Origin of the sequence: Actinomadura madurae, assembly GCF_900115095.1 — a bacterium.
Classification (GTDB): domain Bacteria; phylum Actinomycetota; class Actinomycetes; order Streptosporangiales; family Streptosporangiaceae; genus Spirillospora; species Spirillospora madurae.
This window is the reverse complement of the sequence record NZ_FOVH01000019.1, coordinates 1-55134: the sequence shown is the minus strand read 5'-3', so window position 1 is coordinate 55134 and position 55134 is coordinate 1. Positions and strand designations below refer to the sequence as shown.

The 55134-nt window shown below is 70.7% G+C and carries 58 protein-coding genes and 1 riboswitch (1 of these 59 only partly in view); of the genes, 28 read left to right on the top strand and 30 right to left on the bottom strand.

From position 1 onward, the window contains the following. Positions 1-755 carry the 3' portion of a coiled-coil domain-containing protein gene (locus BM339_RS38325; protein ID WP_235206294.1) on the top strand. 235 nt of this gene lie to the left of the window's left edge, so the window shows 755 of its 990 coding nt (coding positions 236-990); its start codon lies beyond the left edge, outside the window; it ends in the stop codon at positions 753-755. 62 nt (positions 756-817) lie between these two features. Here the strand turns inward: BM339_RS38325 and BM339_RS38320 are convergent, their stop codons facing one another. From BM339_RS38320 to purS, 6 genes are all read right to left on the bottom strand, one after another. Further along, the gene (locus BM339_RS38320; protein ID WP_075024064.1) at positions 818-1576 is read right to left on the bottom strand and encodes a hypothetical protein; all 759 of its coding nucleotides are present in this window, start codon (positions 1574-1576) and stop codon (positions 818-820) included. Between the two features lie 14 nt (positions 1577-1590). Continuing rightward, positions 1591-2316, bottom strand: a complete 726-nt coding sequence (locus BM339_RS38315) for an SMI1/KNR4 family protein (protein ID WP_143118766.1) — start codon at positions 2314-2316, stop codon at positions 1591-1593. Between the two features lie 55 nt (positions 2317-2371). Then, positions 2372-4573 carry a phosphoribosylformylglycinamidine synthase subunit PurL gene (gene purL / locus BM339_RS38310; protein ID WP_177287889.1) on the bottom strand — a complete coding sequence of 734 codons (2202 nt, stop codon included), beginning with the start codon at positions 4571-4573 and terminating at the stop codon, positions 2372-2374. 1243 nt (positions 4574-5816) lie between these two features. Beyond that, positions 5817-6497 (bottom strand): phosphoribosylformylglycinamidine synthase subunit PurQ, encoded by a 681-nt coding sequence (purQ, locus tag BM339_RS38305; RefSeq protein WP_021599205.1) that lies wholly within the window; start codon positions 6495-6497, stop codon positions 5817-5819. A gap of 99 nt (positions 6498-6596) precedes the next feature. Continuing rightward, the gene (locus tag BM339_RS38300) at positions 6597-7037 is read right to left on the bottom strand and encodes an ATP-binding protein (protein ID WP_244938551.1); all 441 of its coding nucleotides are present in this window, start codon (positions 7035-7037) and stop codon (positions 6597-6599) included. Between the two features lie 131 nt (positions 7038-7168). Beyond that, positions 7169-7411: a phosphoribosylformylglycinamidine synthase subunit PurS gene (gene purS / locus BM339_RS38295; RefSeq protein WP_021599207.1), complete on the bottom strand. Its 243-nt coding sequence runs from the start codon at positions 7409-7411 to the stop codon at positions 7169-7171. 95 nt (positions 7412-7506) lie between these two features. On the opposite strand from purS, the gene BM339_RS38290 reads away from it, so the two are divergent. From BM339_RS38290 to BM339_RS38275, 4 genes are all read left to right on the top strand, one after another. Further along, on the top strand, positions 7507-9126 hold the full coding sequence (locus tag BM339_RS38290; RefSeq protein ID WP_021599208.1) for a hypothetical protein: 1620 nt from the start codon (positions 7507-7509) through the stop codon (positions 9124-9126). A 205-nt stretch (positions 9127-9331) separates the two neighbouring features. After that, the gene (gene pdhA / locus BM339_RS38285) at positions 9332-10462 is read left to right on the top strand and encodes a pyruvate dehydrogenase (acetyl-transferring) E1 component subunit alpha (RefSeq protein WP_021599209.1); all 1131 of its coding nucleotides are present in this window, start codon (positions 9332-9334) and stop codon (positions 10460-10462) included. Continuing rightward, a complete protein-coding gene (locus BM339_RS38280) occupies positions 10459-11436 on the top strand; it encodes an alpha-ketoacid dehydrogenase subunit beta (protein ID WP_021599210.1) in 978 nt (325 codons plus the stop codon). The genes pdhA and BM339_RS38280 overlap by 4 nt, the downstream gene beginning before the upstream one ends. A gap of 5 nt (positions 11437-11441) precedes the next feature. Further along, the gene (locus BM339_RS38275; protein WP_075024138.1) at positions 11442-12875 is read left to right on the top strand and encodes a dihydrolipoamide acetyltransferase family protein; all 1434 of its coding nucleotides are present in this window, start codon (positions 11442-11444) and stop codon (positions 12873-12875) included. A 48-nt stretch (positions 12876-12923) separates the two neighbouring features. Here the strand turns inward: BM339_RS38275 and BM339_RS38270 are convergent, their stop codons facing one another. From BM339_RS38270 to BM339_RS38260, 3 genes are all read right to left on the bottom strand, one after another. After that, positions 12924-13166, bottom strand: coding sequence for a DUF6458 family protein (locus BM339_RS38270; RefSeq protein WP_021595482.1), 243 nt, complete (start codon positions 13164-13166; stop codon positions 12924-12926). 81 nt (positions 13167-13247) lie between these two features. Then, entirely contained in the window at positions 13248-14738 is a 1491-nt protein-coding gene (locus tag BM339_RS38265; protein WP_143118765.1) for an OmpA family protein, read from the bottom strand. A gap of 70 nt (positions 14739-14808) precedes the next feature. Next, a complete protein-coding gene (locus BM339_RS38260; protein ID WP_075024061.1) occupies positions 14809-15729 on the bottom strand; it encodes an EamA family transporter in 921 nt (306 codons plus the stop codon). Between the two features lie 79 nt (positions 15730-15808). Here BM339_RS38260 and BM339_RS38255 point away from each other — a divergent pair, with 79 nt between their 5' ends. Then, the gene (locus BM339_RS38255; protein WP_075024060.1) at positions 15809-16693 is read left to right on the top strand and encodes a LysR family transcriptional regulator; all 885 of its coding nucleotides are present in this window, start codon (positions 15809-15811) and stop codon (positions 16691-16693) included. Positions 16694-16843: 150 nt separating this feature from the next. On the opposite strand, the gene BM339_RS38250 is transcribed toward BM339_RS38255, so the two are convergent. The 7 genes from BM339_RS38250 to BM339_RS38225 all read right to left on the bottom strand — a co-directional run bounded on the left by BM339_RS38250 (position 16844) and on the right by BM339_RS38225 (position 24440). After that, complete coding sequence (locus tag BM339_RS38250) at positions 16844-20275, bottom strand: DEAD/DEAH box helicase family protein (RefSeq protein WP_075024059.1); 3432 nt, start codon at positions 20273-20275, stop codon at positions 16844-16846. Between the two features lie 30 nt (positions 20276-20305). Continuing rightward, positions 20306-21511 carry a restriction endonuclease subunit S gene (locus BM339_RS38245; RefSeq protein WP_218163872.1) on the bottom strand — a complete coding sequence of 402 codons (1206 nt, stop codon included), beginning with the start codon at positions 21509-21511 and terminating at the stop codon, positions 20306-20308. Beyond that, on the bottom strand, positions 21508-23025 hold the full coding sequence (locus BM339_RS38240) for a type I restriction-modification system subunit M (RefSeq protein WP_075024058.1): 1518 nt from the start codon (positions 23023-23025) through the stop codon (positions 21508-21510). The genes BM339_RS38245 and BM339_RS38240 overlap by 4 nt, the downstream gene beginning before the upstream one ends. A gap of 227 nt (positions 23026-23252) precedes the next feature. Continuing rightward, positions 23253-23312 carry a hypothetical protein gene (locus tag BM339_RS52550; protein WP_337959947.1) on the bottom strand — a complete coding sequence of 20 codons (60 nt, stop codon included), beginning with the start codon at positions 23310-23312 and terminating at the stop codon, positions 23253-23255. Next, entirely contained in the window at positions 23300-23410 is a 111-nt protein-coding gene (locus BM339_RS38235; protein WP_337959945.1) for a DUF397 domain-containing protein, read from the bottom strand. The genes BM339_RS52550 and BM339_RS38235 overlap by 13 nt, the downstream gene beginning before the upstream one ends. 50 nt (positions 23411-23460) lie before the next feature. Next, positions 23461-23646, bottom strand: a complete 186-nt coding sequence (locus BM339_RS38230; RefSeq protein ID WP_075024057.1) for a DUF397 domain-containing protein — start codon at positions 23644-23646, stop codon at positions 23461-23463. Continuing rightward, entirely contained in the window at positions 23637-24440 is an 804-nt protein-coding gene (locus BM339_RS38225) for a helix-turn-helix domain-containing protein (protein ID WP_075024056.1), read from the bottom strand. Before BM339_RS38225 ends, BM339_RS38230 begins: the two co-directional genes overlap by 10 nt. Positions 24441-24643: 203 nt before the next feature. Between BM339_RS38225 and BM339_RS38220 the strand changes: the two genes are divergently transcribed. The 3 genes from BM339_RS38220 to BM339_RS38210 are packed head-to-tail and all read left to right on the top strand — an operon-like array spanning position 24644 to position 25876. Then, positions 24644-25042 (top strand): ATP-binding protein, encoded by a 399-nt coding sequence (locus BM339_RS38220; RefSeq protein WP_143118764.1) that lies wholly within the window; start codon positions 24644-24646, stop codon positions 25040-25042. Continuing rightward, positions 25021-25398 (top strand): hypothetical protein, encoded by a 378-nt coding sequence (locus BM339_RS38215; RefSeq protein WP_075024054.1) that lies wholly within the window; start codon positions 25021-25023, stop codon positions 25396-25398. Before BM339_RS38220 ends, BM339_RS38215 begins: the two co-directional genes overlap by 22 nt. A 19-nt stretch (positions 25399-25417) precedes the next feature. After that, positions 25418-25876, top strand: coding sequence for a hypothetical protein (locus BM339_RS38210; protein ID WP_075024053.1), 459 nt, complete (start codon positions 25418-25420; stop codon positions 25874-25876). Between the two features lie 214 nt (positions 25877-26090). Here BM339_RS38210 and BM339_RS38205 read toward each other — a convergent pair whose 3' ends face one another. The 3 genes from BM339_RS38205 to BM339_RS38195 all read right to left on the bottom strand — a co-directional run bounded on the left by BM339_RS38205 (position 26091) and on the right by BM339_RS38195 (position 28628). Further along, entirely contained in the window at positions 26091-26348 is a 258-nt protein-coding gene (locus BM339_RS38205; protein ID WP_075024052.1) for a Txe/YoeB family addiction module toxin, read from the bottom strand. Beyond that, positions 26345-26608, bottom strand: a complete 264-nt coding sequence (locus BM339_RS38200) for a type II toxin-antitoxin system Phd/YefM family antitoxin (protein ID WP_256255691.1) — start codon at positions 26606-26608, stop codon at positions 26345-26347. Before BM339_RS38200 ends, BM339_RS38205 begins: the two co-directional genes overlap by 4 nt. 184 nt (positions 26609-26792) lie before the next feature. Continuing rightward, positions 26793-28628, bottom strand: coding sequence for an acyl-CoA dehydrogenase (locus BM339_RS38195; protein ID WP_075024050.1), 1836 nt, complete (start codon positions 28626-28628; stop codon positions 26793-26795). 316 nt (positions 28629-28944) lie between these two features. Between BM339_RS38195 and BM339_RS38190 the strand changes: the two genes are divergently transcribed. From BM339_RS38190 to BM339_RS38170, 5 genes are all read left to right on the top strand, one after another. Further along, a complete protein-coding gene (locus BM339_RS38190; protein WP_021595487.1) occupies positions 28945-30303 on the top strand; it encodes a UDP-glucose dehydrogenase family protein in 1359 nt (452 codons plus the stop codon). A 25-nt stretch (positions 30304-30328) separates the two neighbouring features. Beyond that, positions 30329-30387, top strand: a riboswitch (guanidine-III (ykkC-III) riboswitch). 31 nt (positions 30388-30418) lie between these two features. Further along, positions 30419-30742, top strand: coding sequence for a DMT family transporter (locus BM339_RS38185; protein ID WP_021595488.1), 324 nt, complete (start codon positions 30419-30421; stop codon positions 30740-30742). A 104-nt stretch (positions 30743-30846) separates the two neighbouring features. Continuing rightward, positions 30847-31632, top strand: coding sequence for a sporulation protein (locus BM339_RS38180; protein WP_021595489.1), 786 nt, complete (start codon positions 30847-30849; stop codon positions 31630-31632). A gap of 64 nt (positions 31633-31696) precedes the next feature. Beyond that, the gene (locus BM339_RS38175) at positions 31697-33154 is read left to right on the top strand and encodes a hypothetical protein (protein WP_075024049.1); all 1458 of its coding nucleotides are present in this window, start codon (positions 31697-31699) and stop codon (positions 33152-33154) included. Positions 33155-33206: 52 nt separating this feature from the next. After that, on the top strand, positions 33207-33953 hold the full coding sequence (locus BM339_RS38170) for an SDR family oxidoreductase (protein ID WP_021595491.1): 747 nt from the start codon (positions 33207-33209) through the stop codon (positions 33951-33953). On the opposite strand, the gene BM339_RS38165 is transcribed toward BM339_RS38170, so the two are convergent. Both BM339_RS38165 and BM339_RS52885 read right to left on the bottom strand, forming a co-directional pair. Beyond that, the gene (locus BM339_RS38165; RefSeq protein WP_021595492.1) at positions 33940-34539 is read right to left on the bottom strand and encodes a rhomboid family intramembrane serine protease; all 600 of its coding nucleotides are present in this window, start codon (positions 34537-34539) and stop codon (positions 33940-33942) included. The genes BM339_RS38170 and BM339_RS38165 overlap by 14 nt on opposite strands. After that, on the bottom strand, positions 34536-35006 hold the full coding sequence (locus BM339_RS52885) for a WhiB family transcriptional regulator (protein ID WP_083598397.1): 471 nt from the start codon (positions 35004-35006) through the stop codon (positions 34536-34538). Before BM339_RS52885 ends, BM339_RS38165 begins: the two co-directional genes overlap by 4 nt. Before the next feature lie 149 nt (positions 35007-35155). Here BM339_RS52885 and BM339_RS38155 point away from each other — a divergent pair, with 149 nt between their 5' ends. Then, positions 35156-35608: a GNAT family N-acetyltransferase gene (locus tag BM339_RS38155; protein ID WP_021595494.1), complete on the top strand. Its 453-nt coding sequence runs from the start codon at positions 35156-35158 to the stop codon at positions 35606-35608. Between the two features lie 214 nt (positions 35609-35822). Continuing rightward, a complete protein-coding gene (locus BM339_RS38150; protein WP_075024136.1) occupies positions 35823-37319 on the top strand; it encodes a CYTH and CHAD domain-containing protein in 1497 nt (498 codons plus the stop codon). Here the strand turns inward: BM339_RS38150 and BM339_RS38145 are convergent. After that, positions 37285-38199 carry an NUDIX hydrolase gene (locus tag BM339_RS38145; RefSeq protein WP_021595496.1) on the bottom strand — a complete coding sequence of 305 codons (915 nt, stop codon included), beginning with the start codon at positions 38197-38199 and terminating at the stop codon, positions 37285-37287. The two genes, BM339_RS38150 and BM339_RS38145, sit on opposite strands and share 35 nt — an antisense overlap. Next, the gene (locus BM339_RS38140; RefSeq protein WP_075024048.1) at positions 38192-40279 is read right to left on the bottom strand and encodes an RNA degradosome polyphosphate kinase; all 2088 of its coding nucleotides are present in this window, start codon (positions 40277-40279) and stop codon (positions 38192-38194) included. Before BM339_RS38140 ends, BM339_RS38145 begins: the two co-directional genes overlap by 8 nt. A 197-nt stretch (positions 40280-40476) precedes the next feature. Between BM339_RS38140 and BM339_RS38135 the strand changes: the two genes are divergently transcribed. Then, positions 40477-41961 carry a pentapeptide repeat-containing protein gene (locus BM339_RS38135; protein WP_143118763.1) on the top strand — a complete coding sequence of 495 codons (1485 nt, stop codon included), beginning with the start codon at positions 40477-40479 and terminating at the stop codon, positions 41959-41961. 110 nt (positions 41962-42071) lie between these two features. Next, positions 42072-42377, top strand: a complete 306-nt coding sequence (locus BM339_RS38130) for a hypothetical protein (protein WP_075024047.1) — start codon at positions 42072-42074, stop codon at positions 42375-42377. A 71-nt stretch (positions 42378-42448) separates the two neighbouring features. Here the strand turns inward: BM339_RS38130 and BM339_RS50345 are convergent, their stop codons facing one another. Beyond that, positions 42449-43645: a CU044_5270 family protein gene (locus BM339_RS50345; protein WP_075024046.1), complete on the bottom strand. Its 1197-nt coding sequence runs from the start codon at positions 43643-43645 to the stop codon at positions 42449-42451. Further along, complete coding sequence (locus BM339_RS38120) at positions 43642-44205, bottom strand: RNA polymerase sigma factor (RefSeq protein WP_024934215.1); 564 nt, start codon at positions 44203-44205, stop codon at positions 43642-43644. Before BM339_RS38120 ends, BM339_RS50345 begins: the two co-directional genes overlap by 4 nt. A 178-nt stretch (positions 44206-44383) precedes the next feature. Between BM339_RS38120 and BM339_RS38115 the strand changes: the two genes are divergently transcribed. From BM339_RS38115 to BM339_RS38090, 6 genes are all read left to right on the top strand, one after another. After that, positions 44384-45586, top strand: coding sequence for a PP2C family protein-serine/threonine phosphatase (locus BM339_RS38115; RefSeq protein ID WP_075024045.1), 1203 nt, complete (start codon positions 44384-44386; stop codon positions 45584-45586). After that, positions 45583-47271 (top strand): sensor histidine kinase, encoded by a 1689-nt coding sequence (locus tag BM339_RS38110; protein WP_083598395.1) that lies wholly within the window; start codon positions 45583-45585, stop codon positions 47269-47271. Before BM339_RS38115 ends, BM339_RS38110 begins: the two co-directional genes overlap by 4 nt. After that, on the top strand, positions 47264-47701 hold the full coding sequence (locus tag BM339_RS38105) for a response regulator (protein ID WP_021598321.1): 438 nt from the start codon (positions 47264-47266) through the stop codon (positions 47699-47701). Before BM339_RS38110 ends, BM339_RS38105 begins: the two co-directional genes overlap by 8 nt. A gap of 82 nt (positions 47702-47783) precedes the next feature. Further along, positions 47784-48257, top strand: a complete 474-nt coding sequence (locus tag BM339_RS38100) for a MarR family winged helix-turn-helix transcriptional regulator (protein WP_021598322.1) — start codon at positions 47784-47786, stop codon at positions 48255-48257. A gap of 153 nt (positions 48258-48410) precedes the next feature. Continuing rightward, complete coding sequence (locus BM339_RS38095; protein WP_033330147.1) at positions 48411-49226, top strand: L,D-transpeptidase; 816 nt, start codon at positions 48411-48413, stop codon at positions 49224-49226. 45 nt (positions 49227-49271) lie between these two features. Beyond that, positions 49272-49928, top strand: coding sequence for a choice-of-anchor P family protein (locus BM339_RS38090; protein ID WP_075024044.1), 657 nt, complete (start codon positions 49272-49274; stop codon positions 49926-49928). A gap of 57 nt (positions 49929-49985) precedes the next feature. Here BM339_RS38090 and BM339_RS38085 read toward each other — a convergent pair whose 3' ends face one another. Both BM339_RS38085 and BM339_RS38080 read right to left on the bottom strand, forming a co-directional pair. Beyond that, positions 49986-50399: an ATP-binding protein gene (locus tag BM339_RS38085; protein ID WP_021598325.1), complete on the bottom strand. Its 414-nt coding sequence runs from the start codon at positions 50397-50399 to the stop codon at positions 49986-49988. A gap of 113 nt (positions 50400-50512) precedes the next feature. Next, complete coding sequence (locus BM339_RS38080; protein ID WP_021598326.1) at positions 50513-50890, bottom strand: hypothetical protein; 378 nt, start codon at positions 50888-50890, stop codon at positions 50513-50515. 104 nt (positions 50891-50994) lie between these two features. On the opposite strand from BM339_RS38080, the gene sepF reads away from it, so the two are divergent. Continuing rightward, a complete protein-coding gene (gene sepF / locus BM339_RS38075; protein ID WP_021598327.1) occupies positions 50995-51201 on the top strand; it encodes a cell division protein SepF in 207 nt (68 codons plus the stop codon). On the opposite strand, the gene BM339_RS38070 is transcribed toward sepF, so the two are convergent. Further along, the gene (locus BM339_RS38070) at positions 51202-51873 is read right to left on the bottom strand and encodes a polysaccharide deacetylase family protein (RefSeq protein WP_177287885.1); all 672 of its coding nucleotides are present in this window, start codon (positions 51871-51873) and stop codon (positions 51202-51204) included. It lies immediately after the preceding gene. Between the two features lie 126 nt (positions 51874-51999). On the opposite strand from BM339_RS38070, the gene BM339_RS51970 reads away from it, so the two are divergent. From BM339_RS51970 to BM339_RS38055, 3 genes are read left to right on the top strand one after another with little or no spacing between them, the layout of a single operon-like run. Then, entirely contained in the window at positions 52000-52545 is a 546-nt protein-coding gene (locus BM339_RS51970) for a hypothetical protein (protein ID WP_256255687.1), read from the top strand. Next, positions 52542-53210 carry a two-component system response regulator CseB gene (gene cseB, locus BM339_RS51965; protein WP_024934213.1) on the top strand — a complete coding sequence of 223 codons (669 nt, stop codon included), beginning with the start codon at positions 52542-52544 and terminating at the stop codon, positions 53208-53210. Before BM339_RS51970 ends, cseB begins: the two co-directional genes overlap by 4 nt. Continuing rightward, positions 53207-54406 carry a sensor histidine kinase gene (locus tag BM339_RS38055; RefSeq protein WP_075024041.1) on the top strand — a complete coding sequence of 400 codons (1200 nt, stop codon included), beginning with the start codon at positions 53207-53209 and terminating at the stop codon, positions 54404-54406. Before cseB ends, BM339_RS38055 begins: the two co-directional genes overlap by 4 nt. A 21-nt stretch (positions 54407-54427) precedes the next feature. Here BM339_RS38055 and BM339_RS38050 read toward each other — a convergent pair whose 3' ends face one another. Continuing rightward, positions 54428-54721, bottom strand: a complete 294-nt coding sequence (locus tag BM339_RS38050) for a DivIVA domain-containing protein (protein ID WP_075024040.1) — start codon at positions 54719-54721, stop codon at positions 54428-54430. A gap of 103 nt (positions 54722-54824) precedes the next feature. Next, positions 54825-55134 (bottom strand): transposase (locus BM339_RS38045; protein WP_075024039.1); only part of this gene is annotated, 310 nt, incomplete at its 5' end.

Genomic DNA, 55134 nt, shown 5'->3' with positions numbered 1-55134 from the left:
GCGGCGACCTCGCCAAGCTGAAGGACGCCGAGTACGCCGCCAGGAAGGCGCTGGACAAGTCCAACGACCTCCAGCGCGACCTCCAGGAGGCCCGCGGCCTCGTCGCGCAGCTCGCCGCGAACCAGTACATGACGAACGGCGAGGACCCGACCGTCACGTTCCTGGCCGACGCGAACCCGTCCGACCTCCTCAGCAACGCCACCCTGGTCAGCCACCTCGCCCAGAACAAGGCCGCGAAGGTCGCCCAGATCCAGAAGCTCGTCGACGCCCAGCTCCAGGCCCGCAAGCAGGCCCAGCAGAAGATGACGGACCTCAAGAAGGAGATCAAGGACCTGAAGAGCCGCAAGGCGAAGATCCAGGCCCTGGTCAAGAAGTACAAGCCGGAGTCGCCGAGCACCGGCTTGGGCGGCGTCACCCCCCGCATGCTCAAGGTCAAGAACACCATCGACCTGGAGGCGGGCCCCTTCCCCACGATCGGCTGCGTCCGGCAGACCGGCGACCCCCAGGACCACGGCACCGGCCACGCCTGCGACTTCATGGTCACCACCGGCGGCGTCATGGCGGGCGGCAGCGCCAAGACCCAGGGCGACCGCGCGGCCGAGTACGCCATCTCCCACGCCAGCGCCCTCGGCATCAAGTACGTCATCTGGCGCCAGCGCATCTACGACATGCGCAGCCCCGGCTGGCGCACGATGGAGAACCGAGGCGGCGTGACCGCCAACCACTACGACCACGTCCACATCTCGGTCTTCTAGGCGCCCGGCCCTCCGACCAGGGTTGTGGCCGACCGACGCGGGGGTCTGCGGCTGCTCTGGGCCTACGTCCAGCCTTGGGCGTGGAGGCGGTCGAGGGTGCGGGTGAGGATCGCGTGGCCTGGGGCTTCTTTTTCCCACCAGAGTGACCAGTTGACGTGGATCCGGAGCTGGATGAAGGTATCGAAGTCTTCGTGGTCGGGGCGCCGGGTTCCGGTGTGGTTGTGCGCGTCCATGGAGAGCGGCGGCCAGGTGACCATGTGGGCCCGGTGCGCCCATGTCGTGCCGTCGTCCGCGCGTATCAGCGGGATGTGGACGTCGGCATTGCGGTTGTCGTAGTCGTCGACCACCAGGTGGTCCGCCGGGCCGTGCTGCTGCGGCACGTGGGCCATGGTGTCGTGGACGTACATCTCCTCCCATTCGACCCATTGGCCGGTGGATACGTCGTCTGGGTCGTCGAGCGCGCGAGCGGCCACCTCGAACATGCTCGCCTCGTCGATCGTCTCGGCCTTCACCTCCACCGGGTCGACATAGGCGGAGTGCGCGTACTGGGGTGTGTCCGGGGTCGTCAGGTACCAGTTCCAGCGGCGCGGAACGTGGACGCCGATGCCGGGGATGCCGTCGACCTCCTCCACGACCCGCCGGGTGATCCCGAAGTCCAGGGGACGCGCCAGGTCGCGTGACAGCTCACCGAGCGCGCCGATGGCGGATCGGGCGGTCAACCGCTCGAAGCCCTGCCATGACAGGTCCCCGCGCTTGAGCCCCCGTTCGAGCGTGATTCCCTTGCTGTCCTTGTAGACCCAATGCTCGGCGGGGGTGATCATCTGCGCTCCGGGTTTTACGGGTCGGGGATTATCGTGGCGGTCAGGAAACGGCCGTTCGCGGAGCGGGCGTACGTCACTTCTTCGCCGTACGGGACGACGGACGCGAAAGGGATCTCCGTGGGGTAGACGGCTTTGCGGAGATCCGCCAGGAAGGCGTCGTCGGGAAGGTGGGCTGCGGCGGCTGCGATTTCCGGGTCGTCGGATACGCGCGCCGTGGCCGCCGGCATGGGTTGGACGGTGTTCTCAGGATGGCGGGATAGGGATTCCTCGTTGCCGAACAGCCAGTCGCTGAACGCCTGGCCCAGGTCGCCATCGGTTCGCAGGGCGGCCTCCAGCCCTGACGCCAGATTGTCCGCCCAGCTCAGCAGGCTCGGGGCCACGAGGCGGGCATAGGGTTCCTCCCAGAAACTGAAGACCCGGCCCCAAGCACCGTTCTCCACGTCCACGTAGTACGTCGTCGCGGAACCGTCGCTGTGCAGAAGCCAGTAGGTGGAGGAATCGGCGCCCAGCGGCCAGTTCTCGTTCGCCACCGGGACGTGGTTGTCGGGGTGGTTGAAGTCGAAGACGTGCCGGTCGCCGATCGTGAGGCCGCCGACGGTTCCGAGGAATGCGCGGACGTCCTCGGGGACGGGTGTCGCCCACGAAGACATCTCGTCGTCCGGAACGGCCGGCAGGAGCCCTATCCGGCCGTCCGAGACCCTCGCCAGCTCCTGAAAGCGGGCGGCCACTGCGTGCGGCATCCGGTGCGCCTCCTCAAGATCCCTGATGAGGGATGGTAGCCCGAGGAGGCGCCGGTCAGTCGGCGTAGCTGGGAAGCATCCGTTCGTGCGCCTCGCGCAGCTCGGACAGGGGGACGCTGAACAGCTCCTGCTGGTCGCCGTCCGGGCCGCGTCCCGTCACGTTCAGCGCGTCGCCGCCCGCCACGCCCAGCTGCGTGACCGGGACGCCCGCCGACTCGCAGAGGGCCGCCAGGCGCGCTTCGGCGCCCGGACGGACCGCCACCATGGCGCGGGCCACCGACTCGCTGAACAGCGTGACGAACGGGTCGCCCGGCAGGGTGACGCGGGCGCCGAGGCCGCCGCGCAGGCACGACTCCACCAGCGTCTGCGACAGCCCGCCGTCGGACAGGTCGTGCACGGCGGTGACCAGGCCGTCCCGGATGGCGGCGACCATCACCGACGCGAGCGCGGCCTCCGCCTTCAGGTCCACCAGCGGCGGCAGGCCGCCCAGGTGCCCGTAGACGACGTGCGCCCACTCGGAGCCGCCGAACTCCTCGCGGGTCTCGCCGAGCAGCGCGAGCGTGGCGCCGTCGGACGTCAGCGACATGTTCACCCGGCGGCGCACGTCGTCGTGGACGCCGAGGACGCCGATCACCGGTGTCGGATTGATCGGGGTCTCGCCCGTCTGGTTGTAGAAGCTGACATTGCCGCCCGTCACCGGGATGCCGAGGTACTGGCAGCCGTCCGCGAGGCCCTCGACGGCGCGCGCGAACTGCCACATGACGCCCGGGTCCTCCGGCGAGCCGAAGTTGAGGCAGTTGGTGACGGCCAGGGGCCGCGCACCGGTCGCGGCGACGTTGCGGTACGCCTCCGACAGCGCGAGCTGGGCGCCCGAGTACGGGTCGAGGCGCGTGTAGCGGCCGTTGCCGTCCAGGGACAGCGCGATGCCCAGGCCGGACTCGTCGTCGATGCGCACCACGCCCGCGTTCTCCGGCATGGCCATGACGGTGTTGCCGAGGACGTACCGGTCGTACTGCGACGTCACCCACGTCTTGCTGGCGAGGTTCGGCGCCCCGGCCAGCCACAGGACCGTCCGGCGCAGCTCGTCGCCGTTGGACGGGCGGGTGAGCCGCCCCGGCGTGTCGGACTGCAGCGCGCCGAGGTCCTTCGGCGGCTCCAGCGGCCGGTTGTAGACCGGGCCCTCGTCGGCGGCCGTGACCGGCGGGATGTCGACGATCGTCTCGCCCCGCCACGTCATGACCAGGCGGCGGGTGTCGGTGACCGCGCCGATGACGGTCGCGGGGATCTCCCAGCGGGCGCAGATCTCCATGAAACGCTCGACCTTGGCGGGCTCCACCACCGCCATCATCCGCTCCTGCGACTCGCTCATGAGGATCTCCTCCGGGCGGAGCGTCTCGTCGCGGAGCGGGACGGCGTCGAGGTCGACGTGCATGCCGCCGGTGCCGGCCGCGGCCAGCTCCGTCGTCGCGCAGGACACGCCGGCCGCGCCGAGGTCCTGGATGCCGACCACGAGGTCCTCGCGGAACAGCTCCAGGCAGCACTCGATGAGCAGCTTCTCCATGAACGGGTCGCCGACCTGGACCGACGGCCGCTTCTGGTGCGACTCCTCGTCGAACGTCGCGGACGCGAGGACGGACGCGCCGCCGATGCCGTCCGGGCCGGTGAGGGCGCCGAACAGGATCACCTGGTTGCCGGGGCCGGGGGCCACGGCGCGCTTGATGTCCTCGTGCTTCATCACGCCGACGCACAACGCGTTGACGAGCGGGTTCTGCTCGTAGCAGGCGTCGAAGACCGTCTCGCCGCCGATGTTGGGCAGGCCCAGCGAGTTGCCGTAGCCGCCCACGCCCGCCACCACGCCGGGCAGGACGCGCTGGGTGTCGGGGGCGTCCGCCGGGCCGAACCGGAGCGAGTCCATGACGGCGATCGGCCGCGCGCCCATCGACATGATGTCGCGGACGATCCCGCCGACGCCGGTCGCGGCGCCCTGGTACGGCTCGACGTAGGACGGGTGGTTGTGCGACTCCACCTTGAAGGTGACCGCCCAGCCCTGGCCGATGTCCACGACCCCGGCGTTCTCCCCCATGCCGACCAGGAGCTTGTCGGTCTTCGGGGCCTTCTCGCCGAACTGGCGCAGGTGCACCTTGGAGCTCTTGTAGGAGCAGTGCTCGCTCCACATGACCGAGTAGATCGCCAGCTCGGCCGACGTGGGGCGGCGCCCCAGGATGTGCCGGACGCGCTGGTACTCCTCGCCGTTCATCCCCAGCTCGGCGAACGGCTGCGGACGGTCGGGGGACGCGGCGGCGATGGCGACGGTGTCCGTGCCGTGGTCGGCGGGCGCGATCGCCGGCTGCGGGCCGGTGCCCCGTCCGATGGCCGGCTGCGGGCCCGTCCTGGAGCCCACGGCGGGCTGCGGGCCCGTCCCCGGGCCCACAGCGGGCTGGGGGCCGGTGCCAGACCCCACGGCGGGCTGAGGACCCGTCCCAGGGCCCACGGCAGGCTGGGGGCCGGTGCCGGGGCCGACCGGAGGCTGCGGGCCGGTCCCAGTGCCCACGGCGGGCTGCGGGCCCGTCCCAGAGCCCACGGCAGGCTGGGGGCCGGTGCCGGGGCCGACCGGAGGCTGCGGGCCGGTGCCGGGGCCCTCGGCGCCGAACCGGACCAGCGGACCCGTGTTCAGGTCGACGAGAGGCTGCGGGCCGGTCCCCGGGCCGCCGGGCCCCACAGCGGGCTGCGGGCCCGTCCCAGAGCCGACGACGGGCTGCGGACTCGTACCGGGACCCACCGGAGGCTGCGGGCCCGCACCGGGCCCCACAGCGGGCTGTGGACGGGTTCCGGAGCCCACGGCGGGCTGCGGGCCCGTCCCAGAGCCCACGGGCGGCTGCGGACCCGTCCCAGAGCCAACGGCAGGCTGGGGGCCGGTGCCGGACCCCACCGCGGGCTGGGGGCCCGTGCCGGAGCCCACGGCGGGCTGCGGGCCGGAGTCGGACGGAGGCGGCGGGGCCGCGAAACCGCTCAGGTCGGGCACGGTCAGCGAGGAGTCCGTCGCGGTGACGTTCGGGTCACCGGCGGCGCGCTCCTCCTCCAGCGCACGCGCGAACTCCTGCTCAGGGCCCTGAGCAGGCCCCGACGGGACGTCCGACGACGCCTGCTCACCGTTCAGCACCGGAATGGGCCCGGTGAAGGGCCCCGGCGAGCGCTCGGCCGGAGGCTCCTGCCGGGACGGCCGGACCACGGGCATGTCCTCGTCGACGATGGCCTTGAAACCCTGCGTCACCGCGGGGTTGACGGGCTGGAGCTCAGGGTCGTCGGCGTCGGACCTGAGCTCGCCGAGCCACTCCATCGACGGCTCGTCACTGTCCCGGGTCGCGCGCCCCGAACCATGGGGCCGTTGCTCACTCATGCGTCCTCCTTGTGGGGGACGATCCCCCACACCCCCTGGTTCGCGCCGCTCATGCGCTCTTCCTGTGGGGGAGCGATCCCCCACGTCCCCTGGTTCGCTGCGCTCATGCGTTGACCAGTCTCTTAACAACCGAAGCAAAGAACCCGAGCCCGTCCGTAGAAGGCCCGGTAAGGGACTCCACGGCGTGCTCGGGATGGGGCATGAGCCCGACCACGTTGCCGGCCTCGTTGCAGATCCCGGCGATGTCGTCGAGAGAGCCGTTCGGGTTCAGGTCGAGGTACCGGGCGACGATCCGGCCGGTGTCGGCCAGCTCGATCAGGGTCTCCCGGTCGGCGGTGTAGCGGCCGTCCCGGTTCTTCACCGGGATCACCAGCTCCTGCCCCTCGGTGTACTCACTGGTCCACGCGGTGTCGGTGTTCTCCACCCGCAGCCGCTGGTCGCGGCAGACGAAGTGCAGGCCGGCGTTCGGGAGCAGCGCGCCCGGCAGCAGGTGCGACTCGCACAGCACCTGGAAGCCGTTGCAGATGCCGAGGACGGGCAGGCCGTCGCCGGCGGCGGCCGTCAGCTCGGTCATCAGCGGCGCGAACCGGGCGATCGCCCCCGCCCGCAGGTAGTCCCCGTAGGAGAACCCGCCGGGCAGGACGACCGCGTCGACGCCCTGCAGGTCGTGGTCGGCGTGCCAGAGCGCGACCGGCTCGGCGCCGGCGAGCCGCACCGCGCGTGCGGCGTCCCTGTCGTCCAGGGAACCAGGGAAGGTGATGATCCCCACCCGGGCAGCGTCCATCTGTTCTGTTCCTCCGAAATGAGGTGCGGCCGGGACGGGCGGGATCCTCTCCGCCGATCACCCCGCTGCGCGTCGCATTCCCCCTGCGCGCGTACCAATCTACCCGGCGTTGTGCATGAGGTCGCGGTCGAGGCGACCTATCAGTGCCCCGTCGCTCCAGGTCAGGCGCTTCCGCAGGTGAACGACGGTGCCTCGATCCGGCGCGGAGTCGATGTCCAGGTCGTCCACCAGCGCACGCATGATCCTAATGCCGCGCCCGGACTCGCTCAAAACCCCCCGGTCCTCCGGGGCCGGCCGGGGCCCGCGGCCCCAATCCATGATCTTGAACTGGCCCATGCCCGCGTCGACGTGCCCCGTGACCCTGTAGTCCCCGGCCGCCCGGACATGCTGGACGACGTTGGTGCACGCCTCGGAGACGGCGACCAGGAGGTCGTCGACGCAGCCCTCGGAAACGCCCAGCCCGCGCAGCGCGTCCCCCACCACCCGGCGGACCACCGGGATGCTCCGCGCGTCGCGCGGCAGCGCGAGCGAGAACCTCATCTCCACCCGGACACCTCGTGTCATGCCCCGGGCTTCCCACCGTTTCCCCCGGCCCCGGAGCGTGCTCGACGACTCGACGCAGCTAACACTTCCCCGGCGGAATATCGCGTAACCGCCATACTCGCCGGTGGTTACAGAACGTGAACCTCGTAGTTCTCGATGACGGGGTTCGCCAGCAGCGTTTCGGCGATCTTGCCGACCTGCTCCAGGGCGGCCTCGTCGGCGTCCCCCTCCAGCTCCACCTCGAACCGCTTGCCCTGCCGGACGGCGACGACCCCGTCGTAGCCCATCTGCGGCAGCTTCCGGGCGATCGCCTGGCCCTGCGGGTCGAGGATCTCCGGCTTGAGCATGACGTCCACGACGACACGCGCCACGGTCGCCCCCTCACTGATCAGCGCTTTTCCTTACGATCCTGAAGCGTACGGCACCATGGCCGAGCACGATCCATCCGCACCCCCGGAGCCACGCGATGAACATCGACGACCTGACCCCGCCGGAGCGCCGCCTCTGGGAGGCCTTCCCCAGGGGCGAATCGGTCGACCTGTCATCCGGCGACCGGCAGCTCGACGACATCACGCGGTCCGACCGCTGGGGACACGACCGGGTGGTCAGGGCGGAGGTCCTCGTCGCGCTGCTCGTCGGCGCCGTGGAGGCCGAGCCCGGGCAGGTCGCCGCCGTCCGGCTCGGCGGGGCGCGCATCACCGGCTCGCTGAACCTCGGGCACGCGGAGGTCCACGTCCCGCTGGCGCTCACCGGGTGCGACTTCGACGAGGCGCCGCACCTGTACTGGGCGAGCATGAGCAGCGTGCACCTGATGCGCTGCCGCCTGCCGGGCCTGATCGCGTCCGGCACCCGGGTGGACGGGCACCTGTGGCTGGAGGGCAGCCGCATCAACGGCGGCCTGTGGCTGGACGGGGCGAACATCACCGGCATCCTGAACATGTCGGGCGTCCACCTGGCCAACCCCGGCGGGGACGCGCTGCTGGCCGACCGCCTGTCGGTCGAGGCGAACGTCTACTGCGACCAGGGGTTCTCGGCCAACGGCGAGGTCCGGCTGCCGGGCGCCCGCGTCGGCGGCCAGCTGATCTTCCGGGGCGCCCGGCTGCACAACCCGTCCGGCGCGGCCCTGTACGCCAGCCGCCTGGACGTGGCCGCGAACGTGTTCTGCGACGGCGGGTTCGTCGCCGAGGGCGAAGTGCGGCTGCGCGGCGCCCGGGTCGGCGGCTACCTCTCGTTCGTCGGCGCCCGCCTGTCCGCGCCCCAGCGGACCGCGCTCAACGCCGACGACCTGGCCGTCGAGACCGACGTCTACTGCTCGGACGGCTTCACCGCGACCGGGGCGGTCAGCTTCTCCGGCGCGCGCGTCACCGGCCAGCTGAGCCTGCGGGACGCCCGGCTGCGGCACGACCAGGGGACGGCCCTCAGCCTGCAGCGCGTCCAGGCCGAGGAGCTGCTCCTGCGCACCGCCGAGCCGGTCAGGGGCACCACGGACCTGTCCTACGCCCGGATCAACCTGATGCGCGACGACGCCGCCTCGTGGCCGGAGCGCCTCCAGCTCGACGGCCTCCAGTACGAGACCCTCGAACCGCCGCTCACCGCCCGCGAGCGCCTCGCCTGGCTGCGCCGCGACACCGACGGTTACGCACCGCAACCGTACGAGCGGCTCGCGCAGACGTACCGCTCGCTCGGCCTGGACGCCGACGGCCGCTCCGTCCTGCTCGCCAAGGCCCGCGACCGGCGCAAGACCCAGGGCGTCCCCCGCAAGATCGTCGGCTGGATGCAGGACGGCCTGGTCGGGTACGGCTACCGCCCGTTCCGCGCCGCGAGCTGGCTCGTCGGCCTCCTGGCCTTCGGGACGATCGTCTTCTCCCTCCACAAGCCGGACGTCCTCGACACCGGCCACAAACCGCACTTCAACGCGTTCTTCTACACGCTCGACCTGCTCCTGCCCATCGGCAGCCTCGGCCAGGAGATGGAGTTCGCCCCGAAGGGCGTCTACCAGTGGATCGCCAACCTCATCGTCGCGGCGGGCCTGATCCTCGGCCTGACCGTCGCGGCCGGCGCGACGCGGGCGCTCTCCCGCGAGTAGCGGCCGGGGGTGTGGCACCCCCGGATCGGCGGCGTCAGTGGGCGGGAGCGGGGTAGGGACCTCGATGCCGGGGCTTGCATCACAGGGTGTGATGTCTGCCACGATGGTATTGCGGCCTTTGTCCCTTACCGGGGAGCAAGGCCGCTGACATCGGCCGGCTGCGCGGCGATCCCGCGTAACGGCCCCGAACGAGGAGTGTCCATCGATGACGATCGACTCCGTGCGCGGCGCGCCCGACACCCCTGAGCTCGCCCGACCCGAGCTCGTCCAGTTGCTCACCCCCGAAGGGGAGCGCGTCGAGCATCCCGACTACCCCCTGGACCTCAGCGCCGAGGACGTCCGCGACCTGTACCGCGATCTGGTGATCGTGCGGAAGATCGACCTGGAGGCCGTGGCGCTCACCCGGCAGGGCGAGCTCGGCATCTGGGCGTCCCTGCTGGGACAGGAGGCGGCGCAGATCGGGTCGGGGCGCGCCCTGACCGAGAACGACATGGTGTTCCCGACCTACCGGGAGCACGGTGTCGCCTGGTGCCGGGACGTGGAGCCGCTGAAGCTGCTCGGCCTGTTCCGGGGCGTGAACCACGGCGGCTGGGACCCCGCGGAACACGGCTTCCACCTCTACACCATCGTGATCGGCAGCCAGACGCTGCACGCGACCGGGTACGCGATGGGCATCCAGCGCGACGGTGTCCTCGGCACACCGTCGGCGGGCGCCACCATCGCCTACTTCGGCGACGGCGCGACATCGCAGGGCGACGTGAACGAGTCGTTCGTGTTCGCCTCCGTGTTCAACGCGCCGATCGTGTTCTTCTGCCAGAACAACCAGTGGGCCATCTCCGAGCCCCTGGAACGCCAGTCGAGGATCCCGCTCTACAAGCGCGCGCAGGGCTACGGCTTCCCAGGCCTGCGGGTGGACGGGAACGACGTGTTCGCCTGCCTGGCCGTGACCAGGAAGGCCCTGGAGAACGCCAGGACGGGCCAGGGCCCGACGCTCATCGAGGCGTTCACGTACCGGATGGGCGCCCACACCACGACGGACGACCCCACGCGCTACCGGCTGAAGGCCGAGGAAGAGGCCTGGAAGCTCAAGGACCCGATCGAGCGCGTCAAGGCGTACCTGGTGCGCGGTGACCTGGCGGACGCGGCCTTCTTCGACAAGGTCGACGACGAGGCCAAGCAGATGGCCCGCGAGCTGCGCGAGGCGTGCCTGGCGCTGCCCGACCCGGAGCCGCTGTCGATGTTCGACCACGTGTACGCCGACCGGCATCCGCTGATGACCGAGGAGCAGGAGCGGTTCGCCGCCTACCTGGCGTCGTTCGAGGAGGAGGCGAAGTGACCACCCTGACCCTCGGCAAGGCGTTGAACGAAGGCCTGCGCAAGGCCATGGAGAACGACCCGAAGGTCCTCGTCATGGGCGAGGACGTCGGGAAGCTCGGCGGCGTCTTCCGGATCACCGACGGCCTGCAGAAGGACTTCGGCGAGGAGCGCGTCATCGACACCCCGCTCGCCGAGTCCGGCATCGTCGGGACGGCGATCGGGCTGGCGCTGCGCGGCTACCGGCCCGTCGTGGAGATCCAGTTCGACGGGTTCGTGTTCCCCGCCGCCGACCAGATCATCACGCAGCTGGCGAAGATGCGGATGCGCTCGCTCGGCAAGGTGTCGCTGCCGGTCGTCGTCCGGATCCCGTGCGGCGGCGGCATCGGCGCGGTGGAGCACCACTCGGAGTCGCCGGAGGCGTACTTCACGCACACCGCCGGCCTACGGGTGGTGGCCTGCTCGAACCCGGTGGACGCGTACGCGATGATCCAGCAGTCGATCGCCTCCCCCGACCCGGTGGTCTTCTTCGAGCCGAAGCGCCGGTACTGGGAGAAGGCCGAGGTCGACGTCGACTCCACCGACTGGGCGCCGCTGCACGAGGCGAAGGTCGTCCGGCCGGGCGAGCACGTCACCGTGCTGGCGTACGGGCCGTCGGTGAAGACGTGCCTGGAGGCGGCCGCCGCGGCGTCCGAGGAGGGACGCTCCCTGGAGGTCATCGACCTGCGCTCGCTCAACCCGCTCGACATCGGCGCCGTGACGGACTCGGTGAACCGGACCGGGCGCTGCGTCGTCGTCCACGAGGCGCCGGTCTACAGCGGGTTCGGCGCCGAGCTGGCCGCGCGGATCACCGAGCGGTGCTTCTACCGGCTGGAGTCGCCGGTGCTGCGCGTCGGCGGGTTCTCCACGCCGTACCCGCCGTCCCGCATCGAGGACCAGTACCTGCCCGACCTCGACCGCATCCTGGACGCGGTCGACCGGACCTTCGCGTGGTGACGCCCGTGAGCCAGCCGAAACTGTTCAAGCTGCCGGACGTGGGCGAGGGCCTGACCGAGGCCGAGATCGTCAAGTGGCACGTCCAGCCCGGCGACACCGTCGAGGTCAACCAGACGATCGTGGAGATCGAGACCGCGAAGGCGATCGTGGAGCTGCCCTGCCCGTTCGAGGGCGTGGTGGCCGAGCTGCTGGTCACCGAGGGCCAGACCGTGGACGTCGGCGTGCCGATCATCTCGGTGGACGCCGAGGGCTCGGGCGGCGTGGCGACCCCGGTGTCCGAGCCGCCGGCGCAGGCCGCGGCGATGCGCGAGGAGGGCGTGCCGACGGTCAACGAGCCCGGCATGGTGTCGCCCGAGGAGAAGCCGAAGCGCCAGCCCGTCCTCGTCGGCTACGGGGTCAAGGAGGGGGCGACCAGGCGGCGCCCGCGCAAGGCGGCCAACGGCACGGCCTCCGCCGCCGCGTCCACCGCCGCGCCCGCCGCCTCACCGCCCCCCGCGCCGGCTCCGGAGAAGCCGCTGCCGGCGCCTCGTCCGCAGCCCGGGGGCGACGGGCTGCCGCTGGCGAAGCCGCCCGTCCGCAAGATGGCCAGGGACCTCGGGGTCGACCTCGCGTCGATCACGGGGTCGGGCCCGCAGGGGTCGATCACGCGCGAGGACGTCCTCGCCGCGCAGGCCGGGGCCCAGTCGCACACCCAGGCGGCGCCCGCGCGGGCGCGTCCCGTCCAGGCGGGGCCGCGCGAGGAGCGGGTGCCGGTCAAGGGCATCCGCAAGGCGACCGCGACGGCGATGTCGTCGTCGGCGTTCACCGCCCCGCACGTCACCGAGTTCCTCCAGGTGGACGTGACGCGGACGATGGAGACCGTCAAGCGGCTCCGCGAGCTGCCCGAGTTCGCGGACGTGAAGGTGTCGCCGCTGCTGCTGGTGGCGCGCGCCCTGCTCACGGCCGTGGCGCGGAACCCGATGGTGAACTCCACGTGGGCGGACGGCCCGGACGGCGCGGAGATCGTCGTCAAGCGCTACGTGAACCTGGGGATCGCGGCGGCCACCGACCGCGGCCTGCTCGTCCCCAAGGTGAAGGACGCGCAGGACCTCGACCTGCCCGGCCTGGCACGCGCGCTCGCCGACCTGACCGAGAAGGCGCGCGCGGGCAAGGCGACACCCGCCGACCTGTCCGACGGGACGATCACGATCACCAACGTGGGCGTGTTCGGCGTGGACACCGGGACCCCGATCCTCACCCCGGGCGAGGCGGCGATCCTGGCGTTCGGCCAGATCCGGGACATGCCGTGGGTGCACGAGGGCGAGCTGGCGATCCGCAAGGTCACCACGCTGTCGCTCTCGTTCGACCACCGCATCGTCGACGGCGAGCTGGGCTCGCGGGTCCTGCGCGACGTCGGCGACATGCTCGAAGACCCGATCCGCATGCTCGCCTGGAGCTGAGGACCGTTCCGAGGGGCCGGCGCGGGACACGCCGGCCTCTCGTGCGTCTCAGGGCCGGGGCGGGTTGTCGCCGTCGTACATGCGCTCGTCCCGCCCGCTCTGGAAGCGCGGGCCGCGCTGCTGCATGCGGGACATCATCAGCAGCTGGAGCGCGAACGACACCCCGCCGACGATGATCAGGATGACCCCGATGATGTGGATGTCCACCGGGTCGGTCATCGCGTCCGGTTTGATCGCGAACTTGAGGATCAGCCCGAGCGTGATCGTGAAAACACTGACGCCGACACCCATGCGCTGACCTCCGCCGGACGATCCGATGCCGTGTCTTTTAACTATCCGTTCGGATCGTCCGTCACACGTCGGAGGCGTGGTCTACGAGACGGGAACCTTCTCGGCCTTGCCGAAGGGACCCGCGTCGAAGGTGACGGACTTGATGTCGCCGGGCGGCGCGAGCAGGTACACGAAGCCGCGGACGGGCTGGTTCACGGCGGTGCGGAACACCGCGCGGCCAGGGTCGACGTAGGCGCTGGGACTGCCCGGCACGGCGGGTCCGACGCGAACGGCGCGGTAGACGTCCTTGCCACCCGGCACCTGGACGGAGAACGAGCCGAACACGGCTCCCGGGTAGGTGGTGTTCGGGTAGGACGCGTCCGGCGGCGTGGTGCCGGGGCCTTCGTTCACGATGTCGAACACGGCGACGAGGTAGGCGCCGTCCTTGTAGAAGGGCTTGACCTCCAGGCGCCGCTTGTCGGCACCGAAGCGCGCGGTGAGGGTCTTCACCGTCCCGCCGTCCTGCGCGCGGAAGGCGGCCGGCGTCCCGGTGCCCGCCGCGGTGCTCTTGAGCTGGTAGGAGATGTCGAGCCCGTTGCCGCCCTGCTTGCCGGTCGCCGTGTAGGTGAAGTCGTCGCCGAGCCGCGACTTCATCTCCTTCATGACGGCGTCGGCGCGCTCCTGGGACAGCTTCTGGTCGCCCGCGTGCCCCTCGAACGTCAGCGCGCGCCCCGCCTTCGCCTTGATCTCCTGCGCGGCGCCGTCCAGGGCGGCCTTCGCGCGGCTCGACAGCTTCGCCGAGTTCGTCTCGAACAGCACGTCGCCGCCCAGGCTGACCGTCACGCCCGAACCGCTGGACGCGACGGTCCCGTTCTCACCCTCGACGATGCCGAACAGGTCCGCAGGATTCCCGCTCTGCGCACCCGTGGAGGGCGTAGGGGACGTGGACGTCGACGTGGAGGGGCTGGGCGAGGTCAGGCTGGACGGCGTGGAGGCCATGAACGGCTCGGCGCCGACAGACGGCTCGGCCCCGACCGAAGGCGCGGACGACGACGGCGTGCTCGACGGTGCCGACGACGTGGGCGGCGTAGTGGGCGCCGAGGACGGCGTCCCGGTGCCGCTGGTCACCGGAATGCCGGTGAACTCCCCCGCCGTCCCGGGCGTGATCAGGGTGACCTTCTGGACGGTCGACGGGATCGGCGGGTACTCGGCGGCCATCTGGCGGATCGTGCCGGGCGTGAAGCCCTCGCCGCTCGTCGTGCCGGTCGGCTTGTAGAGCTTGCGCCCGACCGGGTCGAGGATCGCGATCTCGAAGGGCACGGACTTCGCGGACGAGTCCAGCGACGTGACGCTGTACCGCAGCACCGACTTCGACGCCTGCCGTTCGACGCCCTTGACGTCCACCCGGGCGTGCAGGCCGTCCGCGCCGCCGAACCAGCCTTCCTTGGAGTACGCCCCCACGCTCTGCGCGGCAGGCGCGGAGCCGCCGGCGCGGACCGTGGGAGGGGCGACGTTCTGGGCCCGGTCGGCGTCACCGCAGGCGGCGGCGAGGAGGAGCCCGGCGAGGGCGGCGGCGAGGGGCAAAGGGCGCATCGGCCATCCGGTCGGGGGGAAACGGACGGGGAACGCGGCCCAGATTAGTGAAACGCCCACCGCCCCGCCATCACTCCGCCGCGGCACGGGCCCGGGCAGGGTTGAACTGGCCCGCGACCAGGGCGGCGAGAGCGAGGGCGAACCCGGCGACCTGGACGACCGTGCAGGCCTCGCCCACCAGCAGGACACCAAGGAGCGCGGCGACGAGCGGGGACAGCAGGCCGAGCAACGCCGCCGCAGTGACGGGCAGCCTCCCGATGCCCCGGAACCACAGCATGTAGGCGATCACTCCGCCCACGGTGGCGAGCCAGAGGTAACCCGCGACGGCCGGCGCGTCCACACGGGCCGGAACGCCCTCGAAGACCAGCGTCAGCGGAAGGAGGAACAGCCCGCCGCTGGAGAGCAGCCATCCGGTGAGCGTCAGCGGGCTTACTCCCGCGGGCCGTCCCCAGCGCTTGGTCAGGGTGACGCCGGTCGCCATGGACACCGCGCCGCCGAGCCCGGCGACAATGCCCACCGGGTCGAGTCCCGCGCCGGGACCGATGACAACAAGGCCCACGCCGACCACACCGGCCGTCCCCCAGGACAGCCGCCAGGACGAGGGCGACTCCCGCAGGACGGCGACGGCCAGCCCGGCGACGATCAGCGGCTGGACGGAGCCCAGCGTGGCCGCCACACCGCCGGGCAGCCGCTCGGCGGCCAGGAAGAGCAGCGGGAAGAACGCGCCGATGTTGAAGATGCCCAGCACGGGCGCCTTCCACCACCAGTCGCCGCGCGGCAGCGTCCGGGACAGCGCGACGGCGAGCAGGCCGAGCGGCAGCGAGCGCATCAGCGCGGCGAACAACGGCCGATCCGGCGGCAGCAGCTCGGTGGTCACCGCGTAGGTCGTCCCCCAGGCCATGGGCGCGAGGGCGGTCGCGGCGACAAGGGCGAGCAGCTTGAACGGGGGCCGTGAAAGCGAAGGAGTGTTCGGAGCAGTGATCGTGGTCATGCAAGAAGTCTCAGCGCCCACCCATCAATGCGTCCAACACATGGTTCTCATCCTATCAATCGCGAACTAAGATCGATCGATGGACCTGCAGCAACTCCGCTACGTCGTCGCGGTGGCGGAGACCCGCAACTTCACCCGCGCCGCCGAGCGGTGCTTCGTGGTGCAGTCGGCGCTGAGCCACCGGGTCGCGAACCTGGAGCGCGAGCTCGGCGTGAAGCTGTTCGCCCGCACCAGCCGCCGGGTCGAGCTCACCCCCGCCGGCGCGGCGTTCCTTCCCGCGGCCCGCCAGGCGTTGGAGGCGGCGGACCGTGCGGTGGCCGAGGCCGCCGCCGCGGTGGGCCTGGTGCGCGGACGGCTCGCGGTGGGCGTCATCCCCACCGCCGCGGCCGTCGACATGCCCGCCGTCCTCCAGCACTTCCGCCAGCGGCACCCCGAGGTACGGATCAGCCTCCGCGTAGGCGGAAGCGACGAGCTGACCGCGCAGGTGGCGTCCGGCGAACTGGACGTCGCCGCGCTGGGCCTCCCCGAAGGCGACCGCCCTCGCGGCGTCCAGGTCCGCGAACTGGCCCGCGACCGCCTAGTGGCGGTCGTCCCGCCAACCCACGCCCTGGCGGGCAGGACCCGCGTCAACCTCGACAGACTCGCCGAGGAGACCTTCGTAGACTTCCCCGCCCACACCCCCGGGCGCGCCCAGAGCGACCGAGCGTTCGCCGCAGCAGGCCTAGCCCGCGACGTCGCATTCGAGGTAATGGCCCCGGACCTGCTGACCCGCATCGTCCGCCAGGGCCTGGCAATCGCCCTCCTACCCTCGGCCGTCGCGGGAGACCACCCCGGCCTGACGACCATCCAGGTGACCAACGGCCCCCGCCGCGTCGAGTACCTGATCTGGAGCGAGTTCAACCCGAGCCCAGCCACCCACGCGTTCCTCGCATCCCTAGACGAGGTCACTTACCAGCCGGACTAGCCCGGCGCCCCCCGCCGTCACTCCGGCGGGGGATGAAGCGCGCATCGGCCATCCGGGCGGGGAACACGGCCGATAGCAGTGAACGGCGGCAGGCCCCGCCATATGGGCTCATCGGGGGCGCAGCGGGCCGCTACGACGCGCCGCGAACGGTCAGCCGGCTCGGGAGTCGGTGGGGACGGCGGTGGCGCGGACGTGTTCAAGAACGTGCTGCATGGACGTCACCTCCGTGTCGGTGAAGAGGTCTTCGGGGCCGCCGGGGGCCAGCCCGGTGAACGGCGGCCTGTAGAGGGCACCCACGTCCACGACACCGTTCTTGGCCAGGAAACCGATGAGGAGCTGAAGGAAGTCGAGTTGCGAGGCCGAAAGCTTCTTCCCGGCCTGGAAGTTGTCGAAGGCGGCGGTCGCGGCCTCGTACTCCAGGCCGGTGACGGAGCGCAGGAACAGGCCGAGGTCTCCGTACTCCTCGCTGACCTGGTCGATGTCGTCGCGGGTACCGAACCCGGAGGCGATGAAGACGTCCTCGAAGTGGACGATGTCGAGAGTGGTGAGCTGGCGGTTTCGCAGTAGCTTCTGCACGGCGAGTTCGTGTTCGTGGCTGCGCAGGTACGTGCGGACCTTGGTCTCGAACCGGGTCCGGTTGGTGCCGAGGGAGACGCCCCTGAGTTCCGCCTCGGTGAGCTCGCCCAGCTCGTCCTGGAAGTCGGTGTAGAGGACGCCCTTCTTCGTCTTCTGGATGAGTTTGGCGAGGCCGCGGATGCGGCGGCGCATCAGTTCCAGCATCGGCAGGGAGACGTCCTGCCACCACTCGTCAAGGGTGAGGTCGGACAGCAGTTCCCGCTGTTTGGCCACGACGGGGTTGTTCAGCGTGGTCGGGTCAAGGAGCGCTTCGGCGATCTCCCGGACCTGGTCACGGAGCGTGTCGTACGCGGGGTCGCCGTTGAGGACGGCGAGTTGGAGGCGCAGGGCGAGAAGGTCGAACCGTTTGGCCTCCTCGCTGTTCTCGTCCTCGCGGAACTCGGTGGGCAGGCCCGCCAGGTTCTCGGCGATCTCCTCGCGCTTCTCGGCCGTGATCCGCTGCCAGCTCGCGGGGTCCTGGTAGCGCTCGACCTCCTCCAGGCGGCGCCGGACCTCGACGTTCTGCGGGTTCATGCCCGAGACCTCCTCCTGGAGGCGGGCGGCGAGGTCCCGGCGGAGCCCGGTCTCGCTGTGCGTCCCGTCCGATTCCGGGGTCGGCTCCGGGGGAAGGGCTTGCCGGTCCAGGTCGTAGAGAAGGTCGGTCCGTTCCCGGAAAAGGCGCTCGCTGAGGGACGGCTGGACGCGGCCCTCGGACGTGGCGATGTCCTGGTTGAAGAATTCGACGTTGCGGCACAGGTCGAAGACCAGGAACTTCTGCTTGTCGATGTTCGGCCCGAACAGATCCGGGCACAGGCGGGTGCCGCGCCCGATCATCTGCCAGAACTTCGTCTTGGACCGGACGAGCTTGGCGAACACCAGGTTGACGACCTCGGGAATGTCGATCCCGGTGTCGAGCATGTCGACGGAGACGGCGATGTGCGGGGGCGAGTCCTTCAGCGAGAACTTGTCGATGAGGTCCTGCGCGTAGGAGTCGTCGTGCGTGATGACGCGGGCGAAGTCACCGCGGTGCTCGGGATACAGCTTGTCGAAGCGTTCGACGATGAATGCCGCGTGCTTCTTGTTGCGGGCGAAGACGATGGTCTTGCCCAGCCGGTCCCCGCCCTCGACCTTGCCGCCGTGCTCCATGAGCGTCTGGAGCATCTTGTCGATGGTGTCCTCATTGAACAGGAACTTGTTGACCTCGTCGGCGGTGACCCGGTCGGGGACGCCGTCCTCCTCGTCCCAGTCGAGGAGGTCCCACATCTCTTTTTCCTCTTCGGGCAGGTCGTCGTAGCTGATGCCCTGCTGCGGGAACTTCAGCGGGACGTTCACCGTGAACGGCGGGACGAGATAGCCCTCGGTCACGGCCTCGTCCAGCCCGTACACATCCGTGGGGACGCCGTCCTCCAGGTGGAACAGGCGGTAGGTGTTGCGGTCGATCTCGTCCTTCGGCGTCGCGGTCAGCCCGACGAGCAGGGCGTCGAAGTACTCGAAGATCACGCCGTACTTCTGGTAGACGGACCGGTGCGCCTCGTCGATGACGACGAGGTCGAAGTAGCCGGGCCCGAACCTGCGCAGGTCGCCGTCCGTCTCGTTGATCAGCCCCATCATCGTCGGATATGTGGACACGTAGACCCTGCCGTCCTCCTTGCGCTCGGTCAGCAGGTTCACGGTCGGTGTGCCGGGGAGGTGAGCCTTGAAGGCGTTGGCGGCCTGCGTGACGAGTGCCTTCCGGTCCGCGAGGAACAGGACGCGCTTGATCCAGCGGGCGCGCTGGAGCAGGTCGATCAGCGCGATGATCGTGCGCGTCTTGCCCGCGCCCGTCGCCATCACGAGAAGCGCTTCGCGCTGCCGGTCCCGCTCGAACGCCTCGGCGATGCGGCGGATGGCACGGCTCTGGTAGTGGCGGCCCGCGATCTCGTCGTTGACCGCTACGCCCTGCAACGCCTGCCGGCCGGCGCGCCGCTGGATCAGCGTCCGCAACTGGTCCTTGGTGTAAAAGCCCTGGATCTCGCGCGGCGGGTAGGTGACGTCGTCCCAGATGAACGTCTTATAGCCGTTGGTGTAGAAGATGATCGGACGCTGCCCGAACCTCTGCTCCAATGCATCCGCGTAGAGCTTGGCCTGTTGCTTGCCGACCATCGCGTCCCTGGTGGTGCGCTTGGCCTCGACCAGACCGAGCGGCCTGCCGTCGTCGTCCCAGAGGACGTAATCGACCTTGCCCTTCCCGGACGGGGATGGCAGCCCCTCGACCGGAAATTCGCGGTCGTCGGCCTTATCCAGCGGCCAGCCCGCCTCCTTGAGGAGAAGGTCGATGATCAGGTCACGGGTCTTGGCTTCGTCGTAGTCATGCGTGTCGGGCTGGTCGGCCTTCGCGGCCTTGGCCGTCTTGATCTCGGCGCGCAGCCGGGCGACCTCTTCGTCCAGGTCCTGTGTCCTGCGCCGTTCCTTGATCAGGTCTTCCTGCTGCCGGGCGTACCGCTCGGCCATTTCCTGGATCTCGGCCTGTTTCTTCCGCCGCACCTCCGCCGGCTCCGGGGTGGGGATGAGCGAGGGGTCGAAGGCCAGTTCCGGGGCCGGTCCCGATTGATCGCGGGTGTAATGCCGGGCGATCCAGTAGAGGACGTGGAACAGTTCGGCGACCGTCCGGACGGCGTCCCCGGCCCGCACCGGCCCCGGCCGGTGGACGGCATTGTTGCCCTGCCGCCGGATCACGTCCATCTTCGTACGGATCGGCGGACCGACCACTTGTACCAGGGTCGGCTCGGCGATCAACGCCGCGAGTTCTCCTCGGTAGGGGAGCCTCAGCTTGCCGTCCGCGCGGTACAGCCAGTTGACCGCGAGTTCAAGGGTGCGTCTCGCATAGAAGCAGGACACACGCGGGTCGGCATTCGCCAGCCGCTCCGCCCGGACCGCTTCGTCGTGCAGATCAGGCCACTCGCCTTTGAGGAACCCGAAGTTGCTCACGAGACACCCTTCCCCGACGGGACAGATGCCTCAAGCGTCCCACAACTCCCCCCGAAACGCCCGCTGTTGCAACGACCCAAACAGGTCATCCAACTTGCGGAGATGCGAGGCATGACTTGCCTTGAGGCGCTGGATGCCTCGCAAGCTGTCGGCGTAGTCCTGCTGTAGCTCAATGGGTGGCAGATGCAGGGGTAGCGCCTTGATTATCGACATGTTCAGGCCAGACATGATCGCACCCTTGGCGGCCTTGTGAAGGTAAGACTGCGCACGAGGGTGCAGCAAGAAGTAGCTGTGCAGGAATTCGGGAAGGCAACGCTCGCGATCGAGCGTGATACAACAAAGATGCTTGGTATTGATCGCTGTCGGGATATCGTCGGGAACGATGGCGCAGCGTCCACAGGTGCCCATGATCGTGATCAGCACGTCGCCGGGCTTCACCGTGTATCGAGAGAGTTGCTTGTATTTTTCGGGCGTAATGAAGCGACTCTTGCCCCATCTGAATTCGTTCGCAACCGCATTGTCGATGCCCAGCACCGAAACACCGCTGTCAACGAACTCTTCATGCAGCAGTTGGCTACCGAAGGGGCCGGTACGAATCGCCCCCTTCTCCGGGGCGGCTATCTCATCGACGCTAAACACCGGCCAATCTGAGGCCGGGGCGCCGAACATGTCGAGGAAGACGGATTGGGCAAGCTCGTCGAGGAGGGCGATCGCCGCCCGCCGCTTCCCGCGCAGCGAATCCGCCCGATCTAGCGCTTTCGCAATCTGACTCTGATTTTCCAGAGGCGGGAGCGGAATCTCAAGGTCTGCGAAAAAATTTTCAGGGACGCGACGCTGACCGGCACTGCCCGTCATTCGTCGCTCTCCCATTACACGAATTTTCGGCTGCCGCAAGTAGTGCAACAAATATCGCTGATCAACATGCGACCGGTCCGGCCGAATAACATGAAACTCAGTCGAACCAGATCCTCTTGCACGTCGCAATTCAGCTTGCGCTATCTTTCCATTTTCAAAACACGGTGTAATCTTCGCAACCAAAAGGTCGCCGCTCAGGAATTGGGTGTAGCCCTTGGCCACTTGAGAGAATTGACGGTCTACACCGCTTGTTGTGGTACCCGCCCGCGCATCAACGTCCGCCATACCCAGGAAGGAGACGACAGCGCCCGGGTCAACAGTCTCCGTCAGCCGGGGATTGATCTCGGCAATTTCACTCAGTTTAGCCGTCGCCGAGGTCAATTCAGCATTCCCTTCAGAGCGGACATGCCCTGCTGGATGTCAGACTCGATGTGTTCGAGTTCCTCGATGACTTCCAAGGGCGGACGGTGCTCAACCTCTTCGTGGACGATCTCCTTGTATCGGTTGAGGCTTAGGTCGTAGTCCTGAGCGGCGATGTCGTCCTTGGGGACACAGAAGCTCTGTTCTGTTCTGGCACGTTGTTGCTCACTGCCTTCGCGGCGATTCCAGCGCGCCAGGACGTCCGGGAGGTTGTTCTTGGCGTGGTCGGCTTCGTTGAGCGGTGTGCTGGGATTGGGACCGAGCTGGGCTTCGAGAAGGAGCGGCGTGCGCTTATCGTCCAAGCTGAAGCCGTCTGCTGTCATGTCGTAGAACCAGACAGAGTCTGTTCCGCCACTGTTGGTCTTGGTGAAGACGAGGATGGCGGTGGAGACGCCCGCGTAGGGCTTGAATACGCCGCTGGGCAGCTTTACAACGGCCTCTAGTTTCTGGTCCTCGACGAGCATCTTGCGGACGCCCTTGTGTGCTTTCGTGGAGCCGAAAAGAACACCCTCGGGGACGATGATGGCGGCTCGACCGCCAGGCTTGAGGAGGCGGAGGAAGAGCGCTAGGAACAGTAGCTCGGTCTTCTTCGTTTTGACGATCTGCTGGAGGTCCTTGGCGGTGGTTTCGTAGTCGAGGCTGCCAGCAAAAGGAGGATTCGCCAGGATCAGGGAGTACTGCTCAGCCTCGTCGGCGACGTTCTGCGCGAGAGAGTCGCGATAGCGGATGTCTGGTTGTTCAATGCCGTGCATGAGCATGTTCATGCTGGCGATCCGAAGCATTGTGCTGTCGAAGTCGAAGCCGTGGAACATACTGGAATGAAAGTGCTGCTGGCTTGTGGCGTCCAGTAGGGCGTCGTGATGCTCGCGTTGAACGTATTCGGCGGCGGCCACGAGGAAGCCGGCGGTTCCGCAAGCCGGGTCGCAGATCTCGTCCTGCGGGCCGGGGTTCATCATCTCGACCATGAGTTGAATGATGTGCCGGGGTGTGCGGAACTGGCCGTTCTGACCGGCAGTAGCGATCTTGCTGAGCATGTACTCGTACAGATCACCCTTGGTGTCGCCCGCGCCGAGAGGGATGTCGTCCAGGAGGTCGACAGCCTTCGTCAGCAGGTTGGGGGTGGGGATGGTGAACCGGGCGTCCTTCATATGATGGGCGTACGTAGAGTCATCCCCACCAAGGCGGCGTAGCCACGGGAAGACGCCATCTCCCATCCTGGTGAACATGGCCTCGGGGTCGAGTTCTTTGAGCCGAGCCCACCGCAAGACATCCGTTTCAGCGGTGTAGATCGGGCTCTTGATCTCGTTGCCTTGGCGACGGGCGCTGCGTTCCTTGGCCGTCTGAACGTCCTCCAGGCGGCGCAGGAACATCAGGTAGGTGATCTGCTCGATGACTTCCAGGGGGTTGGAGATCCCACCCGACCAGAAGGCGTCCCAGAGGCGGTCGATCTTGCTCTTCAGCTCACCCGTAATCACGCCAGAACTCTAGTAGCTCGTGGCACCGCCCGCGCTCAACTCCCGCAGGTCGAGGCGGTTGCCTCGGCTCCGCGTGTCCCCGCATGCCAGGACATGACACCTCGCTTCTTGGGTAACGAGCTTTGACGGACGGCCATCCTGGGCGCCAGCTCTCTCTCCTGTCCCTGGCACATCAGTTGCCAGTGCCAGGGCGCGTCCTCGTCGGACCGTCCGTCGCGTTACGCCTGTCAGAGGTCCTTGAGCGCCTGAGCGAGGCGACCGAAGCCATGGCGACTCACCACGAGTATCGGACCGTTGGGGTTCTTGCTGTCACGACGCTCGACACATCGGCGACCTCGACGCAGTTGTCGCCCTCGGCCGTGCTTCGTGCCGCCTTACGCCACACTGCCTGTCGAAATTCATCTCGAACGACTACTCAAACTCATCGTAAGCGGACTAAAGGTTCTTGACTTTTCTTGCGAGGCTTTGGAAATCGCTGTGGCTGATGACGAGCTTGGGGCCGTCGGGGTCCTTGCTGTCACGGAACGCTACGATGTTCGACACGCCAGCGACCTCGACACAGTTGTCATTCTGGACTGTGCTGCGCGAAGCCTTGCGCCACACTGCCTTGCTCAGGTCCATCTTTCGTCAATCACCCTTCTGATCAGCGCTCGGCTGTCCCTCACGTTGAGCGCCTCTGCTTGCAGACTAGCGAACGTTTCGTTCAACATGGTCAGGTCTTCCGGATCTGCGCTGGTCACACCTTGCGTCGCGTTCACGATGTATGCGGCCTCACTGCGGTCGGCCTGGGTGGCGATGGCGAAGGCGGCTCGCGACTCCTCTACGTAGACAGTCGGGAGGACCTGGAGCCGGATGCCGTCTCTATGGGACAGCTCGATCAGGTACTCGAGTTGCTCCCGCATGACGTCCACTGTGCCGACCTGCCTGGACAGGACGCTCTCCTCCAGCACTACGAAGATCTTGGGCGCAGGGTCATCCAAGACCCGCTTCTGCCGGTTCATCCGGGTGAGGACGTCATCGGGACTCTTCAAGATCGCGCCTGCATAGGCTTCGGTCTGAAACAGCCCGTTCACAATGTGGGTCTCGTAGACGCGGATCAAGTTTGCGGTCAACTCCGCCTTCGGGAAGTCAACGAAGTATTTGGCATACTTGATTGACTTGATCGCCTCTACTAGCGCGTTCCACGCCTGGACCACCTCACCGTTCGCGCGCAGCCCACTGTCCAGCCGGGTTGCGAAGTCCAAGCGGCAGCGCGTTGTCCCACGTTCAACGTGGCTGATGTAGGCACGCGAAACATGCACCAGCGCGGCCAACTCTGTCTGGTTGAGTCCTCCGGCCTCGCGCAAGCGCCTCACCTCCGCACCAAAGGTTCGGAGCTCAGGACTGTCCTTGCCCTTGTTACGCGAGTCGGCCATTTGATCTCTCCTCGGGGGGGTAACCGCAGCGCTAACGATTGCAACCGGATTGTGGGCGCTTCTCCAGTCAACTGTTAACGTACGCCCTCCTGTGGCTTCATGGTGTTCGTTCGATTACACAGGGTGATAGCGGCGGGTTCTACCGGTTTGGCGTGTTGGCCCCGTTCGAGATCAGCCTCCGTCCAGGCTGGAGGGGTTCACCGATGCCAGCGGTCATGCTCGCGCCGGAGGCGGCGCCGCTCGTCCTCGATCCGTCCGACGAGGCGCCCGCGAAAGCGCGCCGCTACCTCACCGACCGGTTCCACGAGCTCGGGCACGCCGATGACTTCGTCGGCCGGCTGGTGGTTACCGAGCTGGTGACCAACAGCTACAAGCACGTCGGGCTTGGGCACATCGTCGTCCGTATCTTCCCGGACGTGCGCGAGCCGCTCACCGTCATCGAGGTCTGGGACGAGAGCAGCGCCCTCCCCCTCGTCCAGGACGAGTCCGACGACGCCGAAAGCGGGCGCGGCCTGCTGCTCATGGAGCAACTCGTCCACGACTGGGGCGTCCGCCCGCTCAACGAGGAAGGAAAAATCACATGGGCTCGCTGCGCCCGCTGAACGTCCAGGCAGAGCGGCACCTGCTGCGGTGGCGAACCCGGCTGGGACGCTCCACCGCCATCCGCAATCTCGACCTGCTCGCCATCGCCCTCCAAGCCAAGAGCTACCGCTACGTCAAGCTCTACCAGGCCGACGAATTCCCCACCCGTCCCCCGCTGCTGTGGGTGTTCGCGTTCAGCCCGGACGACCACGTCCGCGTGGCGGTGACCGTCCACGCCATGCCCGGCGGCGGCTGGGCCTACCACGAGGCCGGGCGCGGACGGCACGGCTACCTCTCCCCTTGCGGCGACACCAAGCGCGCCGCCGACCATGTCGACGCCGCCCTCAAGCACCGCATGTTCCCGTCCACCTGGTAGCGCGGCCGGAGGCAACCCGATGACCCACATACCCGAGGCGTGGTACGACCGGCCGACGCAGGCCCGCGCAGCGCCCGCGCCATCCCCGTCCGCGCGTCCGGTCGGACGTCTGGAACTGGATCTCGACATCGACCGGGCCCTCGATGACCTGCACCGTGCCTTTCCCGGCATCTGCATTTGGCACGGCGAGTTCAGCGGTTCGTTCTGGGCGCTCCTCCCGGATCGGCTGGTCGAAGCCAGGACGGCCGCCGATCTGGCCCGCCGACTCCGCGCCGCTGTGTCCCGCCCGCGTCCCCGCGTCAGGTCCGAGCCGTACGTGCGCCACCCTCGTCCCTCCACTCGCCGCGCAGACGGCACCTGGACGACCGCGCGGTCCGCCACTCGGCGGCCGACGCAGCGCGGCAGGCGTGCCCGCCGCGTCGTGCGCTGGCTCCTGACCACCTGCCTCCACCTGGCGCCCGCGGCCCCACTCCCATGACCGCCAACCCGCGAAAGACCTGAGCCCCCGCCTGCTCTCACGCGGTCTGGCCGCCGCACCCGAGGTCCTCACCCGCCGCGCCGTGGGAGCGTCCTACCCCTCCGCCTACGCGACGAGAGTTACTGAACCCTGAACCGATGTCTCCGCTGCCCACCCGAGACTGGGACGGGAGCCGATCATGGAAACCAGATCCATGTCCGGGAGCTTCGTCCGGTCATTCGTAGTGGGTGCGACAGGCGATGATCTGGACGGTGTCCGCTTCGATGACGTAGACGATGCGGTGTTCGGTGGTGATGCGGCGTGACCAGAAGCCCGACAGGCTCTGACGGAGGGCTTCGGGCTTGCCGATGCCTTCGTAACCGTTGCGGCAGATGTCTTCGATCAGCCGGTTCAACCGTTTGAGGGTCGCACGGTCGTTGCGCTGCCACCAGAGGTAGTCGTCCCAGGCCTCCGGCGTGAAGAGGATCTTCACTCGGCTTCCTGGTCGTCGTCCTCAATGAGTTCGTGCGGCTGGGCCCCGCCGCCGCGCAGGCTCTCGATCGAGGCGGCGAGATGGCGGGCGTTGGCAGGGGTGCCGAGCAGGAAAGCCGTCTCCTTCAGCGACTCGTACTCGCTCAGGCTGATCACGATGGCGGCGTCGCGGTTGGGCCGGGTCACGATGATCTCGTCGAGATCTTCGGTGACGCGATCCAGGGCCGCCGCCAGATTCGAACGGAACTCGCTCGCGGACATCGGGTGCATCGCACATCCCCTCCACCGAAGTGTACGTAATCACGTACATCGACAAGCCTAGCGTGTGGATCCGCGTGAAGCGCGTCCGTCTCGGGTGTGAGCGAGCAGGTAGGCGGCCGGCGTGTGACGGCGCGGCGATGCCCCCGCCCCCGCCGTCGATTGGCGGGGGCCTGTTGGGTGGGGTCTAGAAGGCTGCTTCGTCAAGGTCCATCACGTCGAGGGTGGTGGCCTCGGTTATGGCTCTGTCGGACGCCAGGCGGGGCAGGACGGTCTGGCAGAAGAACTGCGCGGCCGCGACCTTGCCGGTGTAGAACGCCTTGTCGGAGCCGGAGACGTCCCCGCCGCCGAGGGCGGTCAGCGCGACGTCGGCCTGGCGGAGGAGCAGCCAGCCGACGATGAGGTCGCCGAGGGCGAGCAGCAGCCGGGACGAGTTGAGCCCGATCTTGTACAGCTCCTTCGGGTTCTCCATCGAGCCGAGCGCCCAACCGACCATCGGGTCGATGATGCCCTGGACGTCGTCGAGGGCGCGGCCGAGCAGGGCCCGCTCGTTCTTCAGCCGCCCGTTGCCGGCCTCGGACTCGGCGAACGCCTTGATCTCGCCGGCGAGCACCTTCAGCGCCTCGCCGTTGTCCCGCAGGATCTTGCGGAAGAACAGGTCCTGGCCCTGGATCGCGGTGGTGCCCTCGTACAGGGTGTCGATCTTGGAGTCGCGGATGTACTGCTCGATCGGGTAGTCCTGCAGGAAGCCGGAGCCACCGAGGGTCTGCAGCGACTCGGCGCCGAGCAGCGCGTAGGCCCGCTCGGAGCCGAAGCCCTTCACGATCGGCAGCAGCAGATCGTTGATCTTCTCGGCGGTCTCGTCCTTGCGGCCCTCGTGCTCGGCGAGCTGCACGGCGTCCTGGTAGGACGCGGTGAGCAGCACCAGCGCGCGCATGCCCTCGGCGTAGGCCTTCTGCGTCATGAGGCTGCGGCGGACGTCCGGGTGGTGGGTGATCGTGACGCGCGGAGCGGTCTTGTCCGTCATCTGCGTCATGTCAGCGCCCTGCACGCGCTCCTTGGCGTACTCCAGCGCGTTCAGGTAGCCGGTCGACAGGGTCGCGATGGCCTTGGTGCCGACCATCATCCGGGCGTACTCGATGACGAGGAACATCTGCCTGATGCCCTGGTGGACGTCGCCGACCAGGTAGCCGATCGCCGGGTGCTTCTCGCCGAAGGTCAGCTCGCAGGTCGTGGAGACCTTCAGGCCCATCTTCTTCTCGACGTTCGTCACGTAGGCGCCGTTGCGCTCGCCCAGCTCGCCGGTCTCCAGGTCGACCAGGTACTTGGGGACGAGGAACATCGACAGGCCCTTGGTGCCGGGGCCGGCGCCCTCGGGACGGGCCAGCACCAGGTGGAAGATGTTCTCGGCCATGTCGTGCTCGGCCGAGGTGATGAAGCGCTTGACGCCCTCGATGTGCCAGGTGCCGTCCGGCTGCCGGACGGCCTTGGCGCGCCCGGCGCCGACGTCGGAGCCGGCGTCCGGCTCGGTCAGGACCATCGTGGCGCCCCACTGCCGCTCAAGGGCCAGCTCGGCGAACCGCTTCTGCTCGGGCGTGCCGATGTGCCACAGGATCTGCGCGAAACCGGGGCCGGAGGCGAACATGTAGACGGCCGGGTTGGCGCCCAGCACCTGCTCGGCGACCGCCCAGGTCAGGGAGCGGGGGGCGCCGCTGCCGCCGAACTCGGGGGCGAGGTCGAGGCGATACCATTCGGCGTCCATCAACGCCCGGAACGACCTCTTGAAGCCCTCCGGCATCGTCACCGTGCCGGTGGCGGGGTCGAACACCGGGGGGTTGCGGTCGGCGTCCTCGAAGGAGTCGGCGATCGGTCCCTCGGCCAGCCGCTTCACCTCGTCGAGGATGCTGCGCGCGGTGTCCTCGTCCAGCTCCGCGTACGGGCCGCTGCCGAGGAGGTCCTGGCGCCTGAACACCTCGAAGAGGTTGAACTCCAGGTCCCGGAGGTTGCTCTTGTAGTGCCCCATTCGAGACTCCGTCTGGTCCGGCGGCGGCCGGGGGCCCCGCTTCGTACTGGTTAGTAACTCGACATCATGCTACCCGCTGGTAACCAGTGGCAACCACCCCGGATCCCCCTGAATCTGGGGGACGCAGGCCACATCGATACCACGCCCGGACGTCCCGCGTGAGCCACGTCACCCGGGTCGCGGGCCGACCCAACGGGCCCGCCGATCCACGACCGGCGGGTTCGTCCCGCGGGCCCCACCCGGCTACAGCCGCCCCGCACGTGGTGGCAAGATCGAGCGGGCGCGAACACACCCGCGGTGCACGAGGAGGTGCGCAATGCAGCAGGAGGAGTCGGAGGCGCCGAGGCTGACCGTCATCGGCACCGGCTACCTCGGCGCCACGCACGCGATCTGCATGGCCGTGCTCGGCTATGAGGTCCTCGGCGTGGACGTCGACCGGCGCAAGGTCGAACGCCTGGCGTCCGGCGAGGTCCCGATCTTCGAACCGGGGCTGCCGGAGCTGCTCACCAAGGCGCTCGACTCGGGCCGGCTCCGCTTCACCACCTCCTTCGCGGAGGCCGGGGAGTTCGGGGACGTCCACTTCGTCTGCGTCGGCACCCCCCAGCAGGAGGGCTCGGACGCCGCCGACCTGTCCTACGTCGACGCCGCCGTCCGCTCCCTCGCACCGCACCTGCGCCGCCGCGCCCTCGTCGTCGGCAAGTCCACGGTGCCGGTCGGGACGGCCGCGCGCCTCACCGGCCTCGTCCAGGAGCTCGCGCCCGCCGGCACCGACGTCGAGCTGGCGTGGAACCCCGAGTTCCTGCGCGAGGGCTTCGCCGTGGACGACACGCTGCGTCCCGACCGGCTGGTGTTCGGCGTCGCGTCCGACTGGGCGGACGCGCGGCTGCGCGCGGCGTTCAAGCCCGTCCTCGACCTCGGCACCCCGGTGGTCCGGACCGACCTCGCCACCGCCGAGCTGGTCAAGGTCGCGGCGAACTCGTTCCTGGCCACCAAGATCTCCTACATCAACGCGATGGCGGAGGTCTGCGAGGCGGTCGGCGCGGACGTCAAGGACCTCGCCGACTCGCTGGCGCTCGACGACCGGATCGGCGGCAAGTTCCTGCGTCCCGGCCTCGGCTTCGGCGGCGGCTGCCTGCCCAAGGACATCCGGGCGTTCGCGCACCGCGCGGAGGAGATCGGCGTCGGCCAGGCGGTGTCGTTCCTGCGCGAGGTGGACGACATCAACCGGCGCCGCCGCGCCCGCACCGTCGACCTCGTCCGGGAGCTGCTCGGCGGCGACTTCGCCGGGAAACGCATCGCCGCGTGGGGCGCCGCCTTCAAGCCCAACTCCGACGACATCCGCGACGCGCCCGGCCTGGACGTGGCGCGCACCATGCACGGCCTCGGCGCGGACGTCCGGATCTACGACCCGGCCGCGCTCGGCAACGCCCGCAGGGCGTTCCCCGAGCTGCGGTACGGCGACAGCGCGATCGACGTCGCGCGGGACGCCGACGTCGTCGTCCTGCTGACCGAGTGGTCGGACTTCCGGGAGATCGACCCGGCGGCGCTGGCGGACGTCGTCCGCCACAAGCGGGTCGTGGACGGACGCCACGCGCTCGACGCCGTCACCTGGCGGAAAGCGGGGTGGGAGTACCGCGCGCTGGGACGTCCCAGCGCGGGAACAGGCGGCGCCTAGGGGCCGTTGACGAAGGCGAGGGCATGCTCAGGCGTTCCCTCCCGGACGAGGTGCGTCGTACCCGGCAGGCGAAGACGGCGCGTGACCGCAGCCGTCTCGTACCGGGAGCAGAACCATGGCCTGGATCCTCGTCATCGTCGCCGGCCTCTTCGAAGTCGCGATGGCCCTGTGCCTGAAGGGCAGCAAGGGCTTCACCGAACCGCTGCCGTCCGCCGGGTTCGCGCTGTTCGCCGTGACCAGCTTCGGCCTGCTCAGCCTCGCCCTGAAGAACCTCGACGTCGGGACCGCCTACGCGGTCTGGGTCGGCATCGGCGCCGTCGGGACGGCCGCGCTCGGCATGGCGCTCATGGGCGACCAGGTCTCCGTCCTCAAGGTCGCCGCGCTGGCGTGCATCATCGCCGGCGTCGTCGGCCTCAACCTGGCCGGGGGCGGCCACTGAGGCGGCCGTTCGCAGGTCGCCGCGACTTCCCGGAACGTAGTCTCCCGTGACAGCGTCTATGGGACGAGAGCGCGGGGAGTCGCTCGAACACGGGAGGACGGACCTTGGTCTTCAAGAAGCTGCGTCAGGCGATGGGCATCGGCGGCCCCTCGATCGAGACGATCCTGCAGAATCCGAACACGTCGCCGGGCGGCGTCGTCACCGGTGAGATCACCATCATCGGCGGCCAGTTCAACTCCGACATCAAGGCGGTGAACCTCGCCCTGCGCACCCGGGTCGAGGTCGAGTCGGGCGACAACGAGTACTCCTCCAACCTGGAGTACGCCAAGATGCCCGTCGCCGGCGGGTTCAGCCTCCAGGAGGGCGCGCGGCACAGCGTCCCGTTCCAGTTCCCCATCCCGTGGGAGGCGCCGCTGACCCACATGTACGGGCGGCCGCTGCACGGCACGACCGTCGGGATCGCGACGGAGCTGGAGGTCGCGGGCGCCGTCGACCCGGGCGACCTCGACCCGATCGCCGTCCACCCGCTGCCCGCGCAGGAGCGCATCCTCGCGGCCTTCTCCAACCTCGGCTTCCAGTTCCGCAACGCCGACTGCGAGAAGGGCCGCATCTGGGGCGTCCACCAGGAGCTCCCCTTCTACCAGGAGATCGAGTTCTACCCTCCGGGCCAGTACGCGCGCGGGATCAAGCAGCTCGAAGTGACGTTCGTGTCCTACCCGCAGTCGATGGAGGTCGTGCTGGAGCTCGACAAGCGCGGCGGGGTCTTCACCGAGGGCCATGACGCGTTCAGCCGGTTCACGGTCGACTACGCGACCGTCGAGCAGACCAACTGGGAGCAGCAGCTCGACGGCTTCCTCCAGGACGCCGGACGCCGCCGCGGCTTCTTCTAGCCACCCCCGGGATCCCCTCCGCGATGTTGATCGCGGAGGGGATCTCCGCGTAGAAAGAGGTTCCGTGCCCCAACCCCCCGGACTCAACGACGCGGAACGGCGCCTCTGGAACGCGTTCCCCACCGGCTCGACCGTCGTGCTCGGCGACGACCGACCCGCCGGCCCCGACCCCGAGCGGATCGTCCGCGCGGAGATCATCACCCGGCTGCTGCTCGGGGCGTGCGAGACCCGTCCCGGCGCGGTCGCGGCCGTCCGGCTCCAGGGCGCCTACATCACGGGGCAGCTCGACGTGTCCGGCGGCGACGTCCAGTACGAGCTGCTCCTGGCGGAGTGCCGGCTCGCCGAGGAACCGGACTTCTCCAACGCCGACACGCGGCAGCTGCGGTTCTCAGGGTGCTGGATGCCCGGGTTCGACGGCGGCGGGCTCCGCGCGGACGGCTACCTCAGCATGTCCGGGTCGGAGATCGACGGCGAGGTGCGGCTTCCCCGGGCGCAGCTGAGCGGCGGCCTGCGGATGAACGGCACCCGCATCACCGCGTCCGAGCCGGACAAATGGGCGGTGTTCAGCGGGGGGCTCGTCGTGGACGTCGGCACCTTCATCCGGGACGCCGAGATCACCGGCGGGGTCCGGTTCGTCGGGGCCCGCATGAACGGCGGCCTGTTCATGGAGCGGACCACGCTGTCCAACCCGGGCCGCATCGCGCTGGACGCGCAGAACATGATCGTCGAGGACACCGCCGAGTTCAGCAACGGCTTCACCGCCCTCGGCACCGTCCGGCTGCGCAGCGCCCGCTTCGCCGGCATCCTGTCGTTCTCCCGGGCGCGCCTCGACTCCGGAGACCCGGCCCGGATGGCGCTGCACGCCAGCCACATCCAGGCGGACGAGCTGCTGCTCTGGCCGGAGGAGCGGATCAAGGGCCGGGTGTCCCTCTCCTACTCCCGGATCGACCTGATCATGGACCATCCGGACGTCTGGCCGGACGAGCTGTACCTGAACGGCATGACCTACCAGACGCTGCGAGGAGCCGAGTTCAAGGACCGCCTCGACTGGGTGTCGCGAGACCAGGAGTTCCATCTCCAGCCGTACGAGCAGCTCGCCGCCTGGTACCACGGCATCGGCCACGACGACCTGGCCCGCAAGGTGCAGCTCGCCAAGCTGCGGGCGCGCCGCCGCGGGCTGAACCCGGTCGGCAAGGCGTGGAACCACCTGCTCGACTGGACGGTCGGGTTCGGCTACCGGCCGTGGCTGGCGTTCGCGTGGTTCGCCGCCCTGCTGGCCATCGGGACGACGGTGTTCTCGATCGACCATCCGCGTCCGATCAAGCCGGGCAACGAGCTCCCGACGTTCCACGCGCTGATCTACACGCTGGACCTGCTGATCCCGCTGGACACGTTCGGGCAGCAGCTGTCCTACGACGCGGTCGACTGGTCCCGCTGGGTGGCCTACGGGCTCGTCACGACGGGCTGGGTGCTGGCCACGGCCCTCATCGCGGGCGCGACGCGGGTGCTGCGGCCGAACTAACACGCGGCCCCCGGCGTCCACCGGGGTAGGGGATCGACGAGAATGGAACGCCATGGGCACGTATCTGATCACGGGGGCCACCGGCGGCATCGGCACGGCGGTGGCCGAGCTGCTGCGTGAGCGCGGGCACGACCTCCTCCTCGCCGGCCGCTCTCCCGAGCGCCTGGACAAACTCGCCGCCGCGCTGCGCGGCGGAGCGAACGCCGCCACCCAGGTCATCAACCCCGGCGCGGTCGCCTCGCCGCCGCGTGCCGCGGGCATCGCCACCATCCCGCTGGACCTGACGGAGCCGCGCCGCATCGAGGCGGCCCTCGCGCTGGCGGGGATCCCCCCGCGGCTCGACGGCCTGATCCACACGGCGGGGATGGTGCATCTCGGGCCGGTCGCCGAGATGGAGGCCGACGAGTGGATGGAGCACCTGTCGGTCAACCTGGTGTCGGCGGCGGAGATGACCCGGCTGCTGCTGCCCGCGCTGCGCGCCGCCGGGGGGCACGTCGTCTTCGTCAACTCCACCGCCGGGCTGCGCGCCAACCCGGAGTGGTCGGCGTACGCGGCGAGCAAGTACGGCCTGCGCGCGCTCGCCGACTCGCTGCGCGCGGAGGAGCCGTCCCTGCGCGTCACGAGCGTCTACCCCGGCCGGACGGCCACCCAGATGCAGCGGAGCGTCCGCGCCCAGGAGGGCCACCCCTACGCCGAGGACGACTTCGCGGCCCCCGGCACCGTGGCGCGCGTCCTCGTGGCCGCGCTGGAGACGCCCCGCGACGCGGTGGTCTCGGACGTCACCGTCAGGCCGAACTAGTGTCCCTGCGCAGCACCCACGAGGCGAGGACGCCGCCGAGCAGCCCGAACAGGTGGCCCTGCCACGAGATGGTCGGGTCGCTCGGGATGACGCCGAACAGCATCGTCCCGTAGACGGCCACGACGGCGACCGCGATGCCGATGTCGAGCAGCCGCCGCTCGAAGACCCCGCGGCCGACGAGGTAGCCGAAGAAGCCGAAGATCAGGATGCTGGAGCCGAGCGTGTTCGCGGAGCTGATGAACCACACGCCGAGCCCGCCGACCACGATGATGATCAGGCTGGCGACGAGGAACTTCACGATCCCCCGCGCCGCCGCGATGAACCCGAGGATGAGGAACGGCACCGTGTTGGCCATCAGGTGCCCGAAGCCGCCGTGCATGAACGGCGCGGTGAAGATGTCCGGCAGGTCGTCGACGTCCCGCGGCTGGATCCCGAACCGGTCGAGCCACCCGTCGCTCGTGTAGTCGACCGCCTCCAGCACCCACATCACGGCGGTCACGGACAGGATCAGCACGCCCGCCGAAAGCGCGCGAGCGCCGTGCGTGGCGAGCGATTCGGAACGCTGCCGGTCGGGGGTATAGCTCATGTCAGCCACCGTAAGTCTGGACGTCCCTGCATCGTCAACGCACGGGCCCCCCGGAAGGTGCCAGGGAGCGCTTCCGGCATGACCTGCCGAACAGCCGGCTCGTGGAGAAGGTGGCCCTCGTCCCCTGGGCGGCGTCCCCTAGGCGGCCGAGGCGTGCTCCGGCTCCGAGGCGTCCCGCGGACCACGATGACGGGCAGCGGGCGCCGCGCGGGGGCGTCGGCGGTCCGGCGCAGGTAGCGGCGCTCCTCGGGGGTCGTCCCGCCCCAGATGCCGTCGGGCTCGCCGACCTTCAGGGCCCACGCGAGGCAGTCGGCCTTCACCGGGCAGTTGGCGCAGATCGCCTTGGCGGCGTCCTCCTGCGCCTGGAGCACCGGCGCGGAGTACCCGATCGGGAAGAACAGGTCAGGATCGGCGCCGCGGCAGATGGCGTGGTCGGTCCAGTGTTCCTCGTTCTCGTTGTTGTGCATTGGATCTCCCTGCGCGGCGACGAGACCACCGTGCAGTCCGGAGGTGGTCTCCACTCAGCGTAGTACTACAACTCGTAGTACTACAAGACATACGTGAACGTTGCAAATTAGCGCCCCGATAACCTGGGAGTGTGCAGAGTGATCAAGAAGTGACCTTCCGCGATGCGACCGTGGACGATCTGCCCCAGATCGTCCGGCTACTCGCCGACGATCCCCTGGGCGCCACGCGCGAAACACCGGGAGAGGACATCCCGGAGGCCTATTTCTCCGCCTTCGCCGCGATCGACAAGGACCCCAACAACACCGTCGTCGTCGCGGAGGCCGGCGGGCGGGTCGCCGGCACGCTCCAGCTCACCTTCATCCCCGGCCTCACCTACACCGGCGGCGAGCGCGCGCAGATCGAGGGCGTCCGCGTCGCGGCCGAGTACCGCGGCGCCGGCCTCGGCCAGCAGATGATCAACTGGGCCATCGACCGGGCCCGCGCCCGCGGCTGCCGCGTCGTCCAGCTCACCACCGACCGCCAGCGCCCCGACGCGATCCGCTTCTACCAGAAGATCGGCTTCCGCCCGTCCCACATGGGCATGAAGTACCACCTCACCTGAGAGCCTCCTGCCGGCGCACCGTCATGGGGCCGCCCGGTGGCCCGCACTCTGCCCCTGTAGCGCCCTTACCTGCCGCGGCGTCCTCCCCCGGTCATCCGTACGCGGCGTGACGGTCAAGCGTACGGAAGGTTTCTTTTGCCGATCATCTCGGCGTGAAATGCTGGTCATCTGCGTGGTGTGCGCCGTGTCATCGATCAGCCCGGAGGAGCAGAGCGTGACCGAAAGGCATCTGGAGATCGAGCAGAAGTACGACGCCGCGGCCGCCTTCGCCCTGCCGGACCTGGACGGGCTGCCGGGCGTGGCGTCGATCGGGGAGCCCGAGGTCCACGAGCTGCACGCCACCTACTTCGACACCGCCGGCCTGCGGCTCGCCGCCGCGGGGATCGCGCTGCGCCGGCGGCGGGGCGGGCACGACGCCGGCTGGCATCTCAAGGTGCCGGCCGGGCCGGACGGCAAGGAGGAGCTGCGGGCTCCGCTCGGCCGGCCGCTGGTCGTCCCGGCGCGGCTGGCCGGGCTGGTCGCGGCGCGCACGCGCGGGGCGGAGCTGCGCCCCGTCGCGACGCTGGAGACGCGGCGGACGGTCGTCCGGCTCCTCGACGCGGACGGCGACCTGCTCGCCGAGGTCGCCGACGACCTGGTGACCGGGCGCGGCGAGCAGGACGCCGAGCCGCGGCACTGGCGGGAGATCGAGGTCGAGCTGGGGCCGCGCGGCACGCCGGAGCTGCTGAAGGCGGCCGGCAAGCGGCTGCGCAAGGCCGGGGCGAAGAAGGCCAAGTCGTCGTCCAAGCTGGGGCGGCTCCTCGGCGCCGCGATCGTGCCGTCGGAGGAGGCGGCGCAGCGGGCCGCGGCCAGGTCGCGGCTCACGGAGGCCACCTCCAACGGGAAGGCGCCGTCGATCACCACGGGCGAGGTCGTGCTGGCCTACCTCGCCGAGCAGGTCGAGGCGGTCCTCCGGTACGACCCGAAGGCGCGGCTCGGGGAGGAGGACGCGGTCCACCGGATGCGGGTGGCGGTCCGCCGGACGCGGAGCGCCCTGCGCAGCTACCGTCCCGTCCTCGACACCGAGCGGACCGTGGAACTCGGCCCCGAGCTGCGGTGGCTGGCGCAGGTCCTCGGCGAGGTGCGCGACCTGGAGGTGCTGCGCATGCGGTTCCGGGACGCACCGGCCTTCCTGCTGGACGATCTGCGGCGGCAGGAGGGCGCCGCGTACCGGCGGATGAACGCGGCCCTGAAGGACCAGCGGTACTTCACCCTCCTCGACGAGCTCGACCGGCTCGTCGCCGACCCGCCGTTCGCGATGGGGGCCGAGCGGAAGGCCCGCAAGGAGCTTCCCGGGCTCGTCACCCGCGCGTGGGACCGGATGGCCAAGGAGTACGGGTCGATCAGGACGGCCCGCGACCCCGACTACGCGCGCCACGAGACCCGCAAGGCCGCCAAGCGCGCCCGGTACGCCGCCGAGCTGGCGGTCCCGGTGCTGGGGGTGGCGGCCAAGCGGGTCGTGAAGGACGCCAGGCGCATCCAGGAGGTCCTCGGCGACTACCAGGACGGCGTGATCGCCATGGAGCACCTGGAGAACGCCGCCGGGCGCGCGAGGACGACCGGGGAGGCGTTCACGCTCGGCGCCCTCTACGGCAAGGAGAAGTGCGAGGCCGAGGCCGCCCGGGACCGGCTCGCGACTACGTGGTCCCAGACGCTGGGGCCCTCGTTCTAGAGCCGTCCGTTCTGGGGCCGTGCCGCTCCAGGGCGGCCATCGAGCCGCCCGCCAGGTGTGCGGTCCAGAACTCGCCCTTCCGCAGCTCCGGGTCCTCCGGCACGTCCTCGCCCAGCTTCGCGCACAGCCCGCCGATGAGCTCGGAGACGACCTCGCCGTGCGTGCAGACGACGGTCGGTTCCCCGGCCAGGGCGAGCAGCCGCTCCACGGCCTGTTCCGGGTTCGTGTCGCCGACCGTGAACGCCGGCTCCGTCACGATGGACGTGCGGGCCAGGCGCGCGTAGGGCAGCACGGTCTCCAGGCAGCGCGCCGTGGTCGAGCTGACCACCCGCATGGGCCCGTAGGAGTGCAGCAGGGCGGCGAGGGCGGCCGCCTCCGCGCGGCCCGCCTCGTCCAGCGGGCGCAGCTCGTCGGCGTCCCGCCACGCGTGCTTCTCCCCCGCGCTCGCGTGCCGCAGGATCACGAGCGGCGACGTGCGGGCGGGGCCGCTCAGGAAGCCGCGCAGCAGGTCGGCGTCGTGCCGGTAGCTGAGCCTGGCCTCCGCCTCGTCCGCGGGCAGCCAGACCACGTCGTCGACCTCGTCGTTGGGGATGAACGCGCTCTCGGCCGCCGGGCGGGCGGCCCAGTAATCGACCTCCTTCACGCGGTCCCCGACGGGATAGGTGATGGTCGGCAGCCGCCGCCCGAGGCGCGGGACGATGCCCGTCTCCTCCTCGGTCTCGCGGACGGCGGCCCGCAGGAGGTGCTCGCCGCGGTCGGCCTTGCCCTTCGGGAACGACCAGTCGTCGTACCGGGGGCGGTGGATCAGCGCGACCTCCGGTCCGTCGCGCCACAGCAGGGCGCCCGCCGCCCGGATGACGCCGGGCCCGGGGTCAGCCATCGATCGTCCTCCAGCGGCGGGTCTTGACGAGGTGGGTCTGGATGTCGAGCAGGGTCTCGCCGGGGCGGGGCCGGTTCCGCGTCCAGGTGCCGTCGCCGGCGAGCGTCCACGCGTGGGTGCCGTCGTCGGGGGCGAGGTCGAGCAGGTCGAGCAGCCCGTCGCGCTGCGCCCGGTCGGTGACGGTGACGAGCGCCTCGACGCGGCGGTCCAGGTTGCGGTGCATCAGGTCGGCGCTGCCGATCCACACCTCGGGCTCGCCGCCGTTCTCGAACGCGAACACGCGGGAGTGCTCCAGGAACCGGCCGAGGACGCTGCGCACCCGGATCAGGTCCGACAGGCCGGGCACGCCGGGACGGAGCGCGCAGATGCCGCGGACCCAGACGTCCACCGGCACCCCGGCCCGCGACGCCCGGTACAGCGCGTCGATGACCACCTCGTCCACCAGCGAGTTGCACTTGATCCGCACTCGCGCGGGATGCCCGGACCGCCGGTTGTCGATCTCGTGCTCGATCCGTTGGACGAGCCCGGACCGCAGGTTGTTCGGCGCGACGAGCAGCCGGTGGTAGGAGCTCTGCCGCGAGTAGCCGGTGAGGTGGTTGAACAGGGCGCTGACGTCCTCGCCCACCTCGGGGTCGGCGGTGAGCAGCCCGAAGTCCTCGTACAGGCGGGCCGTCTTCGGGTGGTAGTTGCCGGTGCCGATGTGGCAGTAGCGGCGCAGCTGGCCCTCGGCGTCCTGCCGGACGATCAGCGCGAGCTTGCAGTGCGTCTTCAGCCCGACGAACCCGTAGACGACGTGGCAGCCGGCCGTCTCCAGCTTGCGCGCCCACGCGATGTTGGCGCGCTCGTCGAACCGGGCCTTCAGCTCGACGACGACCACCACCTGCTTGCCGGCCTCGGCCGCGCTCATCAGCGCGTCCACGATCGGGGAGTCGCCGCTCGTCCGGTACAGCGTCTGCTTGATCGCGAGGACGCGCGGGTCGGTCGCCGCGTCCTCGATCAGCCGCTGGACGGTCGTGGTGAACGAGTCGTACGGGTGGTGGACGAGGACGTCGCGCTCGCGGATGGCGCTGAAGATGCTCGCGTCCTCAGGAAGCGCCTCCTTGGACGGGACGAAAGGGGGGTACTTCAGCTCCGGCCGGTCGAGGTCGGCGATGGCCGCGAGCCCGCCGAGGTCGAGCGGCCCGGCGACGCGGTAGATCTGCCCCTCGTCCACCGCCAGCTCGGAGGTGAGCAGCTCCAGCACCCCCTCGGAGATCGACTCCTCGACCTCCAGGCGGACGACCGGGCCGAACCGGCGGCGCAGCAGCTCGCGCTCCAGGGCCTGCAGGAGGCCCTCGCTGATGTCGTCGTCGATCTCCAGGTCCTGGTTGCGGGTGACGCGGAACGCGTGGTGCTCGACGACCTCCATGCCGACGAACAGCTGCCCGAGGTGGGCGGCGATGACGTCCTCCAGCGGCGTGAACCGGTCCGGGGACGCCTCGATGAAGCGCGGCAGCAGCGGGGGCACCTTGACCCGGGCGAACATCGTGGCGTCCGTCTCCGGGTCGCGGACGATCACCGCGAGGTTCAGCGACAGGCCCGAGATGTAGGGGAACGGGTGCGCCGAGTCGACGACGAGCGGGGTGAGGACGGGGTAGATGCGGTCGCGGAAGAGGCGCCGCAGCCGCTCCTGCTCGGTCTCGGCCAGCTCGTCCCAGCGCAGGATGTCGATGCCCTCGTCGCCGAGCGCGGGCCGCATCTCGTGCCGGAAGCAGGACGCCTGCCGCAGCATCAGCTCGTGCGCGACCTCCCCGGTGCGCGCCAGCACCTCGCGGGGCTGCCGGCCGCTCGCGGACTGCACGGCGAGCCCGGTCGCCATCCGGCGGGCGAGGCCGGCGACGCGCACCATGAAGAACTCGTCCAGGTTGCTGGAGAAGATCGCCAGGAAGCGGACGCGTTCGAGCAGCGGGAGGTCCGGGTCCTCGGCCAGTTCCAGGACGCGCTGGTTGAATCTCAGCCAGCTCTCCTCCCGGTCGAGGAAGCGGTCATCGGGCAGCGCTTCGGACTGCTGGGGGAGGTGTTGTCCCGGATTAACGGTCATGCCGTAATTTTCCCTGATTAAGGTGAACGACTGTGAAACTCGCGGCCTTCGCCGACCTATCAGATACGTCGATCATGCCCGCGGTTCCAGCAGATCACTCCGGCTTCCCCGACCGAGCGGGACATGGCCTGCGGGTTGTAACGACCTGACTACAAAGAGGCTTCACGGCTCGGCCATGCGTGGGTAAAAGAAGAGGCGTGACCCATCACGAGCCTTCCATGCCGACGGTGTTCTGGCCGCGCTGCCGGACCGTCCACGGCTGCACCGGACGGGTGGCCGGAGAGACGGGAGGCTGCGCCGCCCACCTGCGCCCCCGCGAGTTCGAGCGGTTCGTGGGCGCGCTGCGTCCCGGCGCCGACCTCGACCTGCGCGGCGTCACCGTCACCGCCTGGCTGCTGGACGCCGTCCTGGACGCCGTCACCGGCCCGGACGGGCGCCCCCACCTCGGCCGGACGCGCTTCGACGGCGCCGTCCTGACGGCGGACGCGGGCCTGCGCGGCTGCTGCGTCGAGGGCGACAGCTCCTTCGACGGCGCGTGCTTCCTCGGCGGCGTGTCGTTCTACGACGCGCGGTTCTTCGGCAACGCCTCGTTCCGCGGCGCCCGTTTCGGACGCAACGTCTCCTTCCACGAGGCCCGCTTCCACCGGCACGCCTCGTTCGAGGAGGTCGTCTTCAGCGGCGACGCCGTGTTCGGCGAGACGCGGTGGCACGCCGACGCCGCGTTCCGGCGCGCCGTGTTCATGGGCGCGGCCAGCTTCGACCGCGCGCGGTTCGGACGGGACGCGGCGATGCAGGCGGCGTGCTTCGGCGGCCCCGTGTCCTTCAAGCGCGTCCAGGTGGCCCGGCACGCCCACTTCGAGCGGACGCGGTTCCGGCACGGCATGTGCCTCGGCCCGCTGGTGGCGGGCGGCCTGATCGGGCTGACCGACGCGGCCGTCCACGGCGCCCTGCGGGTGCACGCGGCGGCGCGGCTGGTCACGGCCCGCGGCGCGACCGTCCACGGGGACGCGGTGTTCCGGCTGCGGCACGCCGAGCTCGACCTGGAGGAGGTCGCGTTCGAGGGCCCGGCGGCCGTCCGGTCCCTGCCCCACCCGATCCAGGGGCTCACCGAGCCGCCGTGGACCGGCCCGGCCGACGTCCGGCTCGTCTCGCTGCGCCGGGCGGACACGGCGCGGCTCGTCCTCACCGGCGTCGACCTGAGCCGCTGCGGGTTCCTCGGGCTGCGGCGGCCGGACACACTGAAGATCGGCCGCGGCTGCTCGTTCGCGACCGTCCCCGGCCGGCACCTCGGCCCGTGGCGCGGCGCCGCGCGGGCCGTGCTCGCCGAAGACCTCGCCCGCGGCGCCGGCGGCACCGGCGACGTCCGGCTGCGGCCCCTCTACCTGGCGCTGGCCCGCGCCGCCGCCGACCTGGACGAGGGCCGGCTGGCCAGGGACTTCCGCTACAACGCGCACGAGGTGCGGCGGCGCGGCGAGCGCGACCCCTGGCGCCGCGCGGGCCTGCACGTCCTCTGGCTGACCTGCGGATACGGGCTGCGGGCCGGCCGCGCCGTCGCGTGGATCGTGGTCATCACGGCACTCGTCTGCTCGGGCGTGTCGCTGGTCCGCCACGACGCCCGGCCGCGGCACCCGAGCGGCCGGGCCCCCACCACCGCGTGGCGCCCGCCGGCCCACCGCACATGAGCGGCACAGGCACATGATCGGCACGGGCATGAGCGGCACGGGCAGATAACGGCGGCCTCTCGAAAGGTCGCGGGGTCGTTTTGTCAGACCCCTGGGTAATGATTTGTGTTATGAGCAGAGACACCCATCCGGGGGTGCAGTGCCCGCACTGCCAATCGCATCTCGCGCTCGTCCCCGTGTCCGGAAACTCCGCCGCCGCCGCACCCGCCCCCGTCCTGCCGATCGTGCTGAAGGAGGAATGGCAGCCGCCGCCCGTCGCCGAGGTTCTCGCCGTTTACGCCGGGCGCGCCAAGGACACCAGGACCGCGACCCGCGGCGCCGCCAAGGTCCGCGAAAGCATGAACCACGCCAGGGCCGCCGCCGCGCAGCGCAGGGCCGCGCAGAAAGCCGCCCGCCGGACCCCGAAAAGCGCCTGATCACATCTCGGCCACTAACACCGGGAGAAGGGACGGCACCGGCAGGCGGCACCGTCCCTCCGCCAAGGGCGTCAGCTCGGCCGCGAATCGGTCCAGCCGGTCGCGAGCGTGACCGTGGAATTCATCGTCCGCCCGGCGGGGACCGCCGACCCGGCCGCCGGCCTCACCATCACGTTCCGGCTGGCCAGCGCGGTACCGGACGGCACATCGATGATCAGCTCATGCCGGATGACGCCGGCCGGCGTCCTTTCGTCCAGGGCGATGGCGTCCCCCGTCCGCCCCTCCGGATCGGTGACCTTTCCGAGCGACCGCACCTCCGGCAGCCCGGCCAGCATCCGGAACCCGGCCGCCCGCACGGCGGGCTTCACCGGCATGTCCATCACCAGGCCGCGCGCCACGGTGTAGAGCCACTCGCCGGAGGCCATCGGCCGGTCCGACTCGGTGTCATGGCCCTCGTACCAGCGCAGCAGCTCCGCCTTGAGCCGCGCGGGGTCGGACGGCAGCGAGCGCAGGTCCTTCATCGTCACGTTCCGGCCCAGCCAGAACACCTTGTCGCCGTCGACCAGCGGCGAGCCGCTGAAGTGGCGCTCGCCCGGCGCGGTCGTCGCCGTGAACCCCTTGAGCCGTCCCTTGCCGCCCGGCGTGACGGGGACCTCGACCTTGAACGTGTCCGGCGACCCGGCCCTCCGCCAGGCCGCCTCGTCCGCCTTCGTCGCGGGCCTCGCGCCGAGGTCCTGCTCGGCGCCCCACGCCGTGCCGCCCGGCCTGCTCGGCGTCCAGCTCTCCGACCTGCTCCGCAGCGTGACGGCGTAGCGGTCGCCGCCCGTCCCCACCGTGTAGGTGCTGGACGAGATCGTCACCTGGTGCCAGTACGCCCGCACCCGCTCGGCCTGCCCGTCGGCCTTCCCGGCCGCCGCGAGCAGGACGGTCCGGGCGTCGAGCGCCACGGCCGCCCCGCCCCCGCTCCCCGGCCGCGGGCCGTCCCCATCGGTTCCGCCGCCCTCATTGATCATGGGCGCCGTCAGCACGGCCGCCGCGACGACCGCGCCCGCCGTGACCGCCCCGGCCAGCCCGAGGCCCCACGCCGGCCGCACCCGCCGCCGGGCCGGCGCCGGCGGCACCGCCGTGGGCGCCGCCGTGCGCGCCCCTGTGGGCGCCGCGGCCATGGCCCGCGCCAGCTCGGCGCGCCGGACGTCCTCGCCGACCGGCAGGTCCGGGTCCAGCTCGGCGGGCCGGGCCTCGCGCAGGGTCCGCAGCACGTCGTTCATGACATCTCCTCACTGATCATCCCCACCTGCGGACGCGACCCGGCCCGGCCCTCCGCCGGTTCCCGCGGGGCCGCCCCGGCCGCGCGGGCGAGCCGGCGGCGGGCGCGGTGCAGCCGCACCCGCAGCGCCGCCGGGGAGCAGCCGACGACCCGGGCGGCATCACGCGGCGCCAGGCCCTGCCAGGCGACGAGGATGAGGACCTCCCGGTCGCCCTCGGGCAGGTCCGCCATCGCGCGCAGGACGGCGAGCCGCTCCGCCACGTCCTCGGCGATGTCGCCGGACGCCCGCGGCGCCCACCGCCGCAGCTCGTGCGCGAACGCCTCGCGCCGCACCTGCGCGCGGTGCCCGTCGCGCAGCACGTTCCGCGCGACGCCGAGCAGCCACGGCAGCGCCGGGTCGGGCACGTCGGCGAGCCGCCGCCACGCCACCGCGAAGGTCTCGCTCACCACCTCGTCCGCGATCTGCCGGCCGGCGCGGGCGGTGGCGTACGCCCAGACCCGCTGGCGGCATTCCTCGTAGATCGCGGTGAAGCGCTGTTCATCGGGGACTTCGTCCGCCACCGCGTGGTCCTCCGTCCGTCCGGGTGTCGCTGTCAGGAGGTAGTGGGCCGAAACGCCGCATCGTTACGCGGCATGGGGACTTCGTGTTTTTCCGGCTACCACGTGCCTTTAACATTTGCTGGACGACAACGGACACCCCGCCCGACAGACCGGTCGTGCCGGACCGAAGGAGCACAACATGGCCGCGATGAACAGTCGCGGTGCGGAGCGGCTCCTCGGCGTGGCCGGCTCCCCGCACCTGCTCCTGGTCGAGGACGACCCCGGCGACGCCTTCCTGTTCGAGGAGCTGCTGACCGAGGCGCAGCCCGGCCTGCGGATCACCGTCGCGACCACGCTGGCCGAGGCGCTCACCGCGCTGCGCGCCGACATCCAGTGCGTCATCGTCGACCTGTCCCTCCCGGACGCGCAGGGCCTCGACGCGCTCCACCAGATGCGCAGGCACGCCCCCGCCACCGCCGTCCTCGTACTGACCGGGCTCGCCGACGCGCACGTCGGCGTGGCGGCCGTCGCCGCCGGCGCCCAGGACTACCTCGTCAAGCAGGACGTGGACGGCGCCCTGCTCACCCGCGCGATCAGCTACGCGATCGAGCGCAAGCGCGCCGACGAGACCGAGCGCCAGCTCGTCGAGGCGCGGGCGCTGAGCCAGGAGAACGCCCGGCTGGAGCGCGGCCTGCTGCCCGTCCCGATCCTGCACGACCGGACGCTCGGGCACCACACCCGGTACCGGCCGGGCCGCTACCGGGCCCTGCTCGGCGGCGACTTCCACGACACCGTGGAGACCGCGGACGGCACCGTGCACGCCGTGATCGGCGACGTGAGCGGGCACGGCGCCGACGAGGCGTCCCTCGGGGTCCGGCTCCGCATGGCGTGGCGGACGCTCGTCCTCGCCGGGCACACCGCCCCGCGGCTGCTGAGCACGCTCGACGCGGTGCTCCGGCACGAGCGGTGGAGCGACGAGATCTTCACGACCGTCTGCATGGCGACGATCGCGCCCGACCGGCGCAGCGCGCGGCTGTACCGGGCCGGGCACCCGCGCCCGCTGTTCTTCGGCCCGGACGGCGTCGATCCCGTCCCGGACGAGCCGCGCGGCCCGGCGCTCGGGCTGTTCCCCGTCGTCGACTGGCCCGCCCTCGACCTGGAGCTCGGCGACTCGTGGGGCCTGATGCTCTACACCGACGGGCTGATCGAGGGCCAGGCGGGCGCCCCCGGCGACTACCTCGACCTGGCCGGCCTGATCGAGCTGGCCCGTCCCGCGCACGCGGCCGGGCGGCGCGGCGACGTGCTCGTCGACGGGCTCATCGCCGAGGCCGAGCGCCTGAACGGCGACGTCCTGGCCGACGACCTGGCCGTACTGCTGCTGACCCGGGAGGACGACCGATGACCGAGGAGGGCTCGGACGGCGATACCGGGCGGGAACCGCGGATCACCGGGCCGGGGGTCGTGCTGCCCGAGACCGGCATCCCCGAGGGGCACGGGCTCGGCCGGGTCCGGCTCGTCCAGATCTACCGGATCGGCGCGCTCGTCCTGGGCGTGCTGCTGCTGGCCGCGGTCGTCCAGGCCGGGATCGCGCTGAACGGGAACAACCGGGCGCGGGACGTCCTCATCGACAAGGTCGACCCGGCGACGCTGGAGCAGTTCCGCCTGTCGACGGCCGTCACCAACCAGGACACGGCGATCCGCGACTACGCGCAGGACGGCGGCGCCGAGCACGTCGCGCGGTACCGGGCCGCCGTCCGCAGCGAGGCGGAGTCGGCCGCGCGGATGCGCCGGCTCCTCACCGGCGTGCCGGGCCATGAGGACGTCGACCGCCTGCTCGCCAGGGCCACCGCCGACTCGCGGGCATGGCGGGCCGAGTTCGCCGACCGGATCGCGGCCGGGCCCGGCGGGGAGAACGTGGACCCGGACGAGAGCAGGCGGGCGCGGCGGCTGCTCAACCAGGCGCGCGGCGACATGACGCCGCTGCAGGCCGCCATCGTCAGGGTGCACGAGCAGGCCGCCGAGGACCTGCGGTCCCGCGCGCGCACGGCCCAGTACTCGGCGCTCGCCGCGCTCGTCATGGTCGTCGTGGCGGCGCTGCTGCTCGCCCTGCTGTTCAGCCGGACAGTGCTGACGCCGGTGTCCGCGCTGACCGGACGCGTCCGCGCCGTGTCCCAGGGCGACTTCGGGCACCGGCTCGCCGACGTCCCCGGCCCAGCGGAGATCAACGAGCTGGCGGCGATCATCGACGCCATGCGCGCCCGGATCATCGACGAGTGGCGGGCCAGCGAGGACAAGACCCGCCGGCTGAACGAGCAGACGGCGGCGCTGAACGAGCAGACCGAGGAGCTGCGCCGCTCCAACGCCGAGCTGGAGCAGTTCGCCTACGTCGCGAGCCACGACCTCCAGGAGCCGCTGCGCAAGGTCGCGAGCTTCTGCCAGATGATCGAGCGCCGGTACGGCGACCAGCTCGACGAGCGCGGGCGGCAGTACATCGCGTTCGCCGTCGACGGCGCCAAGCGCATGCAGGCCCTGATCAACGACCTGCTGAGCTTCTCCAGGGTGGGGCGGATGTCGCGGCCGGAGGAGGCCGTCGCCCTGGACGAGGTCGCCCGGCAGGCGCTGGACAACCTGGCGACCCTCCGCGAGGAGACCGGCGCCGAGGTGGACGTCGCCGGCCTGCCCGAGGTGCCCGGCGACCGCACCCAGCTCACCCAGCTGTTCCAGAACCTCGTCGGAAACGCGATCAAGTTCCGGCGCCCGGACGCGCCGCCCCGGGTCACGATCGGCGTCCGCCGCGACGGCGACGAGTGGGTGTTCCACTGCACCGACAACGGCATCGGGATCGAGCCCCGGTACGCCGACCGCATCTTCCTGATCTTCCAGCGGCTGCACCCGCGCGACGAGTACACCGGGACGGGCATCGGCCTGGCGCTCTGCAAGAAGATCGTCGAGTACCACGGCGGCCGGATCTGGCTCGGCACCGACGGGCCGGAGGACACCCCGGGCACGACCTTCCACTGGACGCTGCCCGCGCGGCCGTCCGCCGACAACGCCGACAACGCTGACAACGGAGACACGGATGAATGAAGGCCCGCGCCCCATCGAGGTCCTGCTGGTCGAGGACGACCCGGGTGACGTCCTGCTGACGGTCGAGGCGTTCGAGCACAACAAGGTCAACAACTCCCTGCACGTCGTCAACGACGGCGAGCAGGCGATGGCGTTCCTGCGCCGGGAGGGGGAGTACGCGGACGCCCCGCGCCCGGACCTGATGCTGCTCGACCTGAACCTGCCGCGCAAGGACGGCCGCGAGGTGCTGCAGGAGGTCAAGGACGACGACGACCTGCGCCGGATCCCGGTCGTCGTCCTCACCACGTCCGAGGCGGACGAGGACATCCTGCGCAGCTACCACCTGCACGCCAACGCCTACGTCACCAAGCCCGTCGACTTCGACCAGTTCATCTCCGTCGTCCGCCGCATCGACGACTTCTTCGTCACCGTGGTCAAGCTCCCGCGCTGACGTCCGGCCTGCCCCCCGAGGCGGACGATCACCCCCTGATCCCGGTATGCCGCGGTCGTCCTCGTGTGTAACAGTGGAGGGCATGGTGGACACGTCGAGTGAGCAAGCCGAGGACTCCGCCGCCGCGCTCGACGACGCGGCCTCCACCCTGATGGACGTCTGGTCGCGCGCCCACAACGCCGCCGACGTCCCCGTCCCGTCCGCACAACTGCGCGCGCTGTTCGTGCTGGAGCGCGGCCCGGTCAACATCAGCCACCTGGCGGGCACGCTGGGCGCCCTGGTGTCGTCGGCGAGCCGCCTGTGCGACCGGCTGGAGGCCGCCGGCCTGCTGACCCGCGACCCGGGGCGCGATCGCCGCGAGGTGACGGTCCGGCTGAGCCCGGACGGGCAGGCGCTCCTCGACCGGCTCCGGCTGCGCCGCCGCGCGGACCTCGCCCGCGTGCTGGCCAAGATGCCGGCGCCCGCGCGGGCCGCGCTGCTGTGGGGGCTCACCGAATTCCACGACGCTGCCTCCAAGCGCGACGGCGAGGACGGCTCGGTCTCCATACGCGTCTGACCTGTCCCATGAATCCGCTTTTCTCGGCTTAGTCGCGACGCTCCACAAAGAGCCAATAAAATCGAGGCTTATCGACATTTACATTCGCGGGTTCCGGCGCGTTTTTCGCCATTACCGCTACGGGCGCCTTCACCACTACTAACATCGCGGCCCATGGCGACAACAATGGCCCGGCGGCATTCCGCCCGTGCCCTCACCGCGGGCGGGCTCACCGCCGTCCTGCTGCTGTCGCTCGCCGGCTGCGGCGGGGCGACCCGGCAGAACACGGCGTCCGCGGGCGGAGGACGGAGCGGGGGCCCGGGGGCGGCGGGAGCCGCCAAGGTCCCCGAGGCGACCACGTTCACCACGATCTCCGGCGCCCCCAGGGACGACGCGCCCGACGGCACCACCGACGGCCTGGTCGCGCACCCGGCCACGGCGGCGGCGGTGTTCGACCGTCCGGGCGGGCGCCGGATCGCCACCCTTCCCACCACCGAACTGGGCGGCCCTACCTGGGTGCCCGTGGTGGAGAGCTCCGGCGACTGGCGGCGGGTGCTCCTGCCGAGCCGTCCCAACCAGGCGAGCGGTTGGGTCTCCGCCGCCGGGCTGAAGACGGCGCACTCGCCCTACACCGTCCGGGTCGAGCTCGCCCAGAGGCGGCTCACGCTGCGCAGGTCCGAGCGCACGGTCGGCCGGTGGAAGGTCGCGGTCGGCGGCGCGAAGACCCCGACACCGCCGGGCCGGACGTTCCTCATGGCGAACCTCGCGCCGGCCAAGAAGACGCCGAGCCCGACCGTCCTGCCGCTCGGCACCCACTCGGCGACCCTCGACACCTTCGGCGGCGGTCCCGGCACCGTCGCGCTGCACGGCTGGCCCGACGCCTCGGTGTTCGGCAAGGCGATCACGCACGGCTGCGTCCGGGTACCCGCGGACGCGCTGAAGGCCCTGTCCCGCGTCCCGCTCGGATCACTGGTGCTCATCACGGCCTGACCGGCCGCAGGCACCCCCAGCTCTCTCAAGAATCGGAGTACGTCCATGCGTCACACCCATCTCGCCAAGCGCCTCGCCACGACCGGGCTCCTGGCCGCCGGCCTCGCCGCGCCCGCCGCGCCCGCCCTCGCCTCGGCGCCCGCCCTCGCCGCGACGCCCGGGGGCGAGGGCTCCGCGTACGGGCTGACGGTCACCGGGCCGGTGGCCGTCCCGCCGGTGCCCGCCGTCGCGTCCCGCACGGGCACGGTCAGCAAGAGCCTGCTGCGGGAGAACCGCACCGGGCTCGTGTCGGCCTCCGCGCTGGACGTGAAGGCCTCCGCCGCCCGCGCCAGCTCGACCGTCGCGCGGCTGGCCGTCCCGAAGGCCAAGCTGCTGGCCAGCGCGGTGTCCGCGAAGTGCACCGCCGGGCGCGGCTCGGCGCACCTCGCGCACGCCGTCCTCGCCGGCCGCCGGCTGGACGCCTCGCCGCCGCCGAACACCACCGTCCCCGTCGACGTGGACGGCCTCGGCCGGACGTCCCTGGTCCTCAACAAGCAGCAGCGCACGGCCGACGGCCGGCTCGCCGTCACCGCCATGGAGCTGAACCTGCCCGGCGGCAAGGGCGCCGTCCGGGTCGCGTCCGCCACCTGCGGGCGCGCGAAGGCCCCGGCCGAGGCGCCCGCCCCGACCCCGGTCGAGCACGACCTGCCCGTCACCGGCTGACCGGTGCCCGATGCGCGGCCCGGTGGGCAACAGCCCGCCGGGCCGTCTCCATGCCGGTCAGCCCGCCAGCGACTTCTCGAAATGCACGACCGAGCCCCTGCTCCGGTCCCGCGCGGCGATCCGCAGGTCCTCCGTGAACGCCCGCATCAGCCGCAGCCCCCGCCCGTGCTCGGCGAGCGGCGGCGCCTGCGCGCCCTCCCAGCCGTCGGCTCCTTCCGCCGCGTCGTCCGTGCCCCCGTCGATGACGTCCACGACGCATCGCGCCCCGTCCATCCGCGCCCGGACCTCGTACTCCATTCCGGCCGCCGCGTGCTGAATGACGTTCGCGCACGCCTCGCCCAGCGCGAGCGCGATATCGGCACGGATCTCGGATCCCACTCCGAGCCCGCGGAGGGAGGCGTCGAGCGTGTGCCGCACCAGCGGTGCACTCTCGGCGTTCCTCGGCAGGGTCATTTCGAGAACGACCTCCATGCCAATCGCCTCCGTTCCCTCGACTGGCAGATTTCCCCTTGATCCTGAAGGGAAACTCCAGCCACCGGAAAAAGAGATGACCGGAAGCGCCATTATCGGAACGCCGGGCCAGGCTACTCGTCGGCGCGGCCCGCCAGCCGCCGGGCGGCCGCCACCTGTTCCTCGTCCAGCCCCTGGTAGTCACGGTGCCGGTGCTGCTCGGCCTGATCGTCGATCCATTTACCGTGCGCCTCCCAGGCGGCCTGCTTGCTGACCCCGGTCGCCGCGCCGATCTGCGCCCACGACGCCCCGGCCCGCCGCGCGGACCGGACGGCGAGCTGCCGCCCGTACACCGCCTTCCGCGCGATCACCTCCCCGAGCGCGAGCATCTCGAGCACCTCCTCGCGCCCGAGCGGCGACTCCCCCACGGCGTCCCGCACCCACAGCTCGTCGTACCTGGCCGCCGCGCTCGTCAGCGTGATGTCCCGCTCTATCGCATCTGGAGTGACCATCCCGCGAGTCTGCGCGTCAAGCTACCCTGACGTCAAGTCTTCTTGACGAATTTCTTCTGGCGCGGGTCCCTTGACCGGGCGCGCCGAACGGGCAGACTGGTGCGGTGGTCAAGTCGCTGCGTCCCCAGAACTACAACGAGGTCCTGTACGTCGGGCACTTCTTCCGCAAGGGCGTCCCGGTGCTCATGGACCTGACGGACCTCACGGACGGCGACGCCAAACGCCTGGTCGACTTCGCCACCGGTCTCGTCTTCGGCCGCGGCGGCGCCCTGGACCGCGTCGACCGGAAACTGTTCCTCCTCCAGCCCTGATCAATCGAGATAGTCCTCCAGCAGCGCGGGCGTCAGGTTCGCCCGTTCGGTCTGGCGGACGAATTCGGCCACGTCCGCGGCGAACGTGCGCCGGAAGTGCGCGAGGACGATGTCACCGGGCTTGAGCCGGTTCCCCGCGGCGAAGGTCGTCTTGCCTCCGGCTATTTCGGCGCTCCAGTTCACGATGTGCGTGATGCCGCATTCGGCGGCGGCGTCGGCGGTGGTCTCGTCCCGGGCGCCATAAGGCGGACGCAGCAGCGTCGGACGGCGGCCGAAGTCCTTGGCGAAGTCGTCCGAGGCACCGCAGATCTCGTGGCGCTGCGCATCGCGCGACATGCCCTCCAGGTTCGGATGGGTGAGGGTGTGGTTCTCGACGACGGACCCGGTCTCGCGGGCCAACCGGGCGAAGAATCCGGGGTCGGCGCGGACGTACTGGGCGGTGAGGAAGAAGGTCGCCTTGACCTTCGCGTCGCGCAGCGCCTTGACCATTCCGGGGTCACGGGTGACGCCGTCGTCGATGGTCAGGAACGCGACCCGATCGGTCGTCCGCACCCCGTAGACGGTGTTGTCCGGAGGGGCACCGGGCGCCGATCTGACGATGGCGGTCTCAGCGCCGCAGGCCAGCGCGAAAAGGGGAAGTGACACGATCACGAGCCATTTCTTGGTCATCATGGCGGTCACGCTAGAAAGCGGAAACCTCGGGCCATTCACGCCTTTCACTCGGCTGCCCGGCGGTTTTCCGTAGGTTGTGTAACAGCGTCCGGCGCGTCCCGGCCCGGCGGATAGCATCGCCGCATCATGAGGAGAACGCTCACGGTCGTGCTCGCCGGGCTGGCCCTGACCGGATGCGGGACGCCCGGAGCCGGGCTGCGCGTCGAGGGCCGGGCCGAGGACGTGCGGGCGTCGACACCGCCGGTGGCGGACGGCAGCCCCACGGTCGACGAGGTCCGCGTGCTCCGCGACGACCCTGGCGTCGGCCACCGCATCAAGGCCGCGGTGGCCCGCCCCTGCGCGAACGGCGCGTTCCGCGGCTGGTACCCGGTGTACACGCGCTACGCCACGGTCGGCGGCGCGGGCACGGTCGTGCTGATGGACGTTGCCGGCTGCGAGGACCACACCGCCTGCGGCGGCACGCTGGGAGCGTTCGTCTACCGCCTGGACGAGGGACGCCCCGAGCGGGTCTTCGGCACCGAGGAGGCAGGCGGCCGGGTCACGGCGGACGGCACCGGCCTCCGCCTGGAACGTCCGGTGTTCAACCCCGGCGACGACGAGCCGTGCCCGAGCACGACCCGCGCGACACCGCTGCGCTGGGACGGCACCCGGTTCGCGGAGGCCGGCCGGTGAGCCACGTGCTCCTCGTCGAGGACGACGACGTGATCAGGGAGACGACCCAGCTCACCCTTGAACGCGACGGCTTCCGCGTGACCGCCTCCGCCGACGGCCGCGCGGCCCTGGACGCCTTCCACGCCGAACGTCCCGACCTGGCCCTCCTCGACGTGATGCTCCCCGGCCTCAACGGCGTGAGCCTGTGCCGCCGCATCCGCGAGGCGAGCCTCATCCCGGTGATCATGGTGTCCGCGCGGGACGACCCGGTGGACATCATCGTGGGCCTGGAGGCGGGCGCCGACGACTACGTCACCAAGCCGTTCGACGGCGCCGTCCTGACCGCCCGCATCCGCGCCCAACTCAGGCGCGCGGGACAGCCGACCCGACCGACCGGAGTCCGCCGCTTCGGCGACGTCGAGATCGACCCGGACGGCGTGCAGGTCCGCCGCGCGGGGAAGATCGTCGCGCTGACCCCCACCGAGATGAAGCTCATGCTCCGGTTCGCCGAGTCCCCCGGCACGGTCCTGACCCGGGACGTCCTGCTCGCGAACGTCTGGGAGTACGAGGCGGGCGGCGACACGCGCCTCGTCGACGTGCACGTCCAGCGCCTCCGCAACAAGATCGGCGCCGACCGCATCGAGACCGTCCGGGGGTTCGGCTACAAGCTGCGGAACACCGAATGAGCCTGCGCTGGAAGATCTCCGCGGTGATCGCCCTGGTCAGCACGGCCGCGGCGGTGGCGCTCAGCCTGACCGTGCACATCGCGTTCGCCCGCCGCCAGGCCGACGAGGCGCGCCGCCTCCAAACAGAGCGCCTCGACCTCGTCCTGCGCGAGTACGCCCGCACCGGCGCCCCGGCCTTCGGCGGCACCCTCGACGACCCCGACCTCCCCCCGGAACTCCGCAGAGCCGCCGCCCGCGGCAACCACGCCACGCTCCTGGACGGCGACACGATCTGGGCGGCGGCCCCGGCCGGCGGCAGCGTGATCTCCCTCGCGTCCACCTATGAGGGCCGCCGCGCACAACTCGCGTCCCTCGACCGGGTCCTGCTCTTCGGCTCCCTCGCCGTCGTCGCCTGCGGGACGGGCGCCGGCGTCCTGATCGGCGCGCGGCTCTCGTCCCGCCTCCGCCGCGCCGCCGCGGCGGCCCGCCAGGTGGCGGACGGCGAGCACGGCACCCGGGTCGGCGACGCCGTCGGCGACCGCGCCCGCGACGAGACCGCCGACCTCGCCCGCGCGGTGGACGCGATGGCCACCGCCCTCCAGGCCCGCCTGGACGCCGAACGCCGCGTCACCGCCGACATCGCGCACGAGCTCCGCACACCCCTGACCGGCCTCACCACCGCGGCGGAACTCCTCCCGCCGAGCCGCCCCGCCGAGCTGGTGCGGGACCGCGTCGGCGCGCTCCGCGGCCTGGTCGAGGACGTCCTGGAGGTCGCCCGCCTGGACACCGCCACCGAGCGCGCCGACCTGTCCGAGGTGCCCCTCGGCGCGTTCACGTCCCGCCGCGTCCAGGCCCTGGCCCCCGGCGCCGAGGTCGCCGTGCGCACCGACACGGTCGTCGCGACCGACCCCCTGCGCCTCGAACGCATCCTGACCAACGTCCTGGCCAACGCGACCCGCCACGGCGCCCACCCCATCCACGTAGAGGTGGACGGCCCCACGATCACGATCCGCGACCACGGCCCGGGCTTCCCCGACGACCTCCTCCAGGAGGGCCCGACCCGCTTCCGCAAGGGCTCCACCGAAACCCCAGGCGGCCACGGCCTAGGCCTGACCATCGCCAAGGGCCAGGCAGCCGTCCTAGGCGCCACCCTGACCCTCACCAACCCCCCACACGGCGGCGCCCAAGTAACCCTCCACCTCCCATACCGTCCATAGGACCGTCGCCGCACCCATTGGCTAGCGGAGCGCGTCGCGCTCGCGCCGGGCCTCGTCACGCTCGACGGTCAGCACGGCGATCTCCTCGGCGACCCGGTCGAGGAACCGGTCGACCTGCTCGATGCTGTAGCCGGTCGCCAGGCGCGTCGTCGCGAAGCCCACCCGCATGACCTGCGCGGCGGTAAGCCGGTCGACGCCGGGCACCGTCGCATGGCGAGCCTTGACCGGGTCGCTCGCCACGCCGAGCGCTTCGGCGAGCACGGAAACCGTCTCACTGAGGGCGTCCAGCTTCCTATGCAGTTCAGAGTCGGTCATGGCCCCGTCCTAGCAGTCCCTCGGCACTGGCACCGGACGTTCGGTACCGACATATGTCAGGTCGGCAAGGAAGAATCCGACCGGTCCGGAGTAAGACGTCATCTCATTTGGCGAGTCGGCGGTGACAGATGAGGGTGGCGGCGATACCGACGAAGGCCAGGAAGTGCTCGGGCTTGCGTTCGTAGCGGCGGTGCAGGCGGCGGCAGCCGCTCAGCCAGGACACCGTCCGTTCCACCACCCAGCGGTGCCGCCCCAGCCGGTCGGAGGACTCGATGCCGCGGCGCGCGATGCGCGGCGTGATGCCCCGCCTGCGTAGCCAGCGCCGCAGGTCGGCGTAGTCGTAGCCCTTGTCGCCGTGCAGCTTGGCGGGACGGCGCCGACGCGGCCCGCGCCGGGAGCGGATCGGCGCGATG

Bases quoted from the DNA above. Each gene is read 5' to 3' on its own strand.
- BM339_RS38320 (WP_075024064.1), bottom strand. From the start codon at position 1,576: ATGATCACCCCCGCCGAGCATTGGGTCTACAAGGACAGCAAGGGAATC.
- BM339_RS38315 (WP_143118766.1), bottom strand. From the start codon at position 2,316: ATGCCGCACGCAGTGGCCGCCCGCTTTCAGGAGCTGGCGAGGGTCTCG.
- purL (WP_177287889.1), bottom strand. From the start codon at position 4,573: ATGAACGGCGAGGAGTACCAGCGCGTCCGGCACATCCTGGGGCGCCGC.
- purQ (WP_021599205.1), bottom strand. From the start codon at position 6,497: ATGGACGCTGCCCGGGTGGGGATCATCACCTTCCCTGGTTCCCTGGAC.
- BM339_RS38300 (WP_244938551.1), bottom strand. From the start codon at position 7,037: ATGAGGTTCTCGCTCGCGCTGCCGCGCGACGCGCGGAGCATCCCGGTG.
- BM339_RS38290 (WP_021599208.1), top strand. From the start codon at position 7,507: ATGAACATCGACGACCTGACCCCGCCGGAGCGCCGCCTCTGGGAGGCC.
- pdhA (WP_021599209.1), top strand. From the start codon at position 9,332: ATGACGATCGACTCCGTGCGCGGCGCGCCCGACACCCCTGAGCTCGCC.
- BM339_RS38270 (WP_021595482.1), bottom strand. From the start codon at position 13,166: ATGGGTGTCGGCGTCAGTGTTTTCACGATCACGCTCGGGCTGATCCTC.
- BM339_RS38265 (WP_143118765.1), bottom strand. From the start codon at position 14,738: ATGCGCCCTTTGCCCCTCGCCGCCGCCCTCGCCGGGCTCCTCCTCGCC.
- BM339_RS38260 (WP_075024061.1), bottom strand. From the start codon at position 15,729: ATGACCACGATCACTGCTCCGAACACTCCTTCGCTTTCACGGCCCCCG.
- BM339_RS38255 (WP_075024060.1), top strand. From the start codon at position 15,809: ATGGACCTGCAGCAACTCCGCTACGTCGTCGCGGTGGCGGAGACCCGC.
- BM339_RS38230 (WP_075024057.1), bottom strand. From the start codon at position 23,646: ATGGACCTGAGCAAGGCAGTGTGGCGCAAGGCTTCGCGCAGCACAGTC.
- BM339_RS38225 (WP_075024056.1), bottom strand. From the start codon at position 24,440: ATGGCCGACTCGCGTAACAAGGGCAAGGACAGTCCTGAGCTCCGAACC.
- BM339_RS38220 (WP_143118764.1), top strand. From the start codon at position 24,644: ATGCCAGCGGTCATGCTCGCGCCGGAGGCGGCGCCGCTCGTCCTCGAT.
- BM339_RS38215 (WP_075024054.1), top strand. From the start codon at position 25,021: ATGGGCTCGCTGCGCCCGCTGAACGTCCAGGCAGAGCGGCACCTGCTG.
- BM339_RS38210 (WP_075024053.1), top strand. From the start codon at position 25,418: ATGACCCACATACCCGAGGCGTGGTACGACCGGCCGACGCAGGCCCGC.
- BM339_RS38200 (WP_256255691.1), bottom strand. From the start codon at position 26,608: ATGTCCGCGAGCGAGTTCCGTTCGAATCTGGCGGCGGCCCTGGATCGC.
- BM339_RS38195 (WP_075024050.1), bottom strand. From the start codon at position 28,628: ATGGGGCACTACAAGAGCAACCTCCGGGACCTGGAGTTCAACCTCTTC.
- BM339_RS38190 (WP_021595487.1), top strand. From the start codon at position 28,945: ATGCAGCAGGAGGAGTCGGAGGCGCCGAGGCTGACCGTCATCGGCACC.
- BM339_RS38185 (WP_021595488.1), top strand. From the start codon at position 30,419: ATGGCCTGGATCCTCGTCATCGTCGCCGGCCTCTTCGAAGTCGCGATG.
- BM339_RS38170 (WP_021595491.1), top strand. From the start codon at position 33,207: ATGGGCACGTATCTGATCACGGGGGCCACCGGCGGCATCGGCACGGCG.
- BM339_RS38165 (WP_021595492.1), bottom strand. From the start codon at position 34,539: ATGAGCTATACCCCCGACCGGCAGCGTTCCGAATCGCTCGCCACGCAC.
- BM339_RS52885 (WP_083598397.1), bottom strand. From the start codon at position 35,006: ATGCACAACAACGAGAACGAGGAACACTGGACCGACCACGCCATCTGC.
- BM339_RS38145 (WP_021595496.1), bottom strand. From the start codon at position 38,199: ATGGCTGACCCCGGGCCCGGCGTCATCCGGGCGGCGGGCGCCCTGCTG.
- BM339_RS38140 (WP_075024048.1), bottom strand. From the start codon at position 40,279: ATGACCGTTAATCCGGGACAACACCTCCCCCAGCAGTCCGAAGCGCTG.
- BM339_RS38130 (WP_075024047.1), top strand. From the start codon at position 42,072: ATGAGCAGAGACACCCATCCGGGGGTGCAGTGCCCGCACTGCCAATCG.
- BM339_RS50345 (WP_075024046.1), bottom strand. From the start codon at position 43,645: ATGAACGACGTGCTGCGGACCCTGCGCGAGGCCCGGCCCGCCGAGCTG.
- BM339_RS38115 (WP_075024045.1), top strand. From the start codon at position 44,384: ATGGCCGCGATGAACAGTCGCGGTGCGGAGCGGCTCCTCGGCGTGGCC.
- BM339_RS38110 (WP_083598395.1), top strand. From the start codon at position 45,583: ATGACCGAGGAGGGCTCGGACGGCGATACCGGGCGGGAACCGCGGATC.
- BM339_RS38105 (WP_021598321.1), top strand. From the start codon at position 47,264: ATGAATGAAGGCCCGCGCCCCATCGAGGTCCTGCTGGTCGAGGACGAC.
- BM339_RS38100 (WP_021598322.1), top strand. From the start codon at position 47,784: ATGGTGGACACGTCGAGTGAGCAAGCCGAGGACTCCGCCGCCGCGCTC.
- BM339_RS38095 (WP_033330147.1), top strand. From the start codon at position 48,411: ATGGCGACAACAATGGCCCGGCGGCATTCCGCCCGTGCCCTCACCGCG.
- BM339_RS38090 (WP_075024044.1), top strand. From the start codon at position 49,272: ATGCGTCACACCCATCTCGCCAAGCGCCTCGCCACGACCGGGCTCCTG.
- BM339_RS38085 (WP_021598325.1), bottom strand. From the start codon at position 50,399: ATGGAGGTCGTTCTCGAAATGACCCTGCCGAGGAACGCCGAGAGTGCA.
- BM339_RS38080 (WP_021598326.1), bottom strand. From the start codon at position 50,890: ATGGTCACTCCAGATGCGATAGAGCGGGACATCACGCTGACGAGCGCG.
- BM339_RS38070 (WP_177287885.1), bottom strand. From the start codon at position 51,873: ATGATGACCAAGAAATGGCTCGTGATCGTGTCACTTCCCCTTTTCGCG.
- BM339_RS51970 (WP_256255687.1), top strand. From the start codon at position 52,000: ATGAGGAGAACGCTCACGGTCGTGCTCGCCGGGCTGGCCCTGACCGGA.
- BM339_RS38055 (WP_075024041.1), top strand. From the start codon at position 53,207: ATGAGCCTGCGCTGGAAGATCTCCGCGGTGATCGCCCTGGTCAGCACG.
- BM339_RS38050 (WP_075024040.1), bottom strand. From the start codon at position 54,721: ATGACCGACTCTGAACTGCATAGGAAGCTGGACGCCCTCAGTGAGACG.